Below are 49,478 nucleotides of genomic sequence, written 5' to 3' on the forward strand. Positions count from 1 at the left end.
CTTCGCCAAAAGAAAGTAGCCAAAGAAAAGGCGACCCCACTGTCTGCGACCCTCCGCTTCGCTGCGGGCAACCTGCGGTGCTCGCGTTTCGCGGGGTCTCGCCCAAACTCGCTTCGCTCAAACAAGGGCGAGCCCTGATCCGCGAAACGCTGCGCTCCTCGGCGCATACAGAGGGGAGGGCGAACCACACGGGCCTTTGCTTCGCTCGGCCACCAAGCCACTGCGGCGCGCAGCGCCGCGGTGGTTGGTATTGAGTTGGGCTCTTGGTATTGGGCCGAGCGAAGCGAAGGCCGCCCGCTCCCACCCCTTCTGTATGCGCCGAGGAGCGCAGATGGAGGCGGGATCAGGGCCGCAGCTGTTTGAGCGAAGCGAGTTCTGCGGACCCCCGCCGGAATCGAGCACCGCAGGTTGCCCGTAGCGAAGCGGAGGGACGCAGACAGTAGGGTCGCCTTTCTTTTGCCTACGTTTCTTTGGCGAAGCAAAGAAAAGTAGGTCGCCCGCCGGGGCGAGACCCGGCCCCGGAAAACAACCCCCAAGCAAAACTCAAAGAATCAACCAGCCGTCCGCTCCACCAGATCATCATCAATATGCGGATCAGCCGGCAGCCCCCGCAGCTTGCGCACCGTCCGCCGCATCCAGTGCTCGATGTCGTCCACATAAGTGAACACCGCCGGCACCACCAGCAGGCTCAGCACCGTGGAAGTGATCAACCCGCCGATCACCGCCATCGCCATCGGCGAGCGGAAGCTTGAATCCGCGGTGCCAAGGCCCACCGCAATCGGCAGCATGCCGGCGCCCATGGCCAGCGTGGTCATGATGATGGGCCGCGCGCGCTTGTGGCAGGCGTCGCGCAGCGCGTCCCAGCGGCTCATGCCGTGGTCGCGGCGCGCCACGATGGCGTATTCCACCAGCAGGATCGAGTTCTTGGTGGCAATGCCCATCAGCATGATCAGGCCGATCAGCGACGGCATCGACAGCGCCTTCTGCCCGATCAGGAGGCCCACGAAGGCGCCGCCGAGCGCCAGCGGCAGTGCGCAGAGGATCGTCACCGGATGCAGGAAGTCCTTGAACAGCAGCACCAGCACGATGTAGATGCACAGCACGCCTGTCAGCATCGCAAGGCCGAAGCTGTTGAACAGCTCGGTCATCACCTCGGCGTCGCCCACTTCGGTCACGCGCACGCCGGGCGGCAGCTTCTGGATCGAGGGCAGCGCCGTAACCGCGGTCTTGGCATCGCCCAGGCCCACGCCCGACAGCTCGATCTCGAAGTTGACGTTGCGCGAGCGGTCGTAGCGGTCGATGACGGCGGGGCCGCCTTCCATCGTGAGCGAGGCCACCTGGCTCAGCATGACCGGGCCGCGCGCGCCGGGCACCGAGAGGCGGCCGAGCAGGTCGAGGTTCTGCCGCGCCGAGTCCTCCAGCTTCACCACGATGGGCACCTGCCGCTGCGCGAGGTTGAGCTTGGCCAGCGCCTGGTCGTAGTCGCCCAGCGTGGCCACGCGCAGCGTCTCGGCGATGGCCGAGCTGGTCACGCCCAGGTCGGCGGCGCGCGCGAAGTCGGGGCGCACGGCGATCTCGGGGCGGATCAGGCTTGCGGTGGAAGTGATGTTGCCGAGGCCGGGCACCGTGCGCAGGTCTTTCTCGACTGCGCTGGCGGCGCTGGCCAGCGCGGCGGGGTCTTCACCCGTGAGCGCGAGGATGTATTTTTCGCCCGAGCCGCCCAGGCCCACGGTGCTGCGCACGCCGGGCAGCGTTTCGAGCGCGGCGCGGATCTGGTTCTCGATCACCTGCTTGCGCGGCCGGTCGCCGCGCTCGTCGAGCTTGATGGTGAGCGTGGCCTTGCGCGTCTCGGGCGTGCCGAAGTTGGCGAACGGATCGCCGCCCGCGCTGCCGCCGGCCACGGTGGTGTAGACGCTGCGCACATGGTCGATCTTCATCACGCGGTGGCGCGTTTCCTCCGCGGCCGCGGTGGTCTGCGCAAGCGTGGAGCCGGGCGCGAGCGACAGGTAGATCTGCGTCTGCGAGTTGTCGTCGGGCGGAATGAAGCCGGTCTTCAGCAGCGGAATCATCGCCAGCGAACCGAAGAAGAACAGGGTGGCGAGCACCATCGTCTTGAAGCGGTGGTGCGTGCTCCATTCCACGGCGCGCATGTAGGCCGTGAGCCAGCGCGGCTCCTTTTCGGCGCCCACCACGGGCTTGAGGATGTAGGCCGCCATCATCGGTGTGAGCACCCGCGCCACCACCAGCGAAGCGAACACCGCCAGCGAGGCCGTCCAGCCGAACTGCTTGAAGAACTTGCCGGCCACGCCGCTCATGAAGGCGGTGGGCAGGAACACCGCGATCAGCGTGAAGGTGGTGGCGATCACCGCCAGCCCGATCTCGTCGGCCGCCTCCATGGCCGCCTCGTAGGGCGACTTGCCCATGCGCAGGTGGCGCACGATGTTCTCCACTTCCACGATGGCATCGTCCACCAATATGCCGACCACCAGCGAGAGCGCGAGCAGCGAGATCACGTTGACCGAAAAGCCCAGCAGGTGCATGCCGATGAAGGCCGGTATCACGGACATGGGCAGCGCCACGGCCGAGACGAAAGTGGCGCGCCAGTCGCGCAGGAACAGCCACACCACGATCACGGCCAGGATCGCACCCTCGTACAGCAGGTGCAGCGAGCCTTCGTACTCTTCTTCCACCGGCTCGACGAAATTGAATGCCTCGGTCAGCTCGATGTCGGGGCGCTGCGCGCGCAGCTCGGCCAGCGCCTTCTGGATCGCGCGGCCCACCTCGACCTCGCTCGCGCCGCGGCTGCGCGCCACCTCGAAGCCGACCACCGGCTTGCCGTTGAGCAGCGCCGCGGCGCGCGGCTCGGCGATGGTGTCGCTGATGCGCGCCACCTGGTCGAGCCGGATGCGGCGGCCGTCGGAAAGCGCGATCTGCATGTCGGCCAGCTGGTCGGCCGACTGCACGGTGGCCAGGGTGCGCACCGGCTGCTCGCTGCCGCCCAGGTCGATGCGGCCGCCCGCGCTTTCGGTCTGCACCTGGCGCAGCTGGCGCGAGATGTCGGCCGCCGACGCGCCCAGCGCCTGCAGCTTGGCCGGATCGAGGTCGACGTGCACCTGGCGCGTGACGCCGCCCACGCGGTTCACTGCGCCCACGCCGGGCAGCGCGAGCAGCTTCTTGGTGATGTCGTTGTCCACGAACCAGCTCAGCGCCTCGGCGTCCATGCGCGACGAGGCGATGGTGAAGGCCAGCACCGGCTGCGCCGCGAAGTCGAGCTTGGTGACCACCGGGTCGCGCACGTCGGCCGGCAGGTCGGCGCGCACGCGTTGCACTGCGGAGCGCACGTCGTCCACGGCTTCCTGCACCGGCTTCTCGAGGCGGAACTCGACGATCAGCGTGGCGGCGCCGTCCTGCACCTTGGTGGTGATGTGCTTGAGGCCCTGCACCGTGGCAATGGAGTTCTCGAGCTTGCGCGCGACGTCGGTCTCCAGCTGCGAAGGCGCGGCGCCGGGCAGCGAGGCCGAGACCGTCACGGTCGGCAGGTCGATGTCCGGAAAGTTCTGCACCTTCATGGCGTTGAAGGACAGCAGCCCGCCGAAGGAGAGCAGCACGAACAGCATCACCGCCGGAATCGGGTTGCGGATGGACCAGGCGGAGACGTTCATGGGCGTGCCCTCGTTTCGCCGTTGCCCTGGCCACCCGCGGCAGCCGAGGCCGGCGCTGCGGCGGGCCGGGCGCCTGCGGCTGCCGGCGCCGGCGGCGCCACCACGCGTACCAGGTCGCCGTCGTTCAAAAAGCCTGCGCCCTGCACCACGATCTGCGCGCCCTCGGGCAGCGCGCTGGTGATCTCCACGCGCTCGCCGACGCGGCGGCCGGTCTGCACCTTCAACTGCACCACGCGGTTGTCGGGCTGCAGCACGAAGACGTTGTTGAAGCCGTCGCGCGGAACGATGGAGCTCTGCGGCACGGTGGGTGCGGAGCTGCGCCCCAGTTCGAATTCGCCGCGCGCGAACATGCCGGCCTTGATGCCGGTGTTCTGCTGCACGTTCGGCAGGTCGACATAGACCAGCGCCGCGCGGGTCTGCGGATCGACCGTGGGCGCGATGCTGCGCACCTTGCCGCGCACCTGCGCGCCGCTCGCGCTCACCACGAAGGCGGTGGTGCCCACGGCAATGCGGCTGAGCTCGGCCGAGGTGACTTCGGCGCGCCATTCGAGCCGGCCCTGGCGGATCAGGCGGAACAGCTCGGTGCCGGCGGCCACCACGCTGCCGACCGTGGCGGTGCGAGAGGAGATCACGCCGTCGTCGGGCGCCAGCACCTGCGTGTTGCGGCCGCGCACTTCCTGCGCCGCGAGCACGGCTTCGGCGGCCTCGACGCGCGCCTTGGCGGTCTGCTCGGCCGTCTGGTACTGGTTGATCTGCTGCTGGCTCAGTGCGCCGGTGGCCTGCAGCGTGCGGGCGCGCGCCGCGTTGCCCGCGGCATCGGCCGCGGTGGCCCTGGCCTCGGCGAGCGAGGCGCGCGATTGCGCAATGTCCGCGCGCACCGTCTCGGGCGAGAACACGGCCAGCAGCTGGCCCTTCTTGACCACGTCGCCCACGTTCACGCGCACCTCGGCAAGCCGGAGGCCGCTGGACTCGGAGCCCACGCTGGCCTCCTGCCAGGCCGCCACGTTGCCGTTGGCCGCGAGCGTGAGGGTCAGCTCGGTGGCTTCGGGTTTGGCCACGGTCACGGTCAGCGTCGGCCGGGAGGCGGGCGTGGCGGCCTTGCCCTTGGCGGCGGCGGCCGGCGTGCCGGCTTCGTTCGCGGGCTTGCGGGTCAGCCACACGGCCGCGGCGATGATGACGACCAGCGCCAGCAGCGCGATGGCAAGGGTGGAGCGTTTGATTCTTTTCATGGCGACGTCGCGACCTTGGCGGCCGGGTTGGAAGTCATTGAGGGCGATTCGGGGCGGGTCCAGCCGCCGCCCATGGAGCGGTACAGCGCCACCCAGGCTTCGGTGCGCTCGCGCTGCAGCGAGACGCGCGCGGTCTGCGCGGCAAAGAGCGTACGGCGTGAATCCTCGAGCTCGAACAGGCTGGCCAGGCCGCTTTGGTAGCGCGCCTGGGTGGCGTCGAACGAGGCCTGGTAGTTCTTCACCGCCGCATCGGCATCGGCTGCGCGCGCATCGGTGGCCTCGAGGTTGACCAGCGCTTCCTCCACCTCGCGCACCGCCTGCCGCACGTTCGCGCGGTAGAGCGACACGGCCTCGGTGTAGCGCGCCTTGGCCGCGTCGCTGTTGGCCGCACGGGCACCGCCGTCGAGCAGCGGCACGGTGAGCGACACCGGTCCGATCGTCCAGGTGTCGAGCGACTCGCGGAAGCCGCTGGTGCGGATCTGCATGCGGCCGATCGAACCCGAGATGCTGAGCCTGGGATAGCGCTCGGCCTCGGCGGAGCCCACGTCGGCGCTGGCCGACGCCACGCCGAGTTCGGCTGCGTACACGTCGGGCCGCTGCGAGATCGCCTCGGCCGGCACGCTGGCGATGCTGCCAACCGCGGGCAGCGTGCGCTGCGCGGGCGAGGCGGCGAGCTTGCGTTCAAGCGTGGGTTCGTCGATGCCGCTGAGCGCCACCAGCGCCTTGCGCTGCACCGCGCACACCGCGCGCTGCTGGGTCAGGCGGCCCGAGGCGTCCGAGGCGCTGGCGCGTGCGAGCGCGGCATCGGCCGGCGCGGTGAAACCGGCGCGCGCCGACAGGTCGGTGAGGCGTGCGGTTTCGCCGCGCGACTTGGCGTCGGACTCGGACACGCGCAGCTGCTGCTGGCAGGCACGTTCGGCGAAGTACGCGTTGGCCGTTTCGGCCGCGACGGCCACGCGGGCCTCGTGCCACTTGGCGGTGGCGCTGCTCAGCTTCTGCTCGGCCGAATCGCGGTCGGCACGCAGGCGGCCGAACAGGTCGATTTCCCATTTGGACTGCAGGCCGGCCTGTAGCGTGGTCAGCGGCGCGATGGCAGCCGTGCTGCTGCTGGACGAGGAAGCCGCGCCCCCCGAGCCGAAGGAGGAGCCCGAGACGCCGCGGCTGGCTGATGCCGTAGCGTCCAGGTTGGGCAGCAGCGCCGCGCCGGCCTGCACGCGCGTCGAACGCGCCTCGGCCACGCGCGCCGCGGCGCTGGCGAGATTGGGGCTTGCGGCCTCGGCCGCGGCAATCAGCTCGACCAGCAGCGGATCGTCCAGCTGGCGCCACCAGTCGGCCAACGATGCCAGCGAACCGCCGTGCGGCAGCGGTGCATGCCATTGGGCCGGGAAGGGCGCCTCGACCGCGGCCGGCGGACGCGTCAGGCCGCAGCCCGCAAGGCCGAGACCCAGGCCCAGCGCCAGGCCAAGGGCGGCAATCGATCGGAGTCGTCTCATGTCTTCTTTCTCCCGGAACGGGCGGGCGCGGCCGCGGGCTTGGCGGCGGTTTGGCGGCGCAGGGCTTCGGCCTCGACCAGTGCAACGGCATAGCCCGTGAGGCGCTGCGCCCAGGTGTCCACGCTGCGCGGCGTGTTCAGCAGGGAGGGGCGTATCGCCTCGACGAGGTCCTGGCTCACGAAAAGCTGCATCGCCAGGCCCGTGATGGCAAAGCTCAGGCGGTGCACGTCGTCGTCGGGCCGCGCGAGGCCCAGGCGCCGGCACAGGATGCGCGCAATGGCATTGTGCGGACCCTTGATGTCGCGCTCCATCTCCTCGGCCCACTGGCTGGTCGGCTCGAGCATTTCGCGCAGGTGCAGCTGGATGCACTGGCGCACGATCTCTCCCTGCTTGAGCGGCTCGATCATGCGCGTGAAGAAGATCTGCAGCGCCTCTTCCAGCGGCAGCTCGGGCGCGGCATAGAGCGAGATGAAATCGCCCGCATTGCCGCCCATCGGCTCGCCGAAGGTGGCGGCATACAGCCCGGCCTTGTCGCCGAAGTAGTAGCTGATGGCCGAGATGTTCACGCCCGCGGCGCGCGCGATCTCGCGGGTCGAGGTCTTGGCGAAGCCATTGGCGGCGAACAGCGCGAGGGCGGCGTAGAGCAGGCGCTGGCGTGCTTCGACGCCGTCGCTGCGCGGTGCGCGGGCGGAAAGTGCTTGCAGGGCGGAGGCGCTCATGCCGGCGATTAGACCATGCAGCAAATCAAACGTTTGATTTACTTATGGCGGGATGAGGGCTTTCTTCGCATGGGCGGCGAATGTGCTTTTGACGCATTTCCGCCGGCCGCATCGATGCCGCCGCAAGCGGCCCCGGCGAGCGGCCGAATGAGGCGCGCTACGATCCGCCCATGTCCGCCGTTCCGCCCGCCGCCGCATCGCCCGCCCTGCCTCTGGATGCCGAAGGCATCCTTGCGCTGGCCGCGCGCTCGATGTTCCATCTGTTCTCGAGCATCAGCCAGGGCATGTTCCTGGTGGACCGCAGCGGGCGCATCGTGTGGGTCAACGAAGGCTATCGCCGCTTCCTGCCGGCGCTGGGCTTTTCCTCGATCGACCAGTTCCTCGGACACATGGTCGAGGACGTCATTCCCAACACGCAGATGCGGCGCGTGCTCGAGACCGGCGAGCCGATCCTGGTCGACCTGCTCGACAACAAGGCGGGCACCTTCGTGGTCAGCCGCATCCCGCTGCGCGCCGAAAGCGACGGGCGCGCGGGGCGGGCGGGAGAAGTCATCGGCGCCATCGGCATCGTGCTGTTCGACCAGCCCGAGACCACGCTGCAGCCGCTCATCAGCAAGTTCGCGCTGCTGCAGCGCGACCTCGACGACGCGCGGCGCGAGCTCGCCACCCAGCGCAACAACCCGCTCTACCAGCACGCCGCCGACGGGCAGCGCCGCTCCAAGTACACCTTTGCCAGCTTCATCGGCAGCAGCCCGGCCGCGGTGGAGGTCAAGCGCCATGCGCGGCGCGCCGCGCAGTCCGCGAGCCCGGTGCTGCTGCTGGGCGAAACGGGCACCGGCAAGGAACTGCTCGCACATGCCATCCATGCGGCCTCGGCGCGGGCCAAGGGGCAGTTCGTCAGCGTCAACATCGCGGCCGTGCCGGACACCTTGCTGGAGGCCGAGTTCTTCGGCTTCGCGCCGGGTGCCTTCACCGGCGCCGACAGGCGAGGGCGCGAGGGCAAGTTCAAGCTGGCCGACGGCGGCAGCCTGTTCCTCGACGAGATCGGCGACATGCCGCTCGGCCTGCAGGCCAAGCTGCTGCGCGCATTGCAGGAGGGCGAGATCGAGCCGCTCGGCTCCAACAAGCTGGTGCCCTTCGATGCGCGCGTGATCGCCGCCACCTCGCGCGACCTGCCCGAGCTGGTGCGCCGCGGCCAGTTCCGCGAAGACCTGTACTACCGCCTCAACGTGCTGCCCTTGCGCGTGCCGCCGCTGCGCGAGCGGCGCAGCGACATTCCGGCGCTGGTCGAAGCGCTGGGCGAAGACATGGCGCTGCGCAGCGGCGAAGCGCCGCCCGAGCTCACGCCCGATGCGCTCGCGCTGCTGGCCGGCCAGCACTGGCGCGGCAACATCCGCGAGCTGCGCAACGTGCTGGAGCAGGTCACGATGCGCAGCGACTCGCAGCGCATCGACGCCGCGCAGCTCGAGCGCATCCTGCGCGAAGCCGGGCTGGAGCAGATCGAATTGCCCGCCACGCTGCAGAGCGCGCACGACGCCGACGAAGAGGCGCTGCTGCTGCGGCCGCTCGCGCAGCAGGTGGCCGAGCTGGAGCGCAAGGCGATTGCCGCGGCGCTCACGGCCACCGGCGGCAACAAGCTGGCCACGTCGAGGCTGCTCGGCATTTCGCGCGCCACGCTCTACGAGCGCATGACGAACCAGGAGCGGCCGGCGTGAAGCCGCCGAGCCTCGCGCGCCGCATCGGCCCGGAGCGAGCGAACCCGTGAGCGTGCGTGCCCTGCGTTCCACCTTCGGCCCCAACTGCCATTGGTGCGGCCTGGCCATGGACTTCGACGAGCCGCACGGCAGGCCCGAGTCCGCGACCATCGAGCACCTGGTCGATTCGACGCTCGGCGGCGTGCGATCGCAGAAGCACCGCCGGCTCGCGCATGCCGCCTGCAACCATGCGCGCAACGAGTTCCGCATGCAGGCCGAACGCCAGTTCCAGAGCTGGATCGCGGCGCGCCAGGCCTCCGAGAAAACCCTGACCGATAAATAGACAGTTGATTGAAATTCATACACTCCAAGTGTTCTGAATTCAGTCGAAAGGCGCATCTTCCCAATGAAGAAGCGTTTGGTATCAAGGGGTTAGCAGATGGCACGAAGTGTGCAATATTCAGTCACCTATTTCAGGAGACACAGAATGAACCGTCGCCACCTCGTCGCCCTGGCTGCACTCGCCGCCGGCGCCGCCGCAGCCCCCGCCTGGGCCCAGTCCAACGAAATCCGCATCGCCCACATCTACAGCAAGACCGGTCCGCTCGAGGCCTACGGCAAGCAGACCCAGACCGGCCTGATGATGGGCCTGGACTACGCCACCGGCGGCACGATGATGGTCAACGGCAAGAAGCTCGTGGTCATCGAGAAGGACGACCAGGGCAAGCCCGACCTGGGCAAGTCGCTGCTCGCCGCCGCGTACTCCGACGACAAGGCCGCGCTGGCCGTGGGCCCCACGGCTTCGGGCGTGGCGCTGGCCATGCTGCCGGTGGCCGAGGAATACAAGAAGATCCTGGTCGTGGAGCCCGCGGTGGCCGACTCGATCACCGGCGACAAGTGGAACAAGTACATCTTCCGCACCGGACGCAATTCGAGCCAGGACGCGATCAGCAACGCGGTGGCCGCCGACGCGAGCGACATCTCCATGGTCATGCTGGCGCAGGACTGGGCCTTTGGCCGCGATGGCGTGAAGGCATTCAAGGACGCGCTGAAGAAGACCAAGATCGTCCACGAGGAATATCTGCCGCCAGCCACAACCGACTTCACCGCGGGCATTCAGCGCATGGTCGATGCGCTGAAGGACAAGCCCGGCCGCAAGGTGATCGCCGTGGTGTGGGCGGGCGCCACCACCCCTTTCAACGCGCTGGCCGATGCCGAGCTGAAGAAGCGCTACAACATCGACGTGGCCACGGGCGGCAATATTCTGCCCGCCATGACTGCGTACAAGCGTTTCCCGGGCATGGAAGGCGCTACGTACTACTACTTCGGCATCCCGAAGAACCCCGTCAACGAGGCGCTGGTGGCCGCGCACTACAAGCAGTTCAAGGCACCGCCGGACTTCTTCACGGCCGGCGGCTTCTCGGCCGCAATGGCGGTGGTCACAGCGCTCAAGAAGACGGGCGGCGACACCGGCACCAACAAGCTCATCGGCGCCATGGAAGGCATGAGCTTCGACACGCCCAAGGGCAAGATGACCTTCCGCAAGGAAGACCACCAGGCGATGCAGTCGATGTACCACTTCAAGATCAAGGCCGACCCGGCCTTCGCCTGGGGCGTGCCGGAGCTCGTGCGCGAGATCAAGCCTGAAGAGATGGACATTCCCATCAAGAACAAGAGGTAGGGCTCGCCCTTTCAATTCGTGCGAATTCGCCCCGGCATGGCCGCCGGGCGAAGCGCCAGCCTGCGCGCCCAGCGGCCGATTCGTCAGCAATCCAGCAAGCGTTCGATAGACCTGCAACAGAAGGAGACAGCGATGGCAGCGATGCGATGGAAAAACTGGAAGGGATGGGCCGCGGCTGCGGCGATCACGATGGCGGCAGGGCAGGCCGCGACGGCGGCGGTGCCATTGCCGTCGCTCGGCGCCAACCCGGCGGAGGTGAGCGTGTCCGGCCTGTCGGCGGGCGGCTTCATGGCCGTGCAATTGCACGTGGCCTATTCGGCCACCTTCAAGCGCGGTGCCGGCGTGGTGGCCGGCGGGCCGTACTACTGCGCAGAGGGCTCGGTGCTCAACGCCACCGGCCGCTGCATGGCGCACGGCAGCAGCATTCCGGTGTCGACACTGGTCAGCACCACCAACAGCTGGGCCGCCAGTGGCGCGATCGACCCGGTGTCGAACATGGCGAGCTCGAAGGTGTACCTGTTCTCGGGCACTTCGGACAACACCGTCAAGACCGCGGTGATGGACGACCTCAAGACCTACTACCAGAGCTTCGTGCCCGCGGCCAACACGGTCTACAGGAACAACATCGGCGCCGGCCACGCGATGGTCACCGACGACTACGGCGGCGCCTGCGGCACCACCGCCGCGCCCTACATCAACAACTGCGGCTTCGACCTGGCGGGCGAGATCCTCACGCAGCTCTACGGTCCGCTGAACCCGCGCAACAACGGCACGCTGGGCGGCAGCTTCACCGAGTTCAACCAGTCGGAATTCATCACCGGCCACGGCGTGGCGGCCACCGGCTGGATCTACGTGCCGCAGGCCTGCACCACCGCGTCATGCCGCGTGCACCTGGTGCTGCATGGCTGCAAGCAGAACTACACCGACGTGGGCGACCAGTACGTGAAGAAGACCGGCTACAACCGCTGGGCCGACACCAACAACATCGTGCTGATCTACCCGCAGACCAGCACCGGCGCCACCAACAGCTGCTGGGACTGGTGGGGCTACGACAACGCGAACTACGCAAAGAAGTCGGGCCCGCAGATGGCGGCGCTCAAGGCCATGGTCGACCGCGTGACCGGCTCCGGCGGCGGCTCGTCGCTGCCCGCGCCCACCGGCGTGGGCACCTCGGGCGCGACCAGCAGCAGCATGGTGATCGGCTGGGCCGGCGTCACGGGTGCGAGCGGCTACAACGTCTACCGCGGCGGCAGCAAGGTCAACGCGGCGCCGGTGGCCGGCACCAACTACACCGACACCGGCCTGGCCCCGTCCACCACCTACAGCTGGACCGTGGCGGCGCTGGACGCCGGCAATGCGCAAGGCGCGATGTCGGCCGCGGCCACGGGCACCACGCTCGCTGGCAGCGGTGGCGGCGGAACCTGCTACACCGCCAGCAACTACGCGCACACCGTGGCGGGCCGCGCCTACGCGCTGTGGGGCCTTACCTATGCCTATGGCTCGGGCCAGTCGATGGGCCTGTGGAACGTCTACGTGACCACCACGCTCAAGCAGACCGGGCCCAACTACTACGTGATCGGCACCTGCTGAGGCCGATCCGCACTACCTTTCTTATTTGCCATGACCCACGATGCTTGAGACCAAAGACCTGACCATCCGCTTCGGCGGGCACGTGGCCGTCAACGGCGTGAGCTGCGCCTTCGCGCCGGGCACGCTGACGGCCATCGTCGGCCCCAACGGCGCGGGCAAGACCACCTACTTCAACCTGATCTCGGGCCAGCTCAAGGCGAGCGCGGGCACGGTGTCGCTCGACGGGCAGCTGCTGTCGGGCCTGTCGCCGTCAGCGCGCACGCACGCGGGGCTGGGGCGGGCCTTCCAGCTCACCAACCTGTTCCCGAACCTCACGGTGCTGGAGAACGTGCGCCTCGCGGTGCAGGCCACGCGGGAGGGCGCGCACCGGCGCGGCCTCAACCTCTGGAGCATCTGGAGCGACCACAAGGCACTGACCGAGCGCGCCGACCAGATCCTCGCGGACGTGGCGCTGAAGTCGCGCGAGCACGCGACGGTGGCGAGCCTGCCGCACGGCGACCAGCGCAAGCTCGAGGTGGCGCTGCTGATGGCGCTCGAACCCAAGGTCTTCATGTTCGACGAGCCCACGGCCGGCATGAACGCGGCCGAGGCGCCGGTCATCCTGGACCTGATCCGCAGGCTCAAGCAGGACAAGACCAAGACCATTCTCCTGGTCGAACACAAGATGGACGTGGTGCGCGAACTCGCGGACCGCATCATCGTGCTGCACAACGGCACGCTGGTGGCGGATGGCGAACCGGCGGAGGTGATTGCCTCGCCGGTGGTGCAGGAAGCCTACCTGGGCATTGCGAAGGAGGCTGCGGCATGAAGACAGCCCTGACGAATTTCTCCCTCCCCTCCCGGGGGAGGGCAGGGGTGGGGGCTCGCGGCCCTGACACCGCCGCCGCCTTCCAAGCGCCGCTCGCCCCCATCCCAACCTTCCCCCGGAAGGGGAAGGAGCAAGACCGATGAGCACTCAGAACCTGCTGACCCTCGAAGGCGTGCACACGCACATCGGGGCGTACCACATCCTCCACGGCGTCGACCTGGCGGTGCCGCGCGGCCAGCTCACCATGCTGCTGGGCCGCAACGGCGCGGGCAAGACGACCACGCTTCGGACCATCATGGGCCTGTGGCATGCGTCAGAGGGCCGGGTGCGCTTTGGCGACAAGGACATCGCTGCGATGCACACGCCGCAGATCGCCGAACTCGGCATTGCCTACGTGCCCGAGAACATGGGCATCTTCTCCGACCTCACGGTGAAGGAGAACATGCTGCTGGCCGCGCGCGGGGCCAAGAACGCGGCGCAGATCGACGACACGCGCCTCAAGTGGATCTTCAAGCTCTTTCCCGCGGTGGAGAAGTTCTGGAACCATCCGGCCGGCAAGCTCTCGGGCGGGCAGAAGCAGATGCTCGCGGTGTCGCGCGCGATCGTCGAGCCGCGCGAGCTGCTGCTGATCGACGAGCCCAGCAAGGGCCTGGCGCCCGTGATGATCAACAACATGATCGACGCCTTCGCCGAGCTCAAGGCCAGCGGCGTGACGATCCTGCTGGTGGAGCAGAACATCAACTTCGCCCAGCGCCTGGGCGACAACGTCGCGGTGATGGACAACGGCCGCGTGGTGCACAGCGGCTCGATGGCGGCGTTTTCCGCGGACGCGCAATTGCAGCAATCTTTATTGGGTCTCGCGCTATGACGTATTCGATGTCTTGTCCCCTCTCCCGCTTGCGGGAGAGGGCCAGGGTGAGGGCAGGCGGCCTGCGCAAAGGCCATGCCCTCACATCGGTGCTGCTGGCCCTCACCCCAACCCTCTCCCGGAGGGAGAGGGAGCAAGAAAGGAAAGCGCAGAAATGAAAGCACTCGACTTCGACTGGAAGCCGCTGCTTCTCGCCCCGATCCTCGCGCTGGCCGCGCTGCCGCTCACGGGCTCGTTCTCGACCTGGCTCACGCTCACGGTCGCGGGGCTGGCGATGGGCATGATCATCTTCATCATCGCCTCGGGCCTCACGCTGGTGTTCGGGCTGATGGACGTGCTCAACTTCGGCCACGGCGTGTTCATTGCGCTCGGCGCCTTCGTGGCCAGCAGCGTGCTCGGCCTGATGGGCGACTGGACCGGTTCGGGCGAGCTGTGGCGCAACCTCGTTGCCGTGTTCCCCGCGATGCTGGTCGCCATGGTGGTGGCCAGCGCGGTCGGCCTTGCGTTCGAGCGCTTCATCGTGCGGCCGGTGTACGGCCAGCACCTGAAGCAGATCCTCATCACCATGGGCGGCATGATCATCGGCGAGGAGCTCATCAAGGTGATCTGGGGCCCGGCGCAAATCCCGCTGCCGCTGCCCGAGGCGCTGCGCGGCTCGCTGTTCGTGGCGGACGCGGCCATCAGCAAGTACCGGCTGCTCGCGGTGGCGGTGGGCGTGGTGGTGTTCGGGCTGCTCGCATGGACGCTCGCGCGCACCAAGATCGGCCTCCTGATCCGCGCCGGCGTGCAGGACCGCGAGATGGTCGAGTCGCTGGGCTACCGCATCGGCCGGCTGTTCGTCGGCGTATTCGTGGTGGGCAGTGCGCTGGCGGGCCTGGGCGGCGTGATGTGGGGGCTGTTCCAGCAGAACCTGGTGCCGCAGATGGGCGCGCAGGTCAACGTGCTGATCTTCATCGTGATCATCATCGGCGGGCTCGGCTCGACGGGCGGCGCGCTCATTGGCGCGCTGCTGGTGGGGCTCATGACCAACTACATCGGCTTCCTGCTGCCCACGCTCACGCAGTTCGCGAGCATCCTGCTGATGGTGGCGGTGCTGCTGTGGCGCCCGCAGGGCGTGTACCCGGTGGCGAATCGTTGAGAAAGAAGAAGCTGCCATGTTCCTGAAACGACTTCTCTCCAACGACATGCCCCGAAGCCGCCTGCTGGCGCTGCTGCTGGTGGCGCTGTTCATCGCGCTGGCGTTGGCGCCGTTCATCTTCCCGGGCGTGAAGGCGCTCAGCGTGGCGGCCAAGGTCCTGGTGTTCGTGGTGCTGGTCGCGAGCTTCGACCTGCTCCTGGGCTACACCGGCATCGTGAGCTTCGCGCACACCATGTTCTTCGGCATCGGCGCCTATGGCATTGCCATCTCGGCGTCGCGGCTCGGGCCCAATTGGGGCGCGGTGCTGCTCGGGCTCGCGGCATCGCTCGCGGTCTCGCTGGTGCTCTCGTTCGCCATCGGGCTGTTCTCGCTCAGGGTGCGCGCGATCTTCTTCGCGATGATCACGCTGGCGGTGGCCTCGGCCTTCCAGACGCTGGCCTCGCAGCTGTCGGACTTCACCGGCGGCGAGGACGGCCTGACCTTCAAGCTGCCCGAGCTGATCTCGCCGAGCTTCGAGTTCTCCGAAGACCCTTTCCTCGGCGTCTCGCTCGATGGCCGGCTGCTGTGCTACTACCTGCTCTTCGTGGCTGCGGTGGTGCTGGTGCTCGCGCTGCTGCGCATCGTGAATTCGCCCTTCGGCCGCGTGCTGCAGGCCATCCGCGAGAACGAATTCCGCGCCGAGGCCATCGGCTACCGCGTGGTGGTGTACCGCACCACGGCGGCCGTGCTATCGGCACTCTTTGCCACGCTGGCCGGCGCCATGCTCGCGATCTGGCTGCGCTACAACGGGCCCGACACCTCGCTGAGCTTCGAGATCATGATCGACGTGCTGCTGATCGTGGTGATCGGCGGCATGGGCACGATCTACGGCGCGGCCATTGGCGCGGTGCTGTTCGTGGTGGCGCAGAGTTACCTGCAGGACCTGCTGCGCGTGGGCAGCGAGGCCGCGAGCGGGCTGCCATGGCTCGCGGCGTTGTTGTCGCCCGACCGCTGGCTGCTGTGGCTGGGCGTGCTGTTCGTGCTCTCGGTCTATTACTTTCCGACCGGCATCGTCGGCAAGCTTCGGGCGAGGGCCGCGCGATGAGCAGCGATCTTCCGGTTCCGTCTTCCCACTACGCGCAGCTCGCGGACCGCGAGATCCATTGGCTCGACTGGGGCGCACCGGACGCGCCGGTCGTCATTGCCTGGCACGGCCTTGCGCGCACCTGCCGCGACATGGACGAGCTGGCGCAGCACTTTGCCGCGCGCGGCTTCCGCGTGATCTGCCCCGACACCATCGGCCGGGGCCTGAGCCAGTGGAGCCCGCTGCCCGACGAGGAGTACCAGCTCTCGTTCTATGCGCGCATGGCCGGTGCGCTGTGCGACGAGTTGCGGCTGGACCGCGTGCATTGGGTCGGCACCTCGATGGGCGGCGCCATCGGCACGGTCTGCGCGTCGGGCCTGTTCGAGCCGCGCATGAAGGCGCGCATTGCGAGCCTCACGCTCAACGACAACGCGCCGCAGCTCGCGCAGGCGGCCATCGAGCGCATCCGCGCCTATGCCGGCGAGCCGCCCGCCTTCGGCACGGTGGCCGAGCTGGAGGCGTTCTTCCGCACGGTCTACAAGCCCTATGGCTGGCTCAGCGATGCGCAGTGGCGCCGCCTGACCGAAAGCTCCACGCGCCGCCTGCCCGACGGCCGCGTGACGCCGCATTACGACCCGGCGATGGTCCGGCAGTTCAGCGCGCACGACAACGACTACCTGATCTGGCCGCACTACGACGTGATCGAGGCGCCGGTGCTGTGCCTGCGCGGTGCCGAGTCGGACCTGGTGCTGCCCGAGGTGACACAGCAGATGCAGCAGCGGGGGCCGGGCGCCGCCGGACTGCTGAAGGTGGTCGAAATCCAGGGGTGCGGCCACGCACCCGCGCTCAACGTGCCCGAACAACTGCAGCTGATCGAAGGGTTTATCCGGTCCGCCGGCCGCTAGGCGCGCGTCGGCGAGACAATCGCCGCCGATTTCCAACCACAAGGATCCACGCCATGGCGCTTTCGATGTACGACCTTTCCGTGCCGGTCTTCTCCCGCGGACTCGGCCAGCTGACCCACCTGCTCGAGAAGAGCCTGGCGCACGCCAGGGCCAACGACATCGATCCGGCCACGCTGGTGGACGCGAGGCTGGCACCGGACATGCTCACGCTGGCCGGCCAGATCCAGCGCGCGAGCGATGCCGCGAAGCTCGGCGTGGCGCGCATCGCGGGCATCACGGCGCCGAGCTTTCCCGACGAGGAAAAGACCTACGACGATCTGCTGGCCCGCATCGCGAAGACGCAGGAGTTCCTCGCGACCGTGGAACGCACGCTGGTCGATGGCCAGGAGGAGCGCGCCGTGACCATCAAGACGCGCGAGGGCGAGGCGCATTTCACCGCGCAGCGCTACCTGCTGCAGTTCGCGCTGCCCAACTTCTTCTTCCATGTGACCACCGCCTACGACGTGCTGCGCCACAAGGGCATGCCGATCGGCAAGATGGACTATCTGGGCAAGCTCTGAGCGCTGGCGGCGGGCCGGGTGGGCCAGCCCGCCAGGTTGCGCTCGGCAATGCCCCCCAGCGCGGTGATCCATGCCGGGCTGTCATTGAGGCAGGGGATGTAGCTGAAGGTCTGGCCGCCCGCATGCAGGAAGGCTTCACGGCCCTCCATGGCAATTTCTTCGAGCGTCTCGAGGCAGTCGGCCGGAAAGCCTGGGCAGACCACGTCGACACGCTTCACGCCGCTTGCGCCGAGCTCGCGCAGGGTCGGCTCGGTGTAGGGCTCGAGCCACTTGGCGCGGCCGAAACGCGACTGGAAGGTGACGCGGTATCCCGTCGCCGCAAGGCCCAGCCGCGCCGCGAGCAGGCGCGCGGTTTCGAGGCACTGGGCCTGGTAGGGATCGCCAAGCGCGATGTTGCGCACCGGAATGCCGTGGAAGCTCATCAGCAGCAGCTCGCCGCGGCCCTCGCGCTTCCAGTGCGCTTCGATGCCGAGTGCCAGTGCCTCGATGTAGGCCGGATCGTCGTGGTACTGGTTGACGAAGCGGAACTCCGGGATGCGGCGCTGGCCGCGGCCCCAGTCGTTCACCGCATCGATCACGCTGGCCGTGGTGGTGGCCGAATACTGTGGATAGGCCTGCAGCACCAGCACGCGCGTGGCGCCTTCGGCCTGCAGCGCATCGAGCCGCGAAGCGATCGACGGGCTGGCGTAGCGCATGGCGTCCTGCACCGCCACGCGGTGGCCGCGCTCGCCGAGCCAGCCGGCGAGCAGCGTGGCCTGCTTGCGGGTCCACACCTTCAGCGGCGAACCCTCGGCCATCCAGATGCTCGCGTACTTGGCGGCCGATTTGGCGGGCCGCACGCGCAGGATGATGCCGTGCAGGATCAGCGCCCAGAGCAGCCTGGGAATCTCGACCACGCGCGGATCGCCGAGAAACTCCGCCAGGTAGGGCCGCACGGCGGCCGCGGTCGGGGCATCGGGCGAGCCCAGGTTGCACCAGAGGATGGCGGTGCGTTCGATGGCGCGCTGGGGGTCGATGGAACCGCGGTTCCCGTTGTCTTGAGGCATGCGATATTCTCGGGCATGACCTCCGCTTCCACGGCGCCGGCAAGCGCCGCGCCCCTCGACATCAAGCGCATCTCGGCGATCTCGCTCGACCTGGACGACACCCTCTGGCCGATCTGGCCGACCATCGAGCGCGCCGAGACCGTGCTGCAGCAATGGCTGCTGCGCGAGGCACCCAAGACCGCCTCGCTGCTGCTGACGCCGGGCGTCTTGCGCGAGCTGCGCGAAGCCACCGCCAAGGAGCGCTCCGACCTGGCGCACGACCTGAGTGCGTTGCGCCGCGAGTCGATCCGCGCGGCACTCAGGCACGCGGGCGAAGACCCGGCGCTGGCCGATCCGGCCTTCGATGCCTTCTTTGCCGAACGCCAGCGCGTGACGCTCTACGAAGACGCGCTGCCGGCCCTCAAGTGGCTCAGCGAGCGCTATCCGCTGGTGGCGGTGTCGAACGGCAATGCGGACATCCACCAGACCGGCGTCGGCCGATGGTTCCGCACCGCGTTCAACGCGCGCGCCTTCGGCAGCGGCAAGCCGCATGCGCCGATCTTCCGCGCCGCGGCCGCATCGGTCGGCCTGTTGCCCAAGGACGTGCTGCACGTGGGCGACGACGCCGAGCTCGACGTGGTCGGCGCGCTCAACGCCGGCATGCAGGCGGCCTGGCTGGTGCGCGACGAGCGCCCGTGGGTGCATGGCGCGCGGCCCCAGCTGATCGTGCCGAACCTGCACGCGCTGTGCGTGGCGCTCGGCGCCTGAACTACGAAAAGACCGGCCGGAAGAAGCTGCGCTCGTAGCTCAGGATGCACCGGGTGTCCTCGGCGTACCTGAAGGCAGCCTGGCAGTCGGCGTCCTGCATCGAATCGGCGCGGTACTGCTCGTAGGCGGCCAGGCTCGGAAAGCTGAACATCGCGAGCGCCACGTTGTTCGCGCCTTCCGACGGCAGGAAGTAGCCATGGTGCTGGCCGCCGAACTTCTCGACCAGCGGAATCCACAGCTTGCCGTAGTGCTCGAATTCCTTGAGCTTGTAGGGATCGACGATGTAGCGCAGGTAGCAGGTGACCATGGTTCTTTCCGTGGGAACAGGGAAGGCCTCAGTCCAGGCCGAAGTGCGCGCGCAGCGCGGCGCAGAAATCTGGCGTGCCGCTGAGCGAGAAGGTCACCGTGTCCAGCTCCGGCGCCTCGCGGGTCTGCTGCAGGTCGAAGTCCCAGGCCGCCCCGTCGTCGAGCGCGCCGCGCGCATCGGGAAAGGTGGCATCGGCCCAGGCCAGCACCTGGGCGATCTCGGCCAGCACTTCGTGCGTTCTTGCAGGCGCGGTCGAGGCCATGGCATCGAAGGTGCCGTGGCCCTCGGTGTCTTCGCTGTAGTCGAAATCCAGGTAGCGCAGTTCGGTCATGGTGTTGTCGATGCCTTGGCGGCAGCCAGTCCGCTCAGGACCGCGCCTTCGAGTGTCGCAGGGTAGGGGCCTTCGGTGTAGTCGCCGCAGGCGTGCAGGCCGGGTGCGATGCGCATCGGCGGCCGTGCGAGCGCAGGCGTGCAGGCGAAGGTGGCGCGCTTTTCGACCACGGTCTGCACGATGTGCAGCGCCGCCTGGCCGAGCTGCACGGCGGCTTGCGCAAGCGCCTGCTGCTCCAGCGTTTCGCGCGGCGTCTCGTTCGCGCTCACCACCATGGCGAGCACGCCTTCGGGTCCGCCGAGCTGGCCGCGATCGAACACGAACTGGGCCGGCGCGGTGGCGGGATGGCTGCGCAGCGCCAGCATCGGCTCCGCAAGCGGCGAGGCGCCGCGCACATAGACCGTGGCAATGGCCTCGAAGCGCAGCGCCTCGGTGCTTTCGCACCAGCGCTGCGCCGCCGCGCCGGACGCGCGCACGAGCCGAGCCGCGTCCCAGGGCGCACACGCCAGAACGACGTGGTCGAAGCGCTCGCCGTCGACTCGCCATGCCGCGCCCTCGGGCGAGATGGCGTGCACGCGCGTGCCGATGCGCAGCGTTGCGTCGTGCTGCGCAAGCCACGCCAGGGCCGCGTCGGGAAAGAGCGCGCCCAGGTCGACGCGCGGCAGCAGCAGGTCCGCGCCGCCGCTGCCGCTGAAGAGGGCGTCGTGCAGCACGCGCAGGAACACCTCGCCGCTCGACTGGTCGACCGGCGTGTTGAGGGCGGACACGCACAGCGGCTCGATCAGCTCCTCCATCACGCGCGGCGTGAGGCCGGTGCAGAGCGCGGCCACGGTGGTGCCGGCGGCGCAGCGGAATCCGGTGAGGCGCCATTGCACGGCGGTGCGCAGCAGCGTGGACTTGTCCCGCCACGTCCAGCCACGCGCCGTGAAGATGCCGGCCAGCAGGTCGAGCGGTGCAGGCAGCCGCGGCAGCTTCAGGCCGCCGCCATCGGCAAAGCGCAGCGAGAGCGGCAGCCGCAGCAGCGCCTGGCCGGCATCGATGCCCACTTCGCGCATCAGCCTGAGCGTTGCGGCGTAGGCGCCGATCAGGATGTGCTGCCCGTTGTCGAGCACCAGCCCGTGCATGTGGTCGACCCGCCGCGCGCGCCCGCCCGCCATGTGCGCCGCTTCATAAAGCGTCACGGCATGGCCGAGCCGCGTGGCTTCGACGGCGCAGGCGAGGCCGGCCCAGCCGGCACCCACGATGGCTGTTCTCAAATGCGCCCCAAGGCTTGAACCTTCCACGCCAGCCAGAACTTGCGCACCGGCGTCAGGCTCACGCGCTGGTTCAGCACCTGGAAGTTGTCGCGCTCGATCTCGCGCAGCAGCGTGCGGTAGATGCTGGCCATCATGAGGCCGGGCTTCTGGGCGCGGCGGTCGGGGGCGGGCAGCAGGGCGAGGGCTTCGTCGTATGCCGCATGCGCGCGCTCGGCCTGGAACTTCATGAGCGCGACGAAGCGCTCCGAATGCACGCGGTTCAGGATCTCGTGCGCCTTGACGTCGAATTTCTGCAGTTCGTTCACGGGCAGGTAGATGCGGCCGCGCAGCGCGTCCTCGCCAACGTCGCGAATGATGTTGGTGAGCTGCAGCGCCAGCCCGAGCTTGTGCGCATAGGCGGTGGTCTGCGGGTCGGTCTGGCCGAAGATGCGCGCAGCGACTTCGCCCACCACGCCGGCCACCAGGTGGCAGTAGCGCGCGAGGCCGGGAAAGTCGAGGTAGCGGGTCTGCTCGAGGTCCATCTGGCAGCCGTCGATCACCTCGTTGAGCTGGGCGGGCTCGATGCCGTAGGTGGCGGCATGCGGCACCAGCGCCTGCATCACGGGGTGGCGCGGCGGTCCCGCAAAGGACTGCGCCACCTCGGTGCGCCACCAGGCGAGCTTGGTCGCGGCCACGCCGGGGTCGCTGACCTCGTCGACCACGTCGTCGATCTCGCGGCAGAAGGCATAGAAGGCCGTGATCGCGGCGCGCCGCGGCTTGGGAAGGAACAGAAAGGCGTAATAGAAACTGCTGCCCGAGGCGGCGGCCTTGTCCTGTACGTATTGCTCGGGAGTCATCGGAGGGGCGCTTTCATGGGCCGCAATTGTCTCCGCATCCGAAGGGCGCGCCAGGCCAGCAGCGGAGCGTCGGCCTTGCCTATTTTCGGGCGCTGCGAAAAGGTGTCGAAGCCCAGGTCCTCGATCTTGTCGAGAATGCGCAAACCGCCCTGCACGACGAAGCGCAGCTCCCAGCCGGCGCGGCCCGGCAGGCGATGGACCAGCGGCGCGCCTTCGGCCATCAGCTCCCGCGCCCAGGCGCTTTCGACGGCGATCAGGTTGATGGCTTCCTGCGGCGGCGGCGCGCCGGCCAGCGGCATGAAGACCTTGAAGCTCTCGCGCGTGAGGCCGCGCCGTGCGCAATCGGCCAGCGGCGGGTAGAAGCGGCCGCGCGGCAGGTCCACGCTCGGGTCCTGCCAGAAATTGATGAGTTGCAGCGCGCTGCAGATGGCGTCGCTTTGCGCCAGCGCCTGCGCATCGTTCACGCCATACAGATGCAGCAGCAGGCGGCCGACCGGGTTGGCGGAGCGGCGGCAGTAGTCGAGCAGTTCGGCGCGGTCGGCGTAGGTTCCGCCGTCGCGGGTCTTCTCGATGTCCTGCATGAAGGCGCTCAGCAGGTCGGCGAGCAGTTGTTCGGGAAGCTTGAACTGCGCGATGCTGTGTGCGAGCGGGCCGAACACCTGGGGCCAGCGCGAGGAGGGCGCCACCTCTCCGTGCGCGGCGGCTGCCAGCTCCTCGCGGTAGGCGCGAAGATCGGCCAGCCGCTGGCCGGGCGAGGCGTCGCCTTCATCCGCGATGTCGTCCGCGGTGCGCGCGAAATGGTAGATCGCGGCAATCGGCGGCCGCAGATGCGGCGGGCACAGCCAGGAGGCCACGGGGAAATTCTCGTAATGCGCCGGCGGCGCGGCAATATGGGGTGGTGCAGGCACGCCGCGATTGTCCGCGACACGCGGCGCGGACTATGCTCGCGGCGTCGCCAACATCTCACTTCCTTCTCATTCATGAATGCACCCACGCAGGCTCCCGCCGTCCCGAGTCCAGCGCCAGGCGAGGCGCCACATGCGGCGGGGCCGGGCCTGATGATCGCGGCGCTGGGGGTGGTTTTCGGCGACATCGGCACCTCGCCGCTCTACGCCTTCAAGGAAACGCTCAATCCCGAGCACGGCGTGGCGTTCACGCCCGATGCGGTGCTGGGCCTGCTCTCGCTGATCTTCTGGGGCCTGATGTTCGTGGTCACGCTCAAGTACGTGGTGTTCGTGCTGCGCGCCGACCACGACGGCGAAGGCGGCATCCTGGCGCTGCAGGCGCTCGCGCGCAATGCGGTGGCGGGCCCGCGGACCCGGCCCTGGGTGTTGAACGTCATTGCGGGGCTCGGCCTGGTCGGCGCGGCCATGTTCTATGGCGACAGCCTGATCACGCCGGCCATCTCGGTGCTGTCGGCGGTTGAGGGGCTGGAGGTGCAGGCGCCGGTGCTGCAGCGCGTGGTGATCCCGATCACCATCCTGATCCTGCTCGGGCTCTTCGCGGTGCAGCGCAAGGGCACCGGCGCGGTGGGCAAGGTGTTCGGGCCCGTCATGCTGCTGTGGTTCCTGGTGCTGGCCCTGGCGGGCGGCTGGCAGGTGCTGCAGCATCCGCAGGTGCTGGCGGGGCTCGATCCGCGCCGGGCTGTCGCTTTCCTGGCCGAGCACCGGCTGCAGTCGCTGGCGGTGCTGGGCGCGGTCTTTCTTGCCTTTACCGGCGGCGAGGCGCTGTATGCCGACATGGGCCATTTCGGCGCGCGCTCGATCCGCCTCGCCTGGCTCTTCATCGCGCTGCCCGGGCTGGTGCTGAACTACTTCGGCCAGGGCGCGCTGGTGCTGGCGCAGCCGGCGGCGGTCGACAACCCCTTCTTCCGGCTCTTTCCTCCATGGGGCGTGGTGCCGATGGTGGTGCTGGCCGCGATGGCGACCGTCATCGCGTCCCAGGCCGTGATCTCGGGCGCGTTCTCGCTCACCGCCCACGCCATGCGCATGGGCTACCTGCCGCGCATGCGCGTGGTGCAGACCTCGGGCTCGGCCATCGGCCAGATCTACGTGCCGGTCGTCAACTGGATGCTGATGACGGGCGTGCTGCTGCTGGTGCTGGGCTTTCGCAGCTCGGGGGCGCTGTCGGCGGCCTACGGCATCGCGGTGTCGATCACGATGGTGACCACCACGCTGCTGGCGGGCGTCGTGGCCTGGGGGCTGTGGCGGTGGAACAGGGTGGCAGTGGTCGTGGGGGTGGTGGCTTTCGCCGCCGTGGACCTGGCCTTCGTGCTTGCCAACAGCCTCAAGATCGCCGAAGGGGGTTGGCTCACGCTGGCGGTGGCGGCGGCCGTGATGCTGCTGTTCACCACCTGGGCCAAGGGGCGCCGGCTGGGCCTGGAGGCGGCCGCGGCCGAAAGCCTGCCGCTCAAGTCCTTCGTCGAATCGCTGGCGCTCCACATGCCGCACCGCGTGCGCGGCACGGCCGTATTCCTGAACGCCGATGCCACCGCCGTGCCCCACGCGCTGCTGCACAACCTCAAGCACAACCAGGTGCTGCACGAGCAGGTGATCGTGCTGCGGGTGCTGGCCTGCGACACGCCGCGCGTGGACGCGCGGCAGCGCATCGAGGCCGAGCAGCTGATGGACGGCATCTGGGTGGTCACGGCGCGCCACGGCTTCATGGAGCGGCCCGACGTGCCCGAGTTCATCCGCATCCTGGCCTACCAGAAGACGCTGGCCATCGATTCGATGACCACCTCCTACTTCGTCTCGCGCGCCTCGGTGGGGGAGGAGCACCTGCCCGGCATGAACCCCGTGCGCCGCGCGCTCTTCGGCTGGCTGCAGCGCAACGCGGGCCGGGCGTCCGACTATTTCGAGCTGCCGGACAACCGGCTGGTCGAAATGGGGCAGAGGACCTGACAACCCCCGAATCTCGATTGACAGTCCCTGAGGTTTACCCTAAATTACTAACCAGTGGGTCAGTAATGACCGGGTTCGACCTTTCTAGGGTGTCTCATGACTGCCTCCTCCGGCTTTTCTCCTCTTGCCCGCAGTGCCGCCTGGCTGCTGCTTCCCGCCTTGTTCCTGGCCGGCTGTTCGCAGTCGAAGCCGGCCGAGGAACCTGTGCGCGCGGTCAAGCTGGTGACTGTGGGCACCAGCGATTTCGACGCCCAGCCCGAGTTCTCGGCCGAAGTCCGGGCGCGCGTCGAATCGCGGCTGGGCTTCCGCGTGGCGGGCAAGATCACCAAGCGCCAGGCCGAGCTCGGCCAGCACGTGCAGGCCGGCCAGGTGCTGGCGCAGCTCGATCCGCAGGACTACCGGCTGGCCGCTGAAGCGGCGCGCGCGCAGCTGGCGGCGGCCCAGACCAACCGCGATCTCGCGGCAGCCGATCTCAAGCGCTATACCGAACTGCGTACGCAGAACTTCATCAGCGGCGCCGAGCTGGAGCGCCGCGAATCCACCTGGAAGGCCGCGCAGGCGCAGCTCGAGCAGGCGCAGGCCCAGCTCTCGTCGCAGGGCAACCAGGCCAGCTACACCACGCTGGTGGCCGACGTGGCCGGCGTCATCACCGCCATCGAGGCCGAGCCCGGCCAGGTGGTGCAGGCGGGCACGCCCGTCGTGCGCATTGCGCAGGACGGCGCGCGCGACGTGGTGTTTGCGGTGCCCGAAGACCGCGCCGCGCTGATCAAGCCCGGCTCGCCGGTCACGGTGCGCGGCTGGTCGGGCGGCAGCGAGCTGCAAGGCCAGGTGCGCGAGGTGGCGGCCAGCGCCGACGCGGTCACGCGCACCTATGCGGTCAAGGTGGCGATCGATGCCGCCACCTCGCCGGCGCTCGGCGCCACCGTGTATGCCCGCCCGCAGGCGCTGGCACGCACCGGCGGCGCGGTCATGAAGCTGCCGACCAGCGCCTTGCGCCAGGAAGGCAAGGGCACGGCGGTTTGGGTGCTCGACAAGTCGACCATGACGGTGCGCTCACAGCCCGTGCAGGTGGCCACGGCCGACGGCAACGAGGCCGTGATCGGCGCCGGCCTCGCGCCCGGCATGATGGTCGTGGCGGCGGGCGTGCACGTGCTCTCGCCGGGGCAGAAGGTCACCATCTACCAGTCGAAGGAGGCTGCCGCGGCGGCCGCCAACGCGAAGGAATCGGCGCAGCCGGTCGAGGCCGTGGCGGCCTCGAAGAAGGAGATCGCTGCAGGTGCTTCCAAATGACGGAAGGCGCAGCAACCACCGCCAAGCCCGCCGGCTTCAATCTTTCCAAATGGGCGCTGGACCACGCGCCGCTCACGCGCTACCTGATGGTGGTGCTGATGGTGCTGGGCGCCTTCGCGTACTTCCAGCTCGGCCAGGACGAAGACCCGCCGTTCACCTTCCGTGCCATGGTGGTTCGCACCTTCTGGCCCGGCGCCACTGCCCAGCAGGTGGCCGAGCAGGTCACCGACAAGCTCGAGCGCACGCTGCAGGAGGCACCGTACGCCGACAAGATCCGCAGCTATTCGAAGCCGGGCGAGTCGCAGATCATTTTCCAGATCAAGGACTCGTCCAAGGCCGCCGACGTGGCCAATGTCTGGTACACGGTGCGCAAGAAGGTCGGCGACATGCGCAACACGCTGCCGCCGGGCGTGCAGGGGCCGTTCTTCAATGACGATTTCGGCGACGTCTATGGCGTGATCTACGCGCTGGAGAGCGAAGGCTTCAGCCAGGCCGAGCTCAAGACCCTGGCCGACGAGGTGCGCCAGCAGCTGCTGCGCGTGAAGGACGTGGCCAAGGTCGACCAGTTCGGCGTGCAGGACCAGAAGGTCTACATCGAGATCTCCCAGAAGCGCGTCGCGCAGCTGGGGTTGGACTTCAACGCGGTGCTGGCCCAGCTCGGCTCGCAGAACGCGATCGAGAGCGCAGGCACGATCCAGTCGCCGCTCGACGTGGTGCAGGTGCGCGTGGGCGGGCAGTTCACCAACGTCGAGCAGCTGCGCGAGATGCCGATCCGCGGCAGCTCGGGCAACCAGCTCAGGCTCGGCGACATCGCCGAGATCCACCGCGGCTACATCGATCCGCCGGCCGTGAAGGTGCACCACCAGGGCAAGGAAGTCGTCGCGCTCGGCGTTTCCATGGCCAAGGGCGGCGACATCATCGCGCTGGGCAAGGCGCTGCGCGCCACCACCGCGGAGATCGACCAGCGCCTGCCGGCCGGCGTGAAGCTCGCGCAGGTGCAGGACCAGCCGGTGTCGGTGTCCAGCTCGGTCAACGAATTCGTCGGCGTGCTGATCGAGGCGGTGGCGATCGTGCTGGCCGTGAGCATCATCTCGCTGGGCCTGCACAAGGGCGGGCGATTCGGCTGGTACATCGACATCCGGCCGGGGCTGGTGGTGGCCATCACGATCCCGCTGGTGCTGGCCGTGACCTTCCTGTCCATGAACTATTTCGGCATCGGGCTGCACAAGATATCGCTGGGGTCGCTGATCATCGCGCTCGGCCTCCTGGTGGACGACGCGATCATCGCGGTCGAGATGATGGTGCGGAAGATGGAGGAGGGCTACGACAAGGTGCGCGCCGCCACCTTCGCCTACGACGTCACGGCCAAGCCCATGCTGACCGGCACGCTCATCACGGCCGCGGGCTTCCTGCCGATCGGCATCGCCAAGTCGGTCACGGGCGAATACACCTTCGCTATCTTCGCGGTAACGGTGATCGCGCTGGTGCTGTCGTGGATCGTCTCGGTGTACTTCGTGCCCTACCTGGGCACGCTGCTGCTCAAGGTCAAGCCGCACGACCCCGATGCGCCGCCGCACGAGCTGTTCGACACGCCGTTCTACAACAACTTCCGCCGCGCGGTGAACTGGTGCGTGCAGCACCGGTGGCTGACCATCGGTGCCACGGTGCTGATCTTCGCGCTCGGCATCTTCGGCATGGGCAAGGTGCAGCAACAGTTCTTCCCGGATTCGAGCCGGCCGGAGATCATGGTGGACATCTGGTTCCCCGAAGGCACCTCGTTCGCGGCCAACGAAGAAGTCGCCAAGCGCGTCGAGCAGCGCATCATGAAGGAAGAGGGCGTGAAGACCGTCAGCACCTGGATCGGCTCCGGCGTGCCGCGCTTCTACCTGCCGCTGGATCAGGTCTTTCCGCAGACCAACGTCTCGCAGCTCATCGTGCTGGCCAAGGACCTGAAGGTGCGGGAGACCCTGCGCATCAAGCTGCCCGCGCTCTTGGCGCAGGAATTTCCCGAAGTGCGCGGCCGTGTGAAGCTGCTGCCCAACGGGCCGCCGGTGCCGTATCCGGTGCAGTTCCGCGTGATCGGCACCGACCCCGCCCAGCTGCGCGCGCATGCCGACGAGGTCAAGGCCGTGCTGCGCGAGAACGCCAACATGCGCGGCGTGAACGACAACTGGAACGAATCGGTCAAGGTGATCCGCCTGGAGGTCGACCAGGCCAAGGCGCGCGCGCTCGGCGTCACCAGCCAGGCGATCGCCCAGGCGTCCAAGACCATGTTCTCCGGCACCACCGTGGGCCAGTACCGCGAGAACGACCTGCTGATCGACATCGTGCTGCGCCAGTCGGCCGACGAGCGCGAGGCCATCTCGGACATCGGCAACGCCTACCTGCCCACCACCTCGGGCCGTTCGATTCCGCTGACCCAGATCGCCCGGCCGGTGTTCAGCTGGGAACCCGGCGTGATGTGGCGCGAGAACCGCGACTACGCCATCACGGTGCAGGGCGACGTGGTCGAAGGCCTGCAGGGCGCCACGGTGACCGAGCAGCTGCTGCCGAAGCTGCGCCAGCTCGAGGCCGGCTGGCACGCAGCCGGCGAGGGCGGCTACCGCATCGAGGTGGCGGGCGCGGTCGAGGAAAGCAGCAAGGGCTCGGCGTCCATCGTGGCGGGCGTGCCGATCATGCTGTTCCTGGTGTTCACGCTCCTGATGCTGCAGCTGCACAGCTTCAGCCGCTCGCTGCTGGTGTTCATCACCGGCCCGATGGGCATCGCCGGCGTGGCCGGTGCGCTGCTGCTGCTGAACCGTCCGTTCGGCTTCGTGGCGCTGCTGGGCGTGATCGCGCTGATGGGCATGATCCAGCGCAACGCGGTGATCCTGATCGACCAGATCGAGAGCGACCGCGAGGCCGGCGTGCCGGCCTGGGATGCGATCGTGGAATCGGCCGTGCGGCGCCTGCGGCCGATCGTGCTGACGGCGGCCGCGGCGGTGCTGGCGATGATTCCGCTCTCCCGCAGCGTGTTCTGGGGGCCGATGGCCGTGGCCATCATGGGCGGGCTGATCGTGGCGACCGTATTGACCCTGCTGGCGCTGCCGGCAATGTACGCCGCCGCCTTCCGCGTCAAGCGGGAGCCGAAAGAGCTCCCGATTAGCGCTTAAAATACGCGGTTGACCGATTTCAGGCGGACGGTCTTTGGGCGGCAGGCATCCGGCAATCGGGGGTCCGCGGCACCAGGGCCGTCCGCCTTTGCATTCACCTGAAAAATTGGCAAGCGCGGGTGGCGAAATTGGTAGACGCACCAGGTTTAGGTCCTGACGTTCGCAAGAACGTGCCGGTTCGAGTCCGGCCCCGCGCACCAGCCACACCCCTCACAAGGAAGACACCATGACCGTGACCGTTGAAACTCTCGAGAAGCTCGAACGCAAGATCACGCTGACCCTGCCGGTCGGCACCATCCAGTCCGAAGTCGATTCGCGCCTCAAGAAGCTCGCGCGCACCGTCAAGATGGATGGCTTCCGTCCCGGCAAGGTGCCCATGAACGTCGTGGCCCAGCGCTACGGCTACTCGGTGCACTACGAAGTCATGAACGACAAGGTCGGCGAAGCCTTCTCGCAGGCCGCCAACGAAGCCAAGCTGCGCGTGGCCGGCCAGCCCCGCATCACCGAGAAGGAAGAGTCGCCCGAAGGCCAGCTCGCCTTCGACGCGGTCTTCGAAGTGTTCCCCGAAGTCAAGATCAACGACCTGTCGAACGCCGAAGTCGAGAAGCTCTCGGCCGAAGTGGGCGAGGACGCCATCGACAAGACGCTGGACATCCTGCGCAAGCAGCGCCGCACCTTCGCGCAGCGCGCCCAGGACGCCGTGGCCCAGGACGACGACCGCGTGACGGTCGATTTCGAAGGCAAGATCGACGGCGAGCCCTTCCCGGGCGGCAAGGCCGAAGACTTCCAGTTCATCGTCGGCGAAGGCCAGATGCTCAAGGAATTCGAAGACGCCGTGCGCGGCATGAAGGCCGGCGACAGCCGCACCTTCCCGCTCTCGTTCCCGGCCGACTACCACGGCAAGGACGTGGCCGGCAAGCAGGCCGACTTCATGGTCACCGTGAAGAAGATCGAAGCCTCGCACCTGCCCGAAGTCAACGAACAGCTCGCCAAGTCGCTCGGCATTGCCGAAGCCACGGTCGAGGGCCTGCGCGCCGACATCAAGAAGAACCTCGAGCGCGAAGTGAAGTTCCGCCTGCTGGCGCGCAACAAGAACGCCGTGATGGACACCCTGGTGGCCAACGCCGAGCTCGACCTGCCCAACGCGAGCGTGCAGTCCGAAGTCAACCGCATGGTCGAAGGCGCCCGCGCCGAGCTCAAGCAGCGCGGCATCAAGGATGCCGACAAGGCACCGATCCCCGACGAAGTGTTCCGTCCCCAAGCAGAGCGCCGCGTGCGCCTGGGCCTCGTGGTGGCCGAGCTGGTGCGCGCCAACAACCTGCAGGCCAAGCCCGAGCAGATCAAGGCCCACATCGACGAGCTGGCCGCCAGCTACGAAAAGCCGGCCGACGTGGTGCGCTGGTACTTCAGCGACAACAACCGCCTGGCCGAAGTCGAAGCCGTGGTCATCGAGAACAACGTGACCGATTTCGTGCTCGGCAAGGCCAAGGTCAAGGAAAAGTCGGTGTCGTTCGACGAGCTGATGGCGCAACAAGGCTGATCCACTGCCGCCCGCGACGCCAATGGGGCTTGTGCTTTGCGGCACGAGCCCCATTTCACTCAGGCGTACAGTAAATTCGAACAGCGAACGAACCCTTTTCCGGAGAGCAATTCAATGAGCGCACAGGAAATCAAAGGCCTCGGCATGATCCCGATGGTCATCGAGCAGTCGGGCCGCGGCGAGCGGTCCTACGACATCTATTCGCGCCTCCTCAAGGAGCGCATCATTTTCCTGGTGGGCGAGGTGAACGACCAGACCGCCAACCTCGTGGTGGCGCAGCTGCTGTTCCTCGAGAGCGAGAACCCGGACAAGGACATTTCGTTCTACATCAACTCCCCGGGCGGCAGCGTGAGCGCCGGCATGGCCATCTACGACACCATGCAGTTCATCAAGCCAGACGTTTCCACCATGTGCATCGGCTTTGCGGCCAGCATGGGCGCCTTCCTGCTGGCGGCCGGAGAAAAGGGCAAGCGCTTCTCGCTGCCCAATTCGAAGATCATGATCCACCAGGTGCTCGGCGGCGCGCGCGGCCAGGCCACGGACATCGAGATCCACGCCCGCGACATCCTGCGCACCAAGGACCAGATGAACCGCATCCTGGCCGAACGCACGGGCCAGCCGCTCGAAAAAGTCAAGTCGGACACCGAACGCGACTATTTCCTCACGGCCGACGAAGCCAAGGACTACGGCCTGGTGGACCAGGTCATTGCGAAGCGCAGCTGAGGCATTGAGCCCCTGCCGCGGCGCCGGCGGCGCCAAAAAGGCAAAAACCGGCGTTTTCCACACGGGAAACGCCGTTTTTGTTTAGTTATCATTGTCCCCACCCCTTTACGAGGCACCTGTCCATGGCCGAAAAAAAAGGCTCCTCCAGCGAAAAAACGCTTTATTGCTCGTTCTGCGGCAAGAGCCAGCATGAGGTCAAGAAGCTGATCGCGGGCCCTTCGGTCTTCATTTGCGACGAGTGCATCGACCTTTGCAACGAAATCATCCGCGACGAGCTCCCGGCCGGTGAAGAGGCGCGCGAGGCGCGCAGCGACCTGCCCACGCCGCTGGAAATCAAGACCAACCTCGACAACTACGTGATCGGCCAGGAGCCGGCCAAGCGCATGCTGTCGGTGGCGGTCTACAACCACTACAAGCGCCTGCGCCACAAGGAAAAGGCCAAGGGCGACGACGTCGAGCTCAGCAAGAGCAACATCCTCCTGATCGGCCCCACGGGCTCGGGCAAGACGCTGCTCGCGCAAACGCTCGCGCGCATGCTCGACGTGCCCTTCGTGATGGCCGACGCCACCACGCTGACCGAAGCCGGCTACGTGGGCGAGGACGTCGAGAACATCATCCAGAAGCTGCTGCAAAGCTGCAACTACGAAGTCGAGCGCGCCCAGCGCGGCATCGTCTACATCGACGAGATCGACAAGATCTCGCGCAAGTCGGACAACCCGTCCATCACGCGCGACGTGTCGGGGGAGGGCGTGCAGCAGGCGCTGCTCAAGCTCATCGAAGGCACCATGGCCAGCGTGCCGCCACAGGGCGGGCGCAAGCACCCGAACCAGGACTTCCTGCAGATCGACACGACCAACATCCTGTTCATCTGCGGCGGCGCCTTTGCCGGCCTCGAGAAGGTCATCGAGAACCGCACCGAGGCCTCGGGCATCGGCTTCGGCGCCTCGGTCAAGAGCAAGGCGCAGCGCAGCATCACCGAGGTGTTCCGCGAGGTCGAGCCCGAAGACCTGATCAAGTTCGGCCTGATCCCCGAACTGGTGGGCCGCATGCCCGTGGTCGCCTCGCTGGCCGAGCTCAGCGAAGACGCGCTGGTGCAGATCCTGACCGAGCCCAAGAACGCCGTGGTCAAGCAGTTCACCAAGCTGCTGCAGATGGAAGGCGTCGACCTGGAGATCCGTCCCGCGGCGCTCAAGGCCATTGCACGCAAGGCGCTGGCCCGCAAGACCGGCGCGCGGGGCCTGCGTTCGATCCTCGAACAGTCGCTGATCGACACCATGTTCGAGCTGCCGAATGCCACCAACGTCGACAAGGTTGTGGTCGAGGAATCCACAATTGATGAAAACAAGCCGCCGCTGCTCGTGTACCGCGAAGCGGCCAAGAAGGCCTGAGTGAACGCGGCGCCGGCACTTTCCAGCAAGGCGTCCGGCGCCTTCGACAAAGACCGGGTGCACGGGCTTGAAATGCCCGAACACCCATCCATCTTTGCCTGATCAATCAAAGGATATTCATGTCCGGTCATACCCCCCTGCCTGCCGACGCGATCGACCTGCCGCTGCTGCCGCTGCGCGACGTGGTCGTGTTCCCTCACATGGTGATCCCGCTGTTCGTGGGTCGCCCCAAGAGCATCAAGGCGCTCGAACTGGCCATGGAGGCCGAGCGCCGCATCATGCTGGTGGCCCAGAAGGCCGCCGCCAAGGACGAGCCCTCGGTCGAGGACATGTTCGAGGTGGGTTGCGTCTCGACCATCCTGCAGATGCTCAAGCTGCCTGACGGCACCGTGAAGGTGCTGGTCGAAGGCCAGCAGCGCGCCCGCGTGAACCGCATCGACGACGGCGAGACCCACTTCTCGGCCAACGTGACGCCCGTCGAGGCGGCCGCGAGCAGCGAGAAGGGCACCGAGGTCGAGGCGCTGCGCCGTGCCGTGATGCAGCAGTTCGACCAGTACGTCAAGCTCAACAAGAAGATCCCGCCCGAGATCCTCACGTCGATCTCCAGCATCGACGATCCGGGCCGCCTGGCCGACACCATCGCCGCGCACCTGCCGCTCAAGCTCGACAACAAGCAGGCCGTGCTCGACCTGGACGACGTCAAGTCGCGCCTGGAGAACCTGTTCGGCCAGCTCGAGCGCGAGGTCGACATCCTCAACGTCGACAAGAAGATCCGCGGCCGCGTGAAGCGCCAGATGGAAAAGAACCAGCGCGACTTCTATCTCAACGAGCAGGTCAAGGCGATCCAGAAGGAGCTCGGCGAAGGCGAAGAGGGCGCGGACATCGAGGAGATCGAGAAGAAGATCAAGCTCGCCAAGATGCCCAAGGAAGCGCTCAAGAAGGCCGAGGGCGAGCTCAAGAAGCTCAAGCTGATGTCGCCCATGTCGGCCGAGGCCACCGTGGTGCGCAACTACATCGACGTGCTGGTCGGCCTGCCCTGGAGCAAGAAGACCAAGATCAAGCACGACCTGGCCAATGCCGAGGCGGTGCTCAATGCCGACCACTACGGCCTGGAGAAGGTCAAGGACCGCATCCTCGAATATCTCGCGGTGCAGCAGCGCGTCGACAAGGTCAAGGCGCCCATCCTGTGCCTCGTGGGCCCGCCCGGCGTGGGCAAGACCTCGCTCGGGCAGTCGATCGCCAAGGCGACCGGCCGCAAGTACACCCGCATGGCGCTGGGCGGCATGCGCGACGAGGCCGAGATCCGCGGCCACCGCCGCACCTACATCGGCGCACTGCCGGGCAAGGTGCTGCAGGGGCTGAGCAAGATCGGCACGCGCAATCCGCTGTTCCTGCTCGACGAAATCGACAAGCTGGGCACCGACTTCCGCGGCGACCCGTCGAGTGCGCTGCTCGAGGTGCTCGACCCCGAGCAGAACCACACCTTCGGCGACCACTACGTCGAGGTCGACTTCGACCTGTCCGACGTGATGTTCGTCGCCACCTCGAACTCGATGAACATCCCGCCGGCGCTGCTCGACCGGATGGAAGTCATCCGCCTCTCGGGCTACACCGAGGACGAGAAGACCAACATCGCGATCAAGTACCTGCTGCCCAAGCAGATGAAGAACAACGGCGTCAAGGAAGACGAACTGCTCGTCACCGAAGAGGCCGTGCGCGGCATCGTGCGCTACTACACGCGCGAAGCCGGTGTGCGTTCGCTCGAGCGCGAGCTTTCCAAGATCTGCCGCAAGGTGGTCAAGGGCCTGCTGCTCAAGCAGATGACGCCCAAGGTCACGGTGGATGGCTCCAACCTCAACGACTTCCTGGGCGTGCGCAAGTACAGCTTCGGACTGGCCGAGAAGCAGAACCAGGTGGGCCAGGTGGTCGGCCTGGCCTGGACCGAGGTGGGCGGCGACCTGCTCACCATCGAGGCGGTCACCATGCCCGGCAAGGGCGTGATCAGCCGCACCGGATCGCTGGGCGACGTGATGAAGGAATCGGTCGAGGCCGCGCGCACCGTGGTGCGCAGCCGCTCGCGCCGCCTGGGCATCAAGGACGAGGTGTTCGAGAAGCGCGACATCCACATCCACGTGCCCGATGGCGCAACGCCCAAGGACGGCCCGAGCGCGGGTGCGGCCATGACCACGGCCTTCGTGTCGGCGCTCACGGGCATTCCCGTGCGTGCAGACGTTGCCATGACGGGCGAGATCACGCTGCGCGGCGAGGTCACGGCCATCGGCGGCCTGAAGGAAAAGCTGCTGGCCGCATTGCGCGGCGGCATCAAGACCGTGTTGATTCCCGAGGAAAACGCGAAGGACCTGCAGGACATTCCCGAGAACGTGAAGAACGGCCTCGAGATCGTGCCCGTGAAGTGGATCGACAAGGTCCTGGAGATCGCGCTCGAGAAGATGCCCGAGCCGCTGTCGGACGAGGAGGTTGCCGCCTCCGCGGCCGCCGTGGCCGAGCTGGCCAAGCAACGTGCGGGCACGCCGGCTTCAGAGGGTTCCGTCAAACATTGATCGGCAGAACTTGCCGAGCCCCGAAAAAATGTTCTATAATTCAAGGCTCGAAACGCGGGAATAGCTCAGTTGGTAGAGCGCAACCTTGCCAAGGTTGAGGTCGAGAGTTCGAGACTCTTTTCCCGCTCCAGTTTTGAAAAAGGGAAGCACTGCTTCCCTTTTTTTCGCGAATTCGATTTCGTTTTCAGCAGCGTGGCGCGATAGCAAAGCGGTTATGCAACGGATTGCAAATCCGTCTAGCCCGGTTCGACTCCGGGTCGCGCCTCCACCTTCTCCCTCTCTGATCAAGCTCGATCCGCCCTCCACCGAAAAAAACCAGCCCCGCCAACCTGCGTTGCCGGGGCCCGTTTCGTTTGGGTTATCGTCGATGTTCAACCCGAGGCCCGGATGGTGAAATTGGTAGACACATCGGACTTAAAATCCGCCGCTTCCTTAATCGGGGCATACGGGTTCGACCCCCGTTCCGGGCACCACATTTAGACAAGGGAGCACTCCATGCCTCGTTACAACGCTCCATTTGAAATCCATGTGCACGGCGACGTGCCCTTGCGCTCCGACGTCGGCTTCGACCAGATCCAGGAAGCGCTCAAGCCGCTGTGGGCCTACGCAGGCGCCAAGTCGCTGGCCGACGGCGCGACCAGCACCTACGAAGAAGAACCCGGCATCCGCTTCGAGCAGAAGGACCACATGCTCCAGATCTGCTGGACGGTGCCGGGCGACGAAGACTTTCGCCAGGCGCTCGACGAGATGTGCATGGCCCTGAACGAACTGTCCGAGCGCGGCGCCGCCATCGAGGTCACCTTCTACGACACCGACTTCGACGAAGAAGAGGGCGACCCCGACGAAGAGTCGCGCGACGATTTCCTGATGCTGTTCGTCGGCCCCAACCCGGCCGCGATCATGCAGGTGCAGCGCGACCTGCTGGTGGAAGACGTCGTCAACCTGATGGAGCGCCACTTCGATGGCGCCGAGCTCGGCGGCGTGGTGTCCGAGATCGACCGCCTTTTCAGCGACCGCTTCGATGCGCTCGTGAATTCGCTCGAGATCGGCAAGCGCCCGCGGGGCACGGGCGGCAGTGGCAGCGGCGGTGGGCATGGCGGCGGCCGCCGCCCGCGCCACCTGCACTGATCCGATCGGGCCAAGGCTGCGTCCGGCGCCCGGTCGATCATCCGTCGCCGCATGGCGCTGTTTCCGTCATCTGCCCTGAACGCCGGCGTGCGCAAGCGCGAGGTGTTCGGCTGGGCCATGTACGACTTTGCGAATTCCGGCTACACCACGGTCGTCATCACGGCCGTGTTTGCCGCCTACTTCGTGGGCGGCATCGCCAAGGGGGCGCCGTGGGCCGCATTCGCCTGGACTGCGGCGCTCAGCGCGTCCTATGCCGTCGTCATGCTTTCGATGCCCGCGATCGGCGCCTGGGCCGACCGGCGTGCCGCCAAGAAGCGCGTGCTCGCCGTGGCGACGCTGGGCTGCGTACTTGCCACGGCGGCGCTCGCATTCACGCCGAGGTTCTCGGGGGCCATGGGCGTTGCGGTTGCGATGGCGCTGATCATCGTCTCCAACACCTTCTATTCCTACGGCGAGTCGCTGACCGGCGCCTTCCTGCCTGAACTCGCGACCGCCGAGGGCATGGGCAAGGTCAGCGGATGGGGCTGGAGCTTCGGCTACGTCGGCGGCATGCTGGCGCTCGGGCTGTGCCTGGCCTACGTGCTGTCGGCCCAGGCCAAAGGCCTGCCTGCATCGCATTTCGTCCCGGTCACGATGCTGATCACCGCGGCCATCTACGGCGCAGCCGCCTGCGCCACCTTCGCGCTCCTGCCCGAGCGTGCGCAGCCCCGTGCGGCCGGCAGCGCAGTGGGCGCATGGCAGCAATTGCGCGCCACCTTCGGGCAGGCCCGCGCCTACCGCGATTTCATGCAGCTGCTGGTCTGCACCGTCTGCTACCAGGGCGGCGTGGCAGTGGCCATCACGCTCGCCGCCATCTATGCCGAGCAGGTCATCGGCTTCGTGGCGAGCGAGACCATGGTGCTGATCTTCGTGCTCAACATCGCGGCCGCTGTCGGCGCCTTCGGCTTCGGCTACGTGCAGGACCGCATCGGCCACAAGATCTCGCTGGCCGGCACGCTGGTGGCCTGGATCGCGGTCTGCGTGATTGCCGCGATGGCGACCACCAAGGGCACCTTCTGGTGGGCCGCCGCCATTGCAGGGCTTGCGATGGGCTCGAGCCAGTCGGCCGGCCGCGCGATGACGGGCTTCCTGGCGCCGCCGCGGCAGCTTGCGGAGTTCTTCGGGCTCTGGACCTTTGCCACGCGGCTCGCGGGCATCATCGGTCCGCTGATGTTCGGCGCCATCACCTGGGCCGCGGGCGGCAACCAGCGCATTGCGATTCTCTCGACCGCGGCGCTGTTCATTGCGGGGCTGCTGCTGTTGCTGCCGATCGACATGGCGCGCGGCAGGGCGGCCGCGCTGCGCGGCGCCTGAACCGGCCGGCTCAGGGCGGCTGCTGGCGCAGCGACTTGGGCACGCGGTAGCGCTCGCCGTCGTAGCGCAGCGTCACGGCATTGAAGCGCGCGGGCATGGCCTTCTCGGTGCAGCTCTGGTCTTCCTGCATCTGCGCGCGGCCCTGCACCAGCGTGCGCGACAGCTGCAGATCGGCATAGCCGTTGCTCGCCGACTTGCCGACCGAAAGCATGGTGCGAAGCTGCTCGAAGCGGCCGGTGCAACTGCTGTCCCATTCGCCGCTGTCGTGGTCGAGCTCGACTTCCTGCAGCACCTCGCGCAGCTTGCTGCCGTGGTGCACGTAGAGGCGGATGGTTTCGCTGGCCACCGTGCTGCCCGGCGCCGTGCCCCGGTAGCGCACGCGCAGCCCGAAGGCGCGCGTGTCGGACGACAGCACGTAGCGCGAGGTGTCGATGCGGATGTCCTGGATGGCGGTGGCGGCGTCTTCGTCGAGCGCCTCGGGCTGGAAGATGCGGCCGATCACCGTGTCGCGCTCGGTGTTGCCGTTGTCGGGCCGCTGGATCAGCAGCAGCTCCAGGTCGAAGACCTTGGCGCCCGTGCTGCTGGTTTCGCGCGGCACGGGCAGCACCACGATGCTGCGGCCCGGAAAGGCGGGCCAGGGCTTGCAGGCGGCCAGGCGCTCGTCGAGCGGGCGGTTCGGATGGAGCTTGGCATGCATGCGCTCGGCAAGGCCGCTCTCGCAGGCCGCATGGCCGAGGCCTGCTGCCGAGAGGCCGAGCAGCAGCAGGGCGCAGCGCAAGAGACGAAGACGCATGTTGTTGTCGGATCGGCTTCAGGCAGCGGTTGCGGCAGCAGCCGGAGCAGCTTGGGGCTGTTGCAGCCAGTGCGCAGCGGCGGCTTCGAGCACGGCGGCGTCGCCGCTGCCCTGCAGGACCAGCCCGCCTTCGCCGCTGGGCGCGAGGCGGCCGAGCGAAGCCAGCACGCGCCGGGCCTGCTGCGCGACCGGCGCGCCGGTGTCGATGAAGCGCAGCGCGGGCGGCGCATGGCGCTGAAGTTCATTTTTCACGAGTGGGTAGTGGGTGCAGCCGAGCACCACGGTATCGACCTGGCCGGGTCCATCGCCGAGGGGGCCGGCTTCGGCCATGTAGCGGGCGCAGAGTTCGGTGATGGCCGCGGTGTCGAAGCCCTCGATCGCCTTCACGAGCCCGTCGCAGGGCACGGCGCGCACATTGGCTGTTCCTGCGAAGGAGTCGCGCAGCGCCGCGTATTTGGCGCTGGCCAGCGTTCCGCGCGTGGCCATCACCGCGATGTGGCCGGTGCGGCTGGTCGCCACGGCGGGCTTGAGCGCAGGCTCCAGGCCGACGATGGGCAAGGCCGGATGCTCGGCGCGCAGCAGGTGGATCGCGGCCGTGGTGGCCGTGTTGCAGGCCACCACCAGCGCCTTGATGCCGTGCTCGGCCATCAGTTGCTCCGCCACCTTGCGCGAGCGCTCGATCACGTAGGCATCGCCGCGTTCGCCATAGGGCGCGAACGCGGTGTCGGCAAAGTACACGAAGCGCTCGTGCGGCAGCTCGGCGCGCAGCGCGGCCAGCACGCTGAGCCCGCCGACGCCGCTGTCGAAGACGCCGACCGGGTGGTTCAAGCCTCTTCCATCATGATGGTCTTGAACTCGCCGCTCGCAATGCGCTTCTGCCACTCGGCCGGGCCGGTGATGTGCGCGCTGGTGCCGCCGGCATCGACCGCCACCGTCACCGGCATGTCGACCACGTCGAATTCATAGATGGCTTCCATGCCCAGGTCCTCGAAGCCCACCACCTTGGCGGTCTTGATCGCCTTGCTCACGAGGTAAGCGGCGCCGCCCACGGCCATGAGGTAGGCGCTCTTGTGCTTCTTGATGGCATCGATGGCAACCGGGCCGCGCTCGGCCTTGCCGATCATCGCGATCAGGCCGGTCTGGGCCAGCATCATCTCGGTGAAGCCGTCCATGCGCGTGGCGGTGGTCGGGCCGGCCGGGCCCACGGCCTCGCCGCCCACCGGATCGACCGGGCCGACGTAGTAGATGACGCGGTTGGTGAAATCGACTGGCAGCTTCTCGCCCTTGGCCAGCATGTCCTGGATGCGCTTGTGCGCGGCATCGCGGCCGGTGAGCATCTTGCCGTTGAGCAGCAGTGTGTCTCCGGGCTTCCAGCTGGCCACTTCGGCGGGCGTGAGCTTGTCGAGGTCGACGCGCTTGCTCTTCTTTTCGTCGGGTGCCCAGTTGACGTCGGGCCAGAGGTCGAGCGAGGGCGGGTCGAGGTAGACCGCGCCGCTGCCGTCCATCACGAAGTGCGCATGCCGCGTGGCCGCGCAGTTGGGGATCATTGCCACGGGCTTGCTGGCCGCGTGCGTCGGATACATCTTGATCTTGATGTCCAGCACGGTGGCCAGGCCGCCCAGGCCTTGCGCGCCGATGCCCAGCGCATTGACCTTCTCGTACAGCTCGATGCGCAGCGCCTCGACCTTGCTCAGTTCCGCGCCCGAGGCCTTCTTGGCCTGCAGCTCGTGCATGTCGAGGTCGTCCATCAGGCTTTCCTTGGCCATCAGCGCGGCCTTCTCGGCCGTGCCGCCGATGCCGATGCCCAGCATGCCCGGCGGGCACCAGCCGGCGCCCATGGTCGGCACGGTCTTGAGCACCCAGTCGACCACGCTGTCGCCGGGGTTCAGCATCACGAGCTTGCTCTTGTTCTCGCTGCCGCCGCCCTTGGCTGCGACCGTCACCTCGACGGTGTTGCCCGGGACGATCTCGGTGAAGATCACCGCGGGCGTGTTGTCCTTGGTGTTCTTGCGGTCGAACTGCGGATCGGCCACGACCGAGGCGCGCAGCGTGTTGTCGGGATGGTTGTAGCCGCGGCGCACGCCTTCGTTGATGGCGTCGTCCAGGCTGCCGGTGAAGCCGCCCCAGCGCACGTCCATGCCCACCTTGAGGAACACGTTGACGATGCCGGTGTCCTGGCAGATCGGGCGGTGGCCCGTGGCGCTCATCTTGCTGTTGGTGAGGATCTGCGCGATGGCGTCCTTGGCGGCGGGGCTTTGCTCGCGCTCGTAGGCCTTGGCCAAGTGGGCGATGTAGTCGGCGGGATGGTAGTAGCTGATGTACTGCAGCGCGGCGCTGATCGATTCGATCAGGTCGGCCTGCTGGATCGTGGTCGTCATGGTGGGGGGTGTTTTTTGGAGTGTGGAAACGCCCCCCGATTATCTCAGCCGCCGCGTTCTACCTTGCGGCGGCCCGGGCTTGCTCGATCCAGCCATCGAACAGCGGCCGGTGCGCCCGGATCCAGCCGTCAGTGTGGCGCTCCAGGTCTTGCTGCGTGTTGGCGCCCTGGCTCATGCGCAGGTTCTGGGCGTTGATGTCGCCGATCGGCAGTTTCATCACCTCGAACAGCCGGCCGGCGGCCGGGTTTTTCTCGACGAAGGCCCGGTTGGCGACGATCTGCTCCTGGTTGGCCTGGAAGCCGTAGTTCTTGCCGTTGGGAAGCTGCGTGTCCGCGTTGCCGCCCTGGGAGGACGAGAAGGGCACCTGCAGCCACACCACGTCCGCACCGGGCCGCAGCACCGCGCTGACCCAGTAGGGCGTCCAGGTGTAGTACAGCACCGGCTTGTCCTGCTTGAAGCGGGCGATGGTGTCGGCCATCAGCGCGGCATAGCTGCCCTGCTTGTGCGTGACGGTGTCGCGCAGCTGGTAGGCCGTCAGGTGGTTCTCGATCGCCAGTTCGCAGCCCCAGCCGGGGTTGCAGCCCGTCAGGTCGGCCTTGCCGTCGCCGTCGGCATCGAACAGCCTGGCGATGGCCGGGTCTTTCAGCTGCGCGATGCTGCGGATGTTGTACTGCTCGGCCGTCTTGCGGTCGATCAGGTAGCCCTGCACCGCGCCGTCCGAGTACACGCCCTTGCGCCACAGCTTGGCGTCGCCGCCGCTGTTCTTGTAGAAGTCGGCGTGCAGCAGGCTCCAGTGGTTGGCCATGAAGGTGGCGTCGCCATTGGCGATGGCCAGGTGCTCGGTGGCGGGTTCGAGGTCCTTCATGGGCTCCACCGTGTAGCCGAGCTTCTCGAGCGCGCGCATCACGAGCAGCGTCTGGAACGCCTCTTCGGCGAGCGAGCTCTTGAGCGGCTGCACGGTGACGCCCTGGCCGGGCAGGTCATTGGCGGCCTGTGCGCCCATGCCGAAGGCGGCGAAACCGAGGGCCAGCAGGCCGCGGGCAAGGATGAGACGGGTTCTTTTCTTCATGCGTTGATTTCCTGCGTGACGGCTCATTGCGCTTGCGTGGCGAGGGCGGGAACGGGCTCGTTCGCACCGTCACCGCGGGGCGGCGTACCCACGAGGCGCTGCAGCAGGCGCAGCGCCAGGCCGGCCGGCCCGGTGTGCCACCAGCGGCGCCCGGCGCTGCGGCGCGACTTGCCCATGGCCTGCGTGAGCCGGTCGAGCGAGATCGCCAGCAGCACGATGCCCAGGCCGCCCACGGTCGCGAGGCCCATGTCGAGCCGGCCGATGCCGCGCAGCACCATCTGGCCCAGGCCGCCGACGGCGATCATCGAGGCGATCACCACCATCGACAGCGACAGCATCAGCGCCTGGTTGATGCCCGCCATGATCGAAGGCATGGCCAGCGGCAGCTGCACCTTCACGAGCATCTGCCAGGGCGAGGCGCCGTAGGCGCGCGCGGCCTCGATCAGGTCGGGCCGCACCTGGCGCAGGCCCAGGTTGGTCAGGCGCACCAGCGGCGCCAGCGCGAAGATGATGGTCACGATCACGCCCGGCACGTTGCCGATGCCGAACAGCATCACCACCGGCACCAGGTAGACGAAGGCGGGCGTGGTCTGCATCGCGTCGAGCACCGGGCGCATGAGGCGCTGCGCGCGGTCGCTGCTGGCCAGCAGCACGCCGAGCGGCAGGCCGATGATCATGCAGAACACCAGCGAGGTCAGCACCAGCGACAGCGTCACCATCGCCTCGGGCCAGATGCCCAGCATGGCCACGAGCAGCAGCGCCGCCGTGGTGCCGATGGCCAGCGCACGGCCGGCGAACTGCCAGGCGAAGAGGCCGATCAGCGCGATCATCGCGAGCGTCGGCAGGCCGGTCAGCAGGCCCTGGACCCAGTTCAGCGTGCTGTCGATGGGCAGGCGCAGGGTCTGGAAGAAGGGGCGGAAATGCTCGACCACCCAGCCGAGGCCCTGGTTGATCCAGGATTCGACGGGCAGGGAGCCGTCCCACAGGCGGTGCAGCTGCAAGCCGCTGGCCGTGGCATCGGCCGAGCCGGCCAGCTGGTGGGCCGCGTCGGCGGGCGCATCGAGCCAGGCGCTGGTGGCCGAGGTGTCGGGCGCGGCAGAGAGCGCTTCCCACGGATCGGCGAAGGCGGGAGTTGCGGGCGTGCTCAGGTCGGAAGGAAGTGTGTTGTCGTTCATCGTTCAGGGGGCCTTCGTGAATTCTTCAGTGCGGCTCGGCGGCGAGCGCGGGTGCGGCGTTGGGCAGGACGGGCTCGATCGGCGGCGTGTCGCGGTCGAGGAACTTGAGCAGCGTCGTCTTGCTGATCGCACCGCAGAAGCGGCCATCGTTCGCCACCACCGGCAGCGCGCACGGCGCCTGCGCGAGCTGGCCGATCAGGCCTGCCACCGGGGCTTCGGCATCGATGCGCGGCAGGTCGCCAATGAATGCGTGCTGCAGCCCCAGCGAGCCTGAATGCCCGTCGAGCGCGCCGCGCAGCGTGTCCGCCGACACCACGCCGAGGAAGCGCTTGTTCGGGCTCGTCACGTAGGCGAAGTCGCGGTCCTGGTCTTCGAGCAGCTTGAGCGCCGCGCGCGCACCGCGCTCGGGGTGCTCGCACACCACCGTGAGCGACTTGCGCGCGATGTCCGCCGCCTTGAACACAGCCGCCGCATCGACGCCGCGCACGAAGCTGCGCACGTAGTCGTCGGCCGGGCTGCGCAGGATCTCGTCGGGCGTGCCGACCTGGATCACCTGGCCGTCCTTCATGATCGCGATGCGGTCGCCGATGCGCATGGCCTCGTCGAGGTCGTGCGAGATGAAGACGATGGTGCGCCGCTGCTCCTTCTGCAGCCGCAGCAGCTCCGACTGCATCTCGGTGCGGATGATCGGGTCGAGCGCCGAGAAGGCCTCGTCCATCAAGAGGATCGACGGGTCCGAGGCCAGCGCGCGCGCCAGGCCCACGCGCTGCTGCATGCCGCCCGAGAGCTCGTCGGGATAGCTGTCGCCCCAGCCCGCGAGGCCCACCTGCGCGAGCGCCAGGTCGGCCTGCGCGAGGCGTTCCTTCTTGCTCGTGCCCGACAGTTCGAGGCCGAAGGCGGTGTTCTCGCGCACCGTCATGTGCGGCATCAGCGCGAAGGACTGGAACACCATGCTGATGTCCTTGCGGCGCAGCGCGCGCAGCCTGGCGTCGGAGTGCTCGTTGATGTCCGCGCCGTCGATCACGATGCGGCCTGCGGTCGGCTCGATCAGCCGGTTCAGCAGGCGCACCAACGTCGACTTGCCCGAACCCGAGAGGCCCATGATGACGAAGATCTCGCCGGCCTGGATCTCGAAGGTGGCATCGAACACGCCGATCGACTGGCCCGTTTGCGCAAGGATCTCCTTCTTCGAAAAACCTTGGCGCACGAGTTCGAGCGCCTGTTCGGGCGCGTCGCCGAACACCTTGAAGACATGGTCGATGAGAATTCCTTTGGCCATACGCCGGGGCTCCTTGTGTGAAGGTTGGACACAGCGCCGCTGCGACAAAGCGCGAAGCGGCAACGGTCACGCCATCAGCCGACAGGCTGCGAACACAGAGCGCGAGCGAACGCGTGCAATGGCCCGGCGAGCCCTGGAGGCTGCCGACAGGCACTGAAGACGACGTGGCGACGAAACCAGTGCCCGCCGAAAGGTGGCGTGGCAGTGGGGCCGGAACGATCCGGCCGGTTCGCCGGACAGGGCCCGGCGGGGAGAACCTCGCACCGCGACGGGATTCGGAGATCCGCGAGTAGTGCAGGGCCGACCAACCATGATTTACATGACTTGTTGGTCGTCTGAAGCCCACGATTATAACTTTTTGACATGACGCGAGTCAACCCGACGGGCGTAACGTGATGTCGGCGGCGGCTCAATGGCCCCGTCAGATGCGAGCTATTCTTGTTGGCCGATACTCGGGCCCGCGCCCGATCAGGCGGCGCGACCATCCATGACTGCGGAGTTTTTCTCATGACGACTTCCCCCAAGACCCGTGCCGAGCGCGATACCTTCGGACCGATCGACGTGCCGGCCGACAAGCTGTGGGGTGCGCAGACGCAGCGCTCGCTGCAGAACTTCGACATCTCCGGCGAGCAGCAGCCGCGCGAGATCATCAAGGCGCTGGCGCAGGTCAAGCGCGCCTCGGCCGTGGTCAACCACGCGCTGGGCCTGCAGGACGAGAAAAAAACCAAGGCCATCGTGGCCGCGGCCGACGAGGTCATTGCCGGCAAGCATCCGGGCGAGTTTCCGCTGGTGGTCTGGCAGACCGGCTCGGGCACGCAGACCAACATGAACGTCAACGAGGTGCTGGCCAACCGCGCGAGCGAACTGCTCGGCGGCGAGCGCGGGGAAGGGCGCCTCGTGCACCCGAACGACGACGTGAACCGCAGCCAGTCGAGCAACGACGTGTTCCCCACCGCCATGCACGTGGCGGCCGTCGAGGCCATCACGCACAAGCTGCTGCCGGCCATCGCCAGGCTGCGCAGCACGCTCGAGCAGAAGTCGAAGGACTTTGCCGACATCGTGAAGATCGGCCGCACCCACCTGCAGGACGCCACGCCGCTCACGCTGGGCCAGGAGTTCTCGGGCTATGTGGCGCAGCTCGCGCATGGCGAGGCGCATGTGCGCGCCGCGCTGCCGCACCTGTGCGAACTGGCGCTGGGCGGCACGGCCGTCGGCACCGGGCTCAATGCGCCCAAGGGCTATGCCGAGCAGGTGGCGGCCGAGCTGGCCAAGCTCACGGGCCTGCCGTTCGTGACCGCGCCCAACAAGTTCGAAGCCATGGCCAGCGTCGATGCGCTGGTGCATGCCCACGGCGCGCTCAAGACACTTGCCGCCAGCATGAACAAGATTGCCAACGACGTGCGCTGGCTCGCGAGCGGCCCGCGCAGCGGCATCGGCGAACTCAGCATTCCAGAGAACGAACCGGGCTCTTCGATCATGCCGGGCAAGGTCAACCCGACACAGAGCGAAGCCGTCACGATGCTGGCCGCGCAGGTGTTCGGCAACGACGTGGCCATCAACATCGGCGGCGCCTCGGGCAACTTCGAACTGAATGTGTTCCGCCCGATGGTGGCGCACAACTTCCTGCAGAGCGTGCGCCTGCTGGCCGACGGCATGGTGAGCTTCAACGACCACTGCGCCGTGGGCATCGAGCCGAACCGCGAACGCATCACCGAGCTGGTGCAGCGTTCGCTGATGCTGGTGACGGCGCTCAACACGCACATCGGCTACGACAAGTCGGCCTACATCGCGAAGAAGGCGCACAAGGAAGGCACCAGCCTGCGCGAGGCCGCGATTGCTTCGGGCCACCTCACGGCCGAGCAGTTCGACCAGTGGGTGGTGCCGGAGAACATGACCGGCCGTTGATCAGTACCCGATGGTGTAGCGCTGGCGCGAGTGCGCCGGTTTTTCGAGCTCGTCGATGAACGCGATCGCGTAGTCCTCGAAGGTGATCCAGCTGCGCCCCTCGGCGCTCACGAGCAGGTCGTCCTTGCCCAGGCGGAACTTGCCCGTGCGCTCGCCTTCGACGAACTCGGCCGAGGGCGAGAGAAAAGTCCAGTCGAGTTCCTTCTCGTTGCGCAGCGCCTCCAGGAACACGCCGCCGGCTGTGGCCTCGGCCTTGTAGGCCTCGGGGAAGTTCGGCGTGTCGATCACCTTCAGGCCCGGCGCCGCGAACAGGCTGCCGGCGCCGCCGACCACCAGCAGGCGCTTCACGCCTGCGCGCTTGGCCGGCTCGATGATGGCCGCGGGCGGCACGGTGGAGAAGTGCGCGGCGCTGAAGACGGCGTCGTGGCCGGCCAGTGCCTTTTCGAGCGCGGCGCTGTCGAGCACGTCGAGGTCGATGGCCTTCACGTTGGTGCGGCCCGAGAGTTTTTCGCTCGCCTTGCGCGCGATGGCCGTCACGGTGTGGCCGCGGCGCAGGGCCTCTTCGAGAAGGCGGCCGCCGGCGCGTCCGGTGGCGCCGATGATGGCGATGTGGCTCATTGGATGGCTCCAGAAAGTGGTTGGGATGAAGCGCATCTTAGGTTTCTGCTTTCGAAAGAAATACCTCGAATTGCGCGCTTGTTTATTCCTAAAATCGTTCGAATGGACCGATTGAATGCAATGCGCGTGTTCGTCACCGTGGTGGATTCGGGCAGCCTTTCGGCCGCGGCCGACAAGCTCGACCTCTCGCGCCCGGTGGTCACGCGCTACGTGGCCGAACTCGAGCAATGGACGGGTGCGCGCCTCTTGCACCGCACGACGCGCCGGCTGAGCCTCACGGCGGCGGGCGAGGAACTGCTGCCGCGCTGCCGCCAGGTGCTCGAGCTCGCGGGCGACATGCAGGAGGCCGTGCGGCAGCCGGCCGAGGCGCCGCGCGGCCAGCTGCGCATCACGGCCAGCACCTCGTTCGCACAGGCGCAGCTGGCCGATGCCGTGGCCGACTACGTGCGGCTCCATCCCGGCGTGGCGGTCGACCTGGTGCTGCTGGACCGGGCGGTGAACCTGGTGGACGAGCGCATCGACCTGGCGATCCGCGTGGCGGTGGAGATCGATCCCAACCTGATTGCGCGGCGGCTCACCGATTGCCGCTCGGTGGTGTGCGCATCACCCGGCTACCTGAAGGAGCACGGGCAGCCGCTGCGCGTGGAGGAGCTGGCCCAGCGCAACTGCCTCACGCACTCGTACTTCGGGCGCAGCCTCTGGAATTTCACGCGCAGGGAAGACGGCACGCCCGTGTCGGTGGCCGTGGGCGGCAACGTGTCGACCAACGATGCCGCGAGCCTGATGCACCTGGCGCGGGCCGGGGCCGGCATCGCGATGCTGCCGACCTACCTGACCGCCGGCCTGCTGCAGGCCGGCGAACTGGTGCGGCTGTTCCCGGAGTTCGAGCCGCAGGTGGTCGGCATGTATGCGGTGTATGCCTCGCGCAAGCACATGCCGGCCACGCTGCGCACAATGCTCGACTTTCTTGCCAGGCGTTTTACCGGCGTGCCCGCCTGGGACCTGCCGCAGGCAGGCCCGGCGCTCAGTGCGAACCGCCGCCCTGCGGCACGGCGGGCGCCATGAGCCTGTCGGTGTAGGCGATGGCCATGGCCGAGAACAGGAAGGCGATGTGGATCACGGTCTGCGCAATCAGCACGCGGTCGGTGTAGTTGTCCGCGTTGATGAAGGTCTTCAGCAGGTGGATCGAGCTGATGCCGATGATGGCGGTGGCCAGCTTGACCTTGAGCACCGAGGCGTTCACATGGCTCAGCCACTCGGGCTGGTCGCGGTGGCCTTCGAGGTCCATGCGGCTCACGAAGGTTTCGTAGCCGCCCACGATCACCATGATCAGCAGGTTGGAGATCATCACCACGTCGATCAGCGCCAGCACCACCAGCATGATCACTGTTTCGTTGAGCGTGCCCACCGGCGCGGTGGTCTTGTAGCCGATGCTGGTGATCAGCGCCTGCAGCGCGTCCTTGCTGCCGAAGGCCGCCTCCACCAGGTGCAGCAGCTCGACCAGGAAGTGCACCACGTACACCGCCTGCGCCACGATCAGCCCCAGGTAGAGCGGCAGCTGCAGCCAGCGGCTCGCGAAAATCAGCTTGGGCAGCGGCCGCAGCGGCGAGCCGCGGGCTGGAACAGGCGTATTCGGGCGGTCGAAGGATTCGGGTGCGGACATGGAGAGGATGGTTGGAAACGACCGGCGATTCTAGAGGTGCCCCCATGTCCGACTCGTGATAACCCTGCGAACTAACATCGCAACCGTCAGTGGCCCGTAAGTGGGCCCGCCGACATTACGGCCGCACCTAGATCAAGGAGACAAGAAAATGAGCAGCAGCGCATCGAAGAACATCGAATCCGTCCTGGTCGAGAACCGCGTGTTCCCCCCCGACGCCCGCGCCAGCGCTGGCGCGCGCATTGCCGGCATGGCCGCCTACGAGGCCCTGTGCCAGGAGGCCGAACAGGACTTCGAAGGCTTCTGGAGCCGCCTGGCGCGCGAGAACCTGAGCTGGACCCAACCCTTCACGAAGACACTCGACGAATCCAACGCCCCCTTCTACCAATGGTTCGGCGACGGCGAACTCAACGCCAGCGCCAACTGCCTGGACCGCCACATCGGCACCCCCGTCGAACACAAGACCGCCATCGTCTTCGAAGCCGACGACGGCGCCGTCACCCGCGTCAGCTACAAGGAACTGCTCGCCCGCGTGAGCCAGTTCGCCAACGCCCTGAAGGCCGCCGGCATCGGCAAGGGCGACCGCGTCATCATCTACATGCCCATGACCATCGAGGGCGTGGTCGCCAT

Annotated in this window: 41 protein-coding genes and 4 tRNA genes; 27 read left to right on the forward strand and 18 right to left on the reverse strand. The window is 67.6% G+C overall.

Features of this window, described 5'->3' with window-relative positions:
- Positions 1-551: 551 nt before the first annotated feature.
- Genes AC1DSC_RS31035 through AC1DSC_RS31050 form a run of 4 tightly spaced genes read right to left on the reverse strand, consistent with a single transcriptional unit; the run spans position 552 to position 7,103 of the window.
- On the reverse strand, positions 552-3,662 hold the full coding sequence (locus AC1DSC_RS31035) for an efflux RND transporter permease subunit (protein WP_012747520.1): 3,111 nt from the start codon (positions 3,660-3,662) through the stop codon (positions 552-554).
- Positions 3,659-4,891 carry an efflux RND transporter periplasmic adaptor subunit gene (locus AC1DSC_RS31040; protein WP_012747521.1) on the reverse strand — a complete coding sequence of 411 codons (1,233 nt, stop codon included), beginning with the start codon at positions 4,889-4,891 and terminating at the stop codon, positions 3,659-3,661. Before AC1DSC_RS31040 ends, AC1DSC_RS31035 begins: the two co-directional genes overlap by 4 nt.
- Positions 4,888-6,384: an efflux transporter outer membrane subunit gene (locus AC1DSC_RS31045; protein ID WP_012747522.1), complete on the reverse strand. Its 1,497-nt coding sequence runs from the start codon at positions 6,382-6,384 to the stop codon at positions 4,888-4,890. Before AC1DSC_RS31045 ends, AC1DSC_RS31040 begins: the two co-directional genes overlap by 4 nt.
- The gene (locus tag AC1DSC_RS31050) at positions 6,381-7,103 is read right to left on the reverse strand and encodes a CerR family C-terminal domain-containing protein (protein WP_012747523.1); all 723 of its coding nucleotides are present in this window, start codon (positions 7,101-7,103) and stop codon (positions 6,381-6,383) included. Before AC1DSC_RS31050 ends, AC1DSC_RS31045 begins: the two co-directional genes overlap by 4 nt.
- A 170-nt stretch (positions 7,104-7,273) precedes the next feature.
- On the opposite strand from AC1DSC_RS31050, the gene AC1DSC_RS31055 reads away from it, so the two are divergent.
- The 10 genes from AC1DSC_RS31055 to AC1DSC_RS31100 all read left to right on the forward strand — a co-directional run bounded on the left by AC1DSC_RS31055 (position 7,274) and on the right by AC1DSC_RS31100 (position 17,410).
- Entirely contained in the window at positions 7,274-8,818 is a 1,545-nt protein-coding gene (locus AC1DSC_RS31055) for a sigma-54-dependent Fis family transcriptional regulator (protein ID WP_012747524.1), read from the forward strand.
- A gap of 46 nt (positions 8,819-8,864) precedes the next feature.
- Positions 8,865-9,140: a hypothetical protein gene (locus tag AC1DSC_RS31060; RefSeq protein WP_041945495.1), complete on the forward strand. Its 276-nt coding sequence runs from the start codon at positions 8,865-8,867 to the stop codon at positions 9,138-9,140.
- Between the two features lie 144 nt (positions 9,141-9,284).
- Positions 9,285-10,478: a substrate-binding domain-containing protein gene (locus tag AC1DSC_RS31065; protein ID WP_012747525.1), complete on the forward strand. Its 1,194-nt coding sequence runs from the start codon at positions 9,285-9,287 to the stop codon at positions 10,476-10,478.
- 132 nt (positions 10,479-10,610) lie between these two features.
- Positions 10,611-12,068, forward strand: a complete 1,458-nt coding sequence (locus AC1DSC_RS31070; protein ID WP_012747526.1) for an extracellular catalytic domain type 2 short-chain-length polyhydroxyalkanoate depolymerase — start codon at positions 10,611-10,613, stop codon at positions 12,066-12,068.
- 40 nt (positions 12,069-12,108) lie between these two features.
- Positions 12,109-12,876, forward strand: a complete 768-nt coding sequence (locus AC1DSC_RS31075) for an ABC transporter ATP-binding protein (protein WP_012747527.1) — start codon at positions 12,109-12,111, stop codon at positions 12,874-12,876.
- A gap of 139 nt (positions 12,877-13,015) precedes the next feature.
- Positions 13,016-13,744 (forward strand): ABC transporter ATP-binding protein, encoded by a 729-nt coding sequence (locus AC1DSC_RS31080; RefSeq protein WP_012747529.1) that lies wholly within the window; start codon positions 13,016-13,018, stop codon positions 13,742-13,744.
- Between the two features lie 154 nt (positions 13,745-13,898).
- Positions 13,899-14,882 (forward strand): branched-chain amino acid ABC transporter permease, encoded by a 984-nt coding sequence (locus AC1DSC_RS31085; RefSeq protein WP_012747530.1) that lies wholly within the window; start codon positions 13,899-13,901, stop codon positions 14,880-14,882.
- 16 nt (positions 14,883-14,898) lie between these two features.
- The gene (locus AC1DSC_RS31090; RefSeq protein ID WP_012747531.1) at positions 14,899-15,966 is read left to right on the forward strand and encodes a branched-chain amino acid ABC transporter permease; all 1,068 of its coding nucleotides are present in this window, start codon (positions 14,899-14,901) and stop codon (positions 15,964-15,966) included.
- A complete protein-coding gene (locus AC1DSC_RS31095; RefSeq protein ID WP_012747532.1) occupies positions 15,963-16,850 on the forward strand; it encodes an alpha/beta fold hydrolase in 888 nt (295 codons plus the stop codon). The genes AC1DSC_RS31090 and AC1DSC_RS31095 overlap by 4 nt, the downstream gene beginning before the upstream one ends.
- 53 nt (positions 16,851-16,903) lie before the next feature.
- The gene (locus AC1DSC_RS31100; protein WP_012747533.1) at positions 16,904-17,410 is read left to right on the forward strand and encodes a DUF1993 domain-containing protein; all 507 of its coding nucleotides are present in this window, start codon (positions 16,904-16,906) and stop codon (positions 17,408-17,410) included.
- On the opposite strand, the gene hemH is transcribed toward AC1DSC_RS31100, so the two are convergent.
- Entirely contained in the window at positions 17,392-18,456 is a 1,065-nt protein-coding gene (gene hemH, locus AC1DSC_RS31105) for a ferrochelatase (RefSeq protein ID WP_012747534.1), read from the reverse strand. The genes AC1DSC_RS31100 and hemH overlap by 19 nt on opposite strands.
- Before the next feature lie 15 nt (positions 18,457-18,471).
- Here hemH and AC1DSC_RS31110 point away from each other — a divergent pair, with 15 nt between their 5' ends.
- Positions 18,472-19,203, forward strand: a complete 732-nt coding sequence (locus tag AC1DSC_RS31110) for an HAD family hydrolase (protein WP_012747610.1) — start codon at positions 18,472-18,474, stop codon at positions 19,201-19,203.
- Between the two features lies 1 nt (position 19,204).
- Here AC1DSC_RS31110 and AC1DSC_RS31115 read toward each other — a convergent pair whose 3' ends face one another.
- From AC1DSC_RS31115 to hpnC, 5 genes are read right to left on the reverse strand one after another with little or no spacing between them, the layout of a single operon-like run.
- The gene (locus AC1DSC_RS31115) at positions 19,205-19,510 is read right to left on the reverse strand and encodes an NIPSNAP family protein (protein ID WP_012747611.1); all 306 of its coding nucleotides are present in this window, start codon (positions 19,508-19,510) and stop codon (positions 19,205-19,207) included.
- Between the two features lie 28 nt (positions 19,511-19,538).
- On the reverse strand, positions 19,539-19,841 hold the full coding sequence (locus AC1DSC_RS31120) for a hypothetical protein (protein ID WP_012747612.1): 303 nt from the start codon (positions 19,839-19,841) through the stop codon (positions 19,539-19,541).
- Positions 19,838-21,097 (reverse strand): hydroxysqualene dehydroxylase HpnE, encoded by a 1,260-nt coding sequence (gene hpnE / locus AC1DSC_RS31125; protein ID WP_041945508.1) that lies wholly within the window; start codon positions 21,095-21,097, stop codon positions 19,838-19,840. The genes AC1DSC_RS31120 and hpnE overlap by 4 nt, the downstream gene beginning before the upstream one ends.
- Entirely contained in the window at positions 21,094-21,933 is an 840-nt protein-coding gene (hpnD, locus tag AC1DSC_RS31130) for a presqualene diphosphate synthase HpnD (protein ID WP_012747614.1), read from the reverse strand. The genes hpnE and hpnD overlap by 4 nt, the downstream gene beginning before the upstream one ends.
- A complete protein-coding gene (gene hpnC / locus AC1DSC_RS31135; RefSeq protein WP_012747615.1) occupies positions 21,930-22,787 on the reverse strand; it encodes a squalene synthase HpnC in 858 nt (285 codons plus the stop codon). The genes hpnD and hpnC overlap by 4 nt, the downstream gene beginning before the upstream one ends.
- Positions 22,788-22,991: 204 nt before the next feature.
- Here hpnC and AC1DSC_RS31140 point away from each other — a divergent pair, with 204 nt between their 5' ends.
- The 13 genes from AC1DSC_RS31140 to AC1DSC_RS31200 all read left to right on the forward strand — a co-directional run bounded on the left by AC1DSC_RS31140 (position 22,992) and on the right by AC1DSC_RS31200 (position 37,971).
- Positions 22,992-24,836 (forward strand): potassium transporter Kup, encoded by a 1,845-nt coding sequence (locus AC1DSC_RS31140; protein WP_012747616.1) that lies wholly within the window; start codon positions 22,992-22,994, stop codon positions 24,834-24,836.
- 96 nt (positions 24,837-24,932) lie between these two features.
- Positions 24,933-26,126 (forward strand): efflux RND transporter periplasmic adaptor subunit, encoded by a 1,194-nt coding sequence (locus AC1DSC_RS31145; RefSeq protein WP_012747617.1) that lies wholly within the window; start codon positions 24,933-24,935, stop codon positions 26,124-26,126.
- A complete protein-coding gene (locus tag AC1DSC_RS31150; protein WP_012747618.1) occupies positions 26,123-29,278 on the forward strand; it encodes an efflux RND transporter permease subunit in 3,156 nt (1,051 codons plus the stop codon). Before AC1DSC_RS31145 ends, AC1DSC_RS31150 begins: the two co-directional genes overlap by 4 nt.
- 113 nt (positions 29,279-29,391) lie before the next feature.
- Positions 29,392-29,478, forward strand: a tRNA-Leu gene (locus AC1DSC_RS31155).
- Between the two features lie 26 nt (positions 29,479-29,504).
- Positions 29,505-30,818: a trigger factor gene (tig, locus tag AC1DSC_RS31160; RefSeq protein WP_012747619.1), complete on the forward strand. Its 1,314-nt coding sequence runs from the start codon at positions 29,505-29,507 to the stop codon at positions 30,816-30,818.
- Between the two features lie 114 nt (positions 30,819-30,932).
- Entirely contained in the window at positions 30,933-31,541 is a 609-nt protein-coding gene (clpP, locus tag AC1DSC_RS31165) for an ATP-dependent Clp endopeptidase proteolytic subunit ClpP (RefSeq protein ID WP_012747620.1), read from the forward strand.
- Between the two features lie 122 nt (positions 31,542-31,663).
- A complete protein-coding gene (gene clpX / locus AC1DSC_RS31170) occupies positions 31,664-32,929 on the forward strand; it encodes an ATP-dependent Clp protease ATP-binding subunit ClpX (protein ID WP_012747621.1) in 1,266 nt (421 codons plus the stop codon).
- 119 nt (positions 32,930-33,048) lie between these two features.
- Positions 33,049-35,490: an endopeptidase La gene (gene lon, locus AC1DSC_RS31175; RefSeq protein ID WP_012747622.1), complete on the forward strand. Its 2,442-nt coding sequence runs from the start codon at positions 33,049-33,051 to the stop codon at positions 35,488-35,490.
- Between the two features lie 54 nt (positions 35,491-35,544).
- A tRNA-Gly gene (locus AC1DSC_RS31180) sits at positions 35,545-35,620 on the forward strand.
- Positions 35,621-35,684: 64 nt separating this feature from the next.
- A tRNA-Cys gene (locus tag AC1DSC_RS31185) sits at positions 35,685-35,758 on the forward strand.
- A 113-nt stretch (positions 35,759-35,871) separates the two neighbouring features.
- Positions 35,872-35,963: transfer RNA gene (locus AC1DSC_RS31190), tRNA-Leu, on the forward strand.
- A gap of 22 nt (positions 35,964-35,985) precedes the next feature.
- On the forward strand, positions 35,986-36,618 hold the full coding sequence (locus AC1DSC_RS31195) for a DUF6806 family protein (RefSeq protein WP_012747623.1): 633 nt from the start codon (positions 35,986-35,988) through the stop codon (positions 36,616-36,618).
- A gap of 51 nt (positions 36,619-36,669) precedes the next feature.
- Positions 36,670-37,971: an MFS transporter gene (locus AC1DSC_RS31200; RefSeq protein WP_012747624.1), complete on the forward strand. Its 1,302-nt coding sequence runs from the start codon at positions 36,670-36,672 to the stop codon at positions 37,969-37,971.
- A gap of 10 nt (positions 37,972-37,981) precedes the next feature.
- Here AC1DSC_RS31200 and AC1DSC_RS31205 read toward each other — a convergent pair whose 3' ends face one another.
- From AC1DSC_RS31205 to proV, 6 genes are read right to left on the reverse strand one after another with little or no spacing between them, the layout of a single operon-like run.
- The gene (locus tag AC1DSC_RS31205; protein ID WP_012747625.1) at positions 37,982-38,764 is read right to left on the reverse strand and encodes a PA3715 family protein; all 783 of its coding nucleotides are present in this window, start codon (positions 38,762-38,764) and stop codon (positions 37,982-37,984) included.
- Positions 38,765-38,782: 18 nt separating this feature from the next.
- A complete protein-coding gene (murI, locus tag AC1DSC_RS31210) occupies positions 38,783-39,592 on the reverse strand; it encodes a glutamate racemase (protein ID WP_012747626.1) in 810 nt (269 codons plus the stop codon).
- Complete coding sequence (locus tag AC1DSC_RS31215; protein WP_012747627.1) at positions 39,589-41,142, reverse strand: fumarate hydratase; 1,554 nt, start codon at positions 41,140-41,142, stop codon at positions 39,589-39,591. The genes murI and AC1DSC_RS31215 overlap by 4 nt, the downstream gene beginning before the upstream one ends.
- Before the next feature lie 58 nt (positions 41,143-41,200).
- Positions 41,201-42,211 carry a glycine betaine/L-proline ABC transporter substrate-binding protein ProX gene (gene proX, locus AC1DSC_RS31220; protein ID WP_012747628.1) on the reverse strand — a complete coding sequence of 337 codons (1,011 nt, stop codon included), beginning with the start codon at positions 42,209-42,211 and terminating at the stop codon, positions 41,201-41,203.
- A gap of 23 nt (positions 42,212-42,234) precedes the next feature.
- Positions 42,235-43,386, reverse strand: a complete 1,152-nt coding sequence (proW, locus tag AC1DSC_RS31225; RefSeq protein ID WP_012747629.1) for a glycine betaine/L-proline ABC transporter permease ProW — start codon at positions 43,384-43,386, stop codon at positions 42,235-42,237.
- A gap of 25 nt (positions 43,387-43,411) precedes the next feature.
- Positions 43,412-44,665 carry a glycine betaine/L-proline ABC transporter ATP-binding protein ProV gene (proV, locus tag AC1DSC_RS31230; protein ID WP_012747630.1) on the reverse strand — a complete coding sequence of 418 codons (1,254 nt, stop codon included), beginning with the start codon at positions 44,663-44,665 and terminating at the stop codon, positions 43,412-43,414.
- Between the two features lie 507 nt (positions 44,666-45,172).
- Here proV and fumC point away from each other — a divergent pair.
- Positions 45,173-46,570, forward strand: a complete 1,398-nt coding sequence (gene fumC, locus AC1DSC_RS31235) for a class II fumarate hydratase (RefSeq protein WP_012747631.1) — start codon at positions 45,173-45,175, stop codon at positions 46,568-46,570.
- Here the strand turns inward: fumC and AC1DSC_RS31240 are convergent, their stop codons facing one another.
- Positions 46,571-47,188, reverse strand: coding sequence for an NAD(P)-dependent oxidoreductase (locus AC1DSC_RS31240; RefSeq protein ID WP_012747632.1), 618 nt, complete (start codon positions 47,186-47,188; stop codon positions 46,571-46,573).
- 102 nt (positions 47,189-47,290) lie between these two features.
- On the opposite strand from AC1DSC_RS31240, the gene AC1DSC_RS31245 reads away from it, so the two are divergent.
- Entirely contained in the window at positions 47,291-48,253 is a 963-nt protein-coding gene (locus AC1DSC_RS31245; protein ID WP_012747633.1) for a LysR family transcriptional regulator, read from the forward strand.
- Here AC1DSC_RS31245 and AC1DSC_RS31250 read toward each other — a convergent pair.
- Positions 48,213-48,851, reverse strand: a complete 639-nt coding sequence (locus tag AC1DSC_RS31250; protein ID WP_012747634.1) for a YqhA family protein — start codon at positions 48,849-48,851, stop codon at positions 48,213-48,215. The two genes, AC1DSC_RS31245 and AC1DSC_RS31250, sit on opposite strands and share 41 nt — an antisense overlap.
- 148 nt (positions 48,852-48,999) lie before the next feature.
- On the opposite strand from AC1DSC_RS31250, the gene AC1DSC_RS31255 reads away from it, so the two are divergent.
- On the forward strand, positions 49,000-49,478 hold a 479-nt coding region (locus AC1DSC_RS31255; RefSeq protein WP_478131998.1), incomplete at its 3' end, for an acetyl-coenzyme A synthetase N-terminal domain-containing protein.

It is taken from the genome of Variovorax sp. 01N425, assembly GCF_056399465.1.

What these genes read in the sequence shown, in the direction of transcription:
- hemH (WP_012747534.1), bottom strand. Translation starts at nt 18,456, where the DNA reads ATGCCTCAAGACAACGGGAACCGCGGTTCCATCGACCCCCAGCGCGCC.
- AC1DSC_RS31240 (WP_012747632.1), bottom strand. Translation starts at nt 47,188, where the DNA reads ATGAGCCACATCGCCATCATCGGCGCCACCGGACGCGCCGGCGGCCGC.
- AC1DSC_RS31110 (WP_012747610.1), top strand. Translation starts at nt 18,472, where the DNA reads ATGACCTCCGCTTCCACGGCGCCGGCAAGCGCCGCGCCCCTCGACATC.
- AC1DSC_RS31095 (WP_012747532.1), top strand. Translation starts at nt 15,963, where the DNA reads ATGAGCAGCGATCTTCCGGTTCCGTCTTCCCACTACGCGCAGCTCGCG.
- fumC (WP_012747631.1), top strand. Translation starts at nt 45,173, where the DNA reads ATGACGACTTCCCCCAAGACCCGTGCCGAGCGCGATACCTTCGGACCG.
- AC1DSC_RS31150 (WP_012747618.1), top strand. Translation starts at nt 26,123, where the DNA reads ATGACGGAAGGCGCAGCAACCACCGCCAAGCCCGCCGGCTTCAATCTT.
- AC1DSC_RS31065 (WP_012747525.1), top strand. Translation starts at nt 9,285, where the DNA reads ATGAACCGTCGCCACCTCGTCGCCCTGGCTGCACTCGCCGCCGGCGCC.
- AC1DSC_RS31215 (WP_012747627.1), bottom strand. Translation starts at nt 41,142, where the DNA reads ATGACGACCACGATCCAGCAGGCCGACCTGATCGAATCGATCAGCGCC.
- AC1DSC_RS31080 (WP_012747529.1), top strand. Translation starts at nt 13,016, where the DNA reads ATGAGCACTCAGAACCTGCTGACCCTCGAAGGCGTGCACACGCACATC.
- proX (WP_012747628.1), bottom strand. Translation starts at nt 42,211, where the DNA reads ATGAAGAAAAGAACCCGTCTCATCCTTGCCCGCGGCCTGCTGGCCCTC.
- AC1DSC_RS31100 (WP_012747533.1), top strand. Translation starts at nt 16,904, where the DNA reads ATGGCGCTTTCGATGTACGACCTTTCCGTGCCGGTCTTCTCCCGCGGA.
- AC1DSC_RS31055 (WP_012747524.1), top strand. Translation starts at nt 7,274, where the DNA reads ATGTCCGCCGTTCCGCCCGCCGCCGCATCGCCCGCCCTGCCTCTGGAT.
- AC1DSC_RS31145 (WP_012747617.1), top strand. Translation starts at nt 24,933, where the DNA reads ATGACTGCCTCCTCCGGCTTTTCTCCTCTTGCCCGCAGTGCCGCCTGG.
- AC1DSC_RS31090 (WP_012747531.1), top strand. Translation starts at nt 14,899, where the DNA reads ATGTTCCTGAAACGACTTCTCTCCAACGACATGCCCCGAAGCCGCCTG.
- AC1DSC_RS31195 (WP_012747623.1), top strand. Translation starts at nt 35,986, where the DNA reads ATGCCTCGTTACAACGCTCCATTTGAAATCCATGTGCACGGCGACGTG.
- AC1DSC_RS31045 (WP_012747522.1), bottom strand. Translation starts at nt 6,384, where the DNA reads ATGAGACGACTCCGATCGATTGCCGCCCTTGGCCTGGCGCTGGGCCTG.
- AC1DSC_RS31040 (WP_012747521.1), bottom strand. Translation starts at nt 4,891, where the DNA reads ATGAAAAGAATCAAACGCTCCACCCTTGCCATCGCGCTGCTGGCGCTG.
- AC1DSC_RS31035 (WP_012747520.1), bottom strand. Translation starts at nt 3,662, where the DNA reads ATGAACGTCTCCGCCTGGTCCATCCGCAACCCGATTCCGGCGGTGATG.
- proW (WP_012747629.1), bottom strand. Translation starts at nt 43,386, where the DNA reads ATGAACGACAACACACTTCCTTCCGACCTGAGCACGCCCGCAACTCCC.
- AC1DSC_RS31245 (WP_012747633.1), top strand. Translation starts at nt 47,291, where the DNA reads ATGGACCGATTGAATGCAATGCGCGTGTTCGTCACCGTGGTGGATTCG.
- AC1DSC_RS31205 (WP_012747625.1), bottom strand. Translation starts at nt 38,764, where the DNA reads ATGCGTCTTCGTCTCTTGCGCTGCGCCCTGCTGCTGCTCGGCCTCTCG.
- AC1DSC_RS31085 (WP_012747530.1), top strand. Translation starts at nt 13,899, where the DNA reads ATGAAAGCACTCGACTTCGACTGGAAGCCGCTGCTTCTCGCCCCGATC.
- AC1DSC_RS31115 (WP_012747611.1), bottom strand. Translation starts at nt 19,510, where the DNA reads ATGGTCACCTGCTACCTGCGCTACATCGTCGATCCCTACAAGCTCAAG.
- proV (WP_012747630.1), bottom strand. Translation starts at nt 44,665, where the DNA reads ATGGCCAAAGGAATTCTCATCGACCATGTCTTCAAGGTGTTCGGCGAC.
- AC1DSC_RS31070 (WP_012747526.1), top strand. Translation starts at nt 10,611, where the DNA reads ATGGCAGCGATGCGATGGAAAAACTGGAAGGGATGGGCCGCGGCTGCG.
- AC1DSC_RS31140 (WP_012747616.1), top strand. Translation starts at nt 22,992, where the DNA reads ATGATCGCGGCGCTGGGGGTGGTTTTCGGCGACATCGGCACCTCGCCG.
- clpP (WP_012747620.1), top strand. Translation starts at nt 30,933, where the DNA reads ATGAGCGCACAGGAAATCAAAGGCCTCGGCATGATCCCGATGGTCATC.
- lon (WP_012747622.1), top strand. Translation starts at nt 33,049, where the DNA reads ATGTCCGGTCATACCCCCCTGCCTGCCGACGCGATCGACCTGCCGCTG.
- tig (WP_012747619.1), top strand. Translation starts at nt 29,505, where the DNA reads ATGACCGTGACCGTTGAAACTCTCGAGAAGCTCGAACGCAAGATCACG.
- AC1DSC_RS31075 (WP_012747527.1), top strand. Translation starts at nt 12,109, where the DNA reads ATGCTTGAGACCAAAGACCTGACCATCCGCTTCGGCGGGCACGTGGCC.
- clpX (WP_012747621.1), top strand. Translation starts at nt 31,664, where the DNA reads ATGGCCGAAAAAAAAGGCTCCTCCAGCGAAAAAACGCTTTATTGCTCG.
- AC1DSC_RS31050 (WP_012747523.1), bottom strand. Translation starts at nt 7,103, where the DNA reads ATGAGCGCCTCCGCCCTGCAAGCACTTTCCGCCCGCGCACCGCGCAGC.
- AC1DSC_RS31250 (WP_012747634.1), bottom strand. Translation starts at nt 48,851, where the DNA reads ATGTCCGCACCCGAATCCTTCGACCGCCCGAATACGCCTGTTCCAGCC.
- AC1DSC_RS31120 (WP_012747612.1), bottom strand. Translation starts at nt 19,841, where the DNA reads ATGACCGAACTGCGCTACCTGGATTTCGACTACAGCGAAGACACCGAG.
- AC1DSC_RS31200 (WP_012747624.1), top strand. Translation starts at nt 36,670, where the DNA reads ATGGCGCTGTTTCCGTCATCTGCCCTGAACGCCGGCGTGCGCAAGCGC.
- hpnD (WP_012747614.1), bottom strand. Translation starts at nt 21,933, where the DNA reads ATGACTCCCGAGCAATACGTACAGGACAAGGCCGCCGCCTCGGGCAGC.